Below are 56545 nucleotides of genomic sequence, written 5' to 3' on the forward strand. Positions count from 1 at the left end.
CTTCAGGTGTTAGTGTCCTTAGGATGTGGGGGTTCGAGTCCCCCCCCTCGCACCAATTATCTTACATCCCTTCTGAAGTTCCCCTTGTTTTTCCCTGTTATTTCAAACTCATCAGTATCACCAGAATTCCACTGACCAGTGCTACGCATGATGGCAGTAAAACAAAGTGGCGAAGCTGCTTATGCCAGATCATGCCTGACGTGACTAACAGTCCTGACACAATGATCGCTTTCCAGGTATCAAGGGAGAGATCGGCAAACATCAACCCGCCGAGAATGGCTCCCGGTAGCAATACCCCCCAACCACTGCCAAGCGCCCTGTTCAACATGATCTGCCCTCTCACAACGATAATGATAACCAATATCATATGACACAGATTATCATTTGTCAGCTGAATGAATCAAAATCCATCGACCTTTACCTTTCCCGTAATGACAGGAATTGCCTAAGGTGATAAATTGCACACCTGTTAACAACATCTAAAGATTTTCTGATAATTACTCTTTGAGTTTTTTGCATGTTTTATTGCGAAACAGCACCTACTTATTTGTTTTAATTAAATTTTAATAAAAACGCACGACTATGACATCACAATCCTGGCGGTCTTTGGTTCACAGAAAATATAAATTGTCGTTACGTTTATTTTTATTTCTGAACGCAACCTCGGCAGTGTTCTCGGTAACAAATCCGCTCAATTCTGTACGCCTGTTATCTGCCCCACTTATTGCTATTTTCTCCATCAGCACCGGCCTGTTCGTCTGGCACTGGAGAAAGCGCGCGCGGAAGATAAATATTCCCGTTGTTTCAGGTATCTTCGGTATTTTGTGGGCCTGGCAAATTGAGTCTAAATTCGCCTTAATTACCCACGACCACGCGACGTATTTGTTAATCGCTCTATTAACGGTACTTTTTATCGGAACGCTGGCATTCGCGAGTAATATCAAAGCATTTACGCTGCACTCATTGCCTACCTTTATTGTCTGCCTGTGGCTAAGCGATCACGATATATGGCTGAGAATGACCTATTCTTTCGCACTTCCTGTGGTGGCAATTGCTATTCATAACATTTTGCAAACGCGTAACGACCGTTTCGCTCAGGAATTGCTCTCGCGCCTGTTGGAAGAGCGAGAAACCCTTACCGATCTCAGCATGATGGACCCGCTTACCGGGCTCTATAATCGTCGCGGTCTGCAAAGCCGTCTGGAGAACCTGCCGACGGTAGAAAATGGCGAGCACTTTGTCCTGCTGATGGATATCGATCACTTCAAAGCCTATAACGATCACTATGGCCATATGATGGGCGATCAGGCGCTGAAGCGCGTCTCTGCGGCAATCCGCGACGCCGTGCGTTCTCGCGATATTGTGGCGCGTTTTGGCGGAGAAGAGTTCATGGTGCTGCTGACCAATATTTCACTCGAACATGCTCGCCAGACGGCCGAGCGGATCCGTCAGAAAGTCTACGATTTGAAAATCCCGCATCTGTTTAACGAGAGTGTCGCGACAAACGTCACCATCAGCATTGGTATTGCCATTTTCGAGGATGAAGACGTGGAAGGCGCGCTGGAAAAAGCGGACAAAGCCCTCTACGAAGCAAAGCATATGGGGCGCAATAACATTCTGTTAAGTGAAGAGCTGCAGACGGCATAAACATCACGGCGGTGTCTTAAAGACAAAAGTCTTGCCATTGATATGAGCAATAGTTAGGATTGGCAATCATTATCATTTAGATTTCTATCTATACTATGGCTACGCATACCGCACACATCGTCGAACCCCTCCTCTGGCGAGCGCCCCTCACCAGCGGGAATGCTTCGCTTGCGGATGCCATACGGGATAAGATTGCGGAGACGCGCGCCCACCTGCTGGATTTTATCCGCCTTGATGAAGCGCACCCGAACCACGCCATGACGCTCTCAGAGTGGCGTCAACCGACAAAACTGCAGTCGCTGCTGGCCACCTATTCCGACCATATCTATCGCAATCAGCCCACTCTTACGCGGGAAAATAAACCACTGCTCTCTCTCTGGGCGCAGTGGTATATCGGGCTGATGGTGCCTCCCCTCATGCTGGCGCTGTTAACCCAGAAGAGCATGCTGGAACTCTCGCCGGATAATTTCCACGTCGAGTTTCACGAAACCGGGCGCGCAGCCTGTTTCTGGATTGATCTGCACGAAGACCAGAACGCGGAACGCCTGACGGCTCAGGAACGCATGGAGCAGCTTATCACCCAGGCCCTGATCCCGGTCGTGGACGCGCTTGAAGCGACGGGAGAGATTAACGCGAAGCTTATCTGGAGCAATACGGGCTATTTAATCCACTGGTATTTAACGGAAATGAAGCCTCTGCTTGGTGATGAGAACGTTGATGCCCTGCGTCAGTCCTGTTTCTTTGCAAAACAGCTTTCCGATGGCCGTGACAACCCGTTATTCCGTACCGTCGTGCTCCGTGATGGACTTCTGGTTCGCCGCACCTGCTGCCAGCGCTATCGCCTGCCGGACGTTAAGCAGTGCGGGGACTGCACGCTGAAATAATCGGCCATGGCCTGATGCCCTCATCCTGCCCCTCTCCCTCAGGGAGAGGGAACAAACACTAAAAACGGCAACCTGAGTTGCCGTTTTGCTTTAACCTAAGCCACCTGCTGATTGTCCTCTTCCGCGTTACGCTGTGCTTCTTCCGCTTCCTGCTCCAGCAGCTGTTTCTCGTACACTTTGAAGAACGGGAAGTAGATGATTGCCGATACGCAGGCCAGAACCACAACCAGAATAGCCGCGCGGAAATCCCAGCCCAGAGCCCACGCTGCGCCTATTGGCGCCGGTGCCGTCCAGGGAACCACTGAGATGACGCGGCCAATCAGGTCAAACGTCATCGCCGCCCAGGCTAGCACGGCATTTACCATCGGTGCCAGCAGGAACGGAATAAAGAACACCGGGTTCATCACGATTGGCGTACCGAAGATAACGGGTTCATTGATGTTGAAGAAGCTGGGTACCACGCTCAAACGCCCGATAGAGCGTAAATGCGCTGAACGGCTACGCAGATAGCAAATGACCAGCCCCATCGTGGCGCCCGACCCGCCAATCACGATAAAGAACGTCCAGAACGCCTCCATAAAAATATGCGGCAGAGGCTGACTGGCGGCCAGCGCGGTCTGGTTCGCACCCAGGTTAGTCAGCCAGAACATCTGCAGCATCCCGGAGACGATGGCGGCTCCGTGGATCCCGGCGAACCACAGCAGATGACCAATCAACACGGCCAGCAGGATCGCAGGCAGGGAATCCGCTGCGGAAACCAGAGGTTTAAAGACCGACATAATGGCCTGCGGGATCAGCATGCCGAACTGAGACTGAATGAGCAGGCTCAAAGGATAAAGCGTCAACACCACTACCAGTACCGGAATCAGCAGATCAAACGAGTTTTTGATCATCGGAGGAACCTGGTCTGGCAGGCGAATACCGATGTTATGCGCCTTGAGAAAACGCATCATCTCAACGCAGTAGATCGCCACCAGAATCGCGGTAAAAATGCCCGTCCCACCCAGGCTATCGACAGGCAGCGTGCCTTTGGTTTTCGGTGCCGCGACCAGCAGAAACGCCATCAGCGACAGCATGGCGCACATAAACGGGTCTAACTGGTGTGATTTGACATAATGTTTGCCAAGGTTATAGGCGATGGCCGCACAGATATAAATGGACATAATGCCCATCGTCATATCAAACGGCGTCAGGATTTGGCCTTCAAACTGCTTCGCCATATCCAGCCAGGCTCGGGCGAAACCCCAGGTGGTATCCGGCGAAAACGGCGGGTATGCGAACACTAACAGAAACGAACCCACAATCATAAATGGCATCGCAGAGATAAACCCATCACGGATAGCCATGACATGACGCTGGGAAGAGATCCGCCCGGCAATCGGGCTCACGTAATTTTCAACAAAACGGAATATCAGGTTAAACGCAGCATGGTTGGCAGACATGGCAGATCTCCTGTCAGACGTTTGTTACGGGCACATTTGCGCCGCACGTTGTTCCATAAATCACCTTCACAACCTTGCTGGCTTGTGGACCAGTGGTACTGCTCAGACGAAATGGTTTCATAATTTGCTCTTATTATTGGATACAGGGGACGTTACGTACTCAGTATTAATCGACGCATCACGCTCTGCAACCGGTTACTGTAACCGGTTTCCGTGATTGTGAAGAGGATCCAGAAATCAGCCGTTCGGGATATTTGTTACTGAAGAGATATTTACAGAGCATAAATTCTTATGACAGATTACGCAGGATATTTGTCAGGAGGAAACAATGAGTTTGCAGTCTGTACAGCAGTTTTTTGCCGACAACGCGCCGGATATAGACGTCATTGAACTTAGTCAGAGTACCGCTACCGTTGCGTTGGCTGCTGCCGCCCATCGTGTTGAACCGGGGCAAATCGCCAAGACCTTGTCATTAAAGGTGAAAAATGAGGTGATACTGGTGGTGGCGAAAGGCGATGCGCGCCTGGATAACAAAAAGCTGAAAGATACGTTTGGTGCAAAAGCGCGCATGCTCAGCAGTGATGAAGTGGTGACCATCACAGGTCACCCCGTTGGCGGCGTGTGCCCGTTCGGCCTTGAAAACCCGCTCGCGGTTTACTGCGATATCTCATTAAAGCAGTACGCCGAAGTTCTGCCCGCAGCAGGCGCAATTCACAGTGCCGTGCGTATTTCACCTGACAGAATGGCAGAGCTGACTTCCGCAAAATGGGTTGATGTTTGCATCTGATTGATGCGCCAGAGCCTGTCTGGCGCGCAACAGACAGGTTATAAAAAAGTCGGCTTGCTGAGTATCGAACTTCGCGGTTCTCTTGCCGAAAGGTGGGTAATAATATCCGCCGCATCGAGCAGCCCTACGTCAGAGTTCACCCCCAGCTTGACCATCGCATTAAACTTATGCGCCCGGATGGTCTTAATATTGCGTTCAAGCTGTGCCGCGATTTGAGGAATGGAATAGCCGCAAGACATATAACGCAATATTGCCCGTTCCGTTGGGCTTAACATTCTGCTTTGACTCTGGTACCAGTGATTCATCATATTGTCATTGATGCGCAGGGTTTCGCTCAGCAACACCATGAGTTCCTTCTGCAGGAGCTCAAGCTTCAGCGATTTACTGACCACACCGTGAAGGCGTGACGGGGAAAGATGGCTAATCAATCTTGCTTCCATCTCATCAGCGACCAGGATAATGCGCTGGATGTGGCCATGCGTAAAGGCAAAATCCCGCAGGTGCGCCAGGCAGCTACGACGGTCGTCTCGTGCATCGGAATATGAATAGATCAGCGAGAAAAAATTGACGTGCTGAAGTGCTTTCTGAAAGCTGTCAAATTCACTAAACAGATGCAGTTGATAATGATTCAGGCCGGGCATCGCAAAAAGATGCTGCAGCCCAACAGCACTCATCGTGCAATTTTCGACGATGGCGATATGTCTTGTTGAATCGGTTTTTTCCATTCCTCGAACTCTCCATAGGCTGACATCAAACTCAGCTCTCGCATTCCCTGTGTACTGTTTATCCAGGCGTACATATCGGCATTACTGCGTAAAGACAGCCGTCGCATCGCACTGTTTTTCTGCGCACTGACGGTTTTATTGCTTTTCTTAAGCAATGAGGCGATTTGGTTAATCCCCCATCCTTTACCTAACAGTCGCAAAACTTTGCGTTCGGAGTGCGTAAGGGCAATAACGTTTTCGTCTTCGTCCCCCGTACTTTGAGGTTCAGGGGCTAACAACGTCTGGCTTACCCGCTCTGCGCGTTCACTACCTGCCCGAATAGCGTTAACCAGGCCTTCAATGGGTTCCATATCAGAAAGCAACGTACTTTCCGGGCGCACAAGTAGCTCAACGGCAATAGGGTTAAGCGGCCGCGAAACTAAAAAGATCCAGTGAATGTTCCGGTATTGATTCAATAAATTGAAATACTCTTCGAGCGCGCCCCGAGGATTCCAGTATTCGCCTGTAATATCAGCAATGATGACGTCAGCGCGGCGTAGCTGGAGCAGTGTTAACTCCTGCAATGAGCTGCAATAGGTCAATTCAAAATCGGGGAAATGGCGAGTCATTACGCCCCCCAACCCGTTTTGCATGACCGGTATCCGGCTAATGATAACGCTATGCTTACCGTGCAAAGACAACATAGACCCTCCATGTCCATTCTTCATGTGATGAGTAACGTTAAAATGCATCAACGTATGAGTATTTTCGTCCCTGAGTGTAAAGCAGGTTAATACAAGCAGAAGATGAGATGTATTCTTAGTTTAAGAAATACCTAAACAGCAGTAATATCTCACAAAGCGAAATTAAATTTAATTGCAGTGTCATTAAAATAACTACAATATAAAATTAGAATAACTAAATATATATAACTTATCTTTCAATAATTATAATTCACCAGAATGATGAATTAATCCCAACCCCTCCCGCACTTAGGGGCTGCAACTGTTTGCATAAACCTTGATCTGGCCCACAGCAAGAGGCACTGCACTTTGTGCTAAAAGTAATCGCTATGGGCCAACCGGCAACTTTCCACCTTCTTCAGGACAATACATGCAGGCAGATCGGTCAACGCAGCGTGCTATCACGCGGCTATGTATTCAGTGCGGTCTTTTTCTGCTCCAGCACGGCGCGGAAAGCGCGCTGGTTGAGGAGCTTTCCACCCGGCTGGGACTGGCGCTGGGTATGGATAGCGTTGAAAGCGCTATTTCATCTAATGCCATCGTGCTGACCACGATCAAAGACGGCCAGTGCCTGACCTCCACCCGCAAAAACCATGATCGCGGCATTAACATGCATGTCGTGACCGAAGTGCAGCACATCGTCATCCTTGCTGAACATAAGCTTCTCGATCTTCGGGAGATTGAAAAACGGTTCAGCCAAATTAAGCCATTGCGTTATCCGCGCTGGCTTGTCGTGGTGATGGTAGGGCTGTCTTGCGCCTGCTTTTGTAAGCTCAATAAAGGCGGCTGGGACGGCGCGATCGTCACCTTTTTCGCCAGCAGTATCGCCATGTATGTTCGCCAGCTGCTGACGCACCGGCAGCTGCATCCGCAAATTAACTTCTGCATTACCGCGTTTGTCGCCACCACGGTTTCCGGCCTGCTGCTGCGCCTGCCGCAGTTTGCCACTACCCCGACGATTGCCATGGCCGCCAGCGTGCTTCTGCTTGTTCCGGGCTTTCCGTTGATCAACGCCGTTGCCGACATGTTTAAAGGACACATCAATACCGGTCTGGCACGCTGGGCTATTGCCAGCCTGCTGACGCTGGCGACCTGCATCGGCGTTGTGATGGCCATGACACTCTGGGGGTTACGCGGATGGGCGTGATAGATTTTCTGCTGGCGCTGGCACAGGACATGCTTCTGGCCGCCATTCCTGCCGTCGGCTTTGCGATGGTGTTTAACGTTCCGCAACGCGCTCTGCGATGGTGTGCGCTGCTGGGCGCGATTGGCCATGGCTCGCGAATGGTGATGATGACCGCAGGATTTAACATCGAATGGTCGACATTTATGGCCTCCATGCTGGTTGGCAGTATCGGCATTCAGTGGTCGCGCTGGTATCTGGCGCATCCCAAGGTGTTCACCGTCGCCGCCGTGATCCCAATGTTCCCCGGCATATCTGCCTATACGGCGATGATTTCCGCGGTGAAAATCAGCCACTTTGGCTACACCGAGCCTCAGATGATCCTTCTCCTGAGCAACTTTCTTAAGGCGTCGTCCATCGTCGGCGCGCTCTCTATCGGGCTGTCGATCCCCGGGCTGTGGCTGTACCGCAAACGCCCACGCGTTTGATATTTGTGTTATTTCGCTGCCATGGAGATAATCTTTCTGGTCCGTTTGGTGAAAATAAGGAAAGGATGTGGCTAACCCTGGCAGCGAACACCCCGAGCACAGCGAAGAATCCAGCCTGAAAGAGAAAATTTTTCAGAGCGCCATCGCGCTTTTTGCCGAGTATGGATTGAACGGTGCCCGCATGGAGCAGATCGCGGAGAAAGCGGGTACCACCAAACGCATGGTGGTTTATCATTTTAAGAATAAAGAGAATCTCTATCTCCTGGTTCTGGAACATGTTTACACCCAGATTCGCGCCAGTGAAAAAGCGCTAAGCCTGGCGGGAATGCCCCCCGTCGAAGCGCTGGTCAACCTGGTTGAAGCCACCTTTGACTATCATGCCGACCACCCGGACTACATCCGGATTATCTGCATGGAAAACATGCAGCGGGGCCGCTTTATGCAGCAGTCGAGCTATCTTCGCCAGGTTAACCGTAGCGCGCTAGACCTGCTGGAGGGCATCCTGCTCCGGGGCAAAGAAAAGCAGCTCTTCAGCCAGACGGTTGACGCCCGCGATCTTCACCGCCTGATAAGCAGCTTCAGCTTTCACTACGTTGCCAACAGCTACACCTTCACGCTCCTGTTTGAAGACGGGGCGGACGAACAGGCTCAGCGCCAGCACTACCGCAAAATGGCCGTTCAGGTGGCGCTCCGCTACACCTGCCCATAAAATTGCTTGCAATTAAATCGCACACTATCTATATTCATCTTATGAACGCGAAAACGAACGACGCAACCGCTGCGCTCAAGCTGGATAACCAGCTCTGCTTTGCTCTCTATTCGGCAAATCTGGCGCTTAATAAGCTATACCGGCAACTGCTGGCACCGCTGAACCTGACTTACCCGCAATATCTGGTGATGCTGGTGCTGTGGGAGCAGGATGACGTCACGGTGTCGGACATCGGCGAACGCCTGTTTCTGGACTCTGCAACCCTGACGCCGCTGTTAAAACGGCTGGAAAGCGGTGGGTTAATCAACCGCCACCGTTCGCGCAAAGACGAACGTCAGGTCGCCGTCACCCTGAGTGAAGCGGGACGTGAACTGCAGCAGCAGGCATTGGGTATTCCCCATGCGGTGGGTTGCGCAGCGCAGTGTGATACCGACACTTTGCTGGCGCTCAAACAGCAGCTCGAACTTTTGCGACAACAGCTACACCGCGCGTAAAGCTATACTTTACGCGTGATTATTACCCATATATATCGCACGCTATTTAATAGCACACATTAAAGCAAGATGAGGAACCTGCCATGTCTTTAGAAAAAGTAGTGTATACCGCCAAAGCAAAAGCAACCGGTGGCCGTGACGGCCGCGCGACCTCTTCCGATGGCGTACTGGACGTAAAACTGGGCGTGCCAAAAGAGATGGGCGGCATGGGCGGAGAAGTGACGAACCCTGAGCAGCTATTTGCTGCGGGCTACTCTGCCTGCTTCCTGGGCGCGATGAAGTTCGTGGCCGCACGCGACAAATTCACCCTGCCAAAAGATGCCTTTATTGAAGGCGAAGTGGGTATTGGACCGCTGCCTACCGGTTTTGGTATCGAGGCAAAACTGAACATCCACGTTGAGGGTATGGATCCCGCGGAAGCCAAAAAGCTGGTCGATGCGGCGCACATTGTTTGCCCGTACTCTAACGCGACCCGCGGCAACATCGACGTGACCCTGAATATCATCGCGTGATAAATACCTGATGGCGCTGTGCTTTTCAGGTCTACGACCGTAGCCCCGGTAAGCGCAGCGCCACCGGGGAAATCCCCTCCTTCCCTTTCCTCTCTCTGTGCTACCATAAGCCCATATCACGCCCGTAGTAATCAGTAGAGTAAGCGTTATGTCCTCCAGAATTCTGACCACCAGCATTGCTGGCATTGATGCCTTTATGCGCGACCCACGCGGTGTGTTGACCCATGCCGAAGGCGGCACGGTTGCGGTTTTTGCCGACAACGCGCCGGCGTTCTACGCAATCACGCCGGAACGCCTGGCACAGCTTCTGGAGATTGAAGCGCAACTGTCACGCCCGGCGAGCGATATCACGCTGGACAACCAGTTCTTTGATGAGCCGGTCAACGCCCCCGTGACCGTTCCGATGGGAAAATTTGCCCTGTACGCGGGCTGGCAGCCGGATGCGGATTTTCAGCGGCAGGCCGCGCTGTGGGGCATTGCGCTAACCCAGCCGGCCACCGCGGAAGAGCTCGCCGCGTTTACCGCCTGGTGGCAGGCGGAAGGTAAAGTCTTCACCCATATTCAATGGCAGCAAAAGCTCGCGCGTCATCTTCAAATTACCCGCGCCGGCAACAACGGCCAGCCCAAACGCGATATCAACGCGTTTTCCGAACCGGATAAACAGATCCCCAGCGGATTCCGAGGTGCGAAATGAAGAACGTCGGCGACCTGATGAAACGTCTGCAAAAAATGATGCCTGCCAACGTGAAGCCCGCGTTCACCACGGGCGAAGAGCTGCTGGCGTGGCAAAAAGAGCAAGGTGAGATCCGCGCCGCCGCGCTCGCCAGGGAAAACCGGGCGATGAAAATGCAGCGCACCTTTAACCGCTCCGGTATCCGTCCCCTGCACCAGAACTGCTCGTTCGATAACTATAAAGTCGAAACCAACGGACAAATGAACGCCCTTGCCGCCGCCCGTCAGTACGTGGATGAATTCGACGGCAATATCGCCAGCTTCATCTTTAGCGGCAAGCCGGGTACCGGAAAAAACCACCTTGCAGCCGCCATCTGCAACGAGCTGCTTCTGCGGGGTAAATCGGTTCTTATCATCACCGTGGCCGATATCATGTCCGCGATGAAAGACACCTTCAGCAACCGCGAAACCAGCGAAGAGCAATTGCTCAACGATCTGAGCAATGTCGATTTACTGGTCATCGACGAGATTGGCGTTCAGACAGAATCCCGCTATGAAAAAGTGATCATCAACCAGATTGTCGACCGCCGCTCCTCGTCCAAACGCCCCACCGGCATGCTGACGAACCACAATATCGACGAGATGACCCGCCTGCTGGGTGAACGCGTCATGGACCGCATGAAGCTGGGTAACAGTCTCTATGTCATCTTCGACTGGGAAAGTTACCGCAGCCGCGTTACCGGCAAAGAGTATTAAGACAGTTCCAGGAATCGCCACCTGGGCACAGGTATATACTGGAACCCCTTCGGCCCAAAACGGACCTTTTTGAGAGAGCCATGATGAAAAAACAGATTCTAATCAGCACCTTTTTAGGCGCGCTGCTGGTGACCGGCGCAGCGCAAGCGGCGTCCTGGCAGGAGTCCCTGTCAAGCGCGGCAAATGAGCTGACCAAAGAGAGCAGCAGCTCTCAGGGTGGACTCTCCGCCTCTTCCCTCACCAGCCTGCTGGGCAACAGCTCTCAGAGCCTTAGCGCGGGCACGATGAACAACGCGGCGGGGATTCTGGAATATTGCGCGAAGCAAAAGCTGGCCTCAGTGACCGACGCGAAAAACGTGAAAAACCAGGTGCTGGGTAAACTGGGTCTGGATACCCAGGAGCAAAAAGCGGACACCAACTATATGGACGGCATTCAGGGCCTGCTTAACGCGCAAAACGGGCAGCAGCTTAACCTGAGCACCCTCGGCAACTCTTCTCTGGCAAAACAGGTGAAAACCAAAGCCTGCGATCTGGTGCTGAAACAAGGCGTTAATTTCATCTCCTGATCCACCCCTTTTTCTGCCACAACACGCCGCGTTTAATGCGATAGTCTTGCAACGCGGCGCTAAACGAACGTTTTTCCCACCTGCCACCGTCTCAGCGTCCGTTTGTCAGGATGCGACCTTCTTCATAAAAACGATTTTCTAAACCAAATCCTAACAACAGCACACTTTCGTGACACTAAAATTGCAGCTTAACGACATCGCAATTACATTGTATGACCCAAAAAATAAACAGTTAGCCAGCGAAGCACCTGGCGTCATGAGGATATGCTGTTGTCAGAATTCATGTCTCTTATCCTTTTTCTGGCTTCTGTCGGCGTTTACGCCTGGAAAGCCGGCCGTCACACCTGGTGGTTTATCGCCACGCTGGTGGTACTCGGCATTTTTATTATTTTAAACATTACCTTATACGCCAGCGACTACTTTACCGGTGACGGTATTAACGATGCGGTGCTCTACACGCTAACGAACAGCCTGACGGGCGCGGGTGTGGGCAAGTACATTCTTCCGGGGCTCGGCCTTATCGTCGCGCTGGTGACGATTTTTGGCGCGCTGGCCTGGGTGCTGCGTCGACGTCGCCATCTTCCGCACCATCATGGCTACAGCCTGCTGGCGTTATTCCTGGCGCTGGCCTCCGTCGACGCCAGCCCGGCGTTCCATCAGATCACCGAGCTGGTGAAATCCCAGTCGCGCGACGGCGATCCGGATTTCGCGGCTTACTACAAAGAACCGTCCAAAACGATCGCCAGCCCGAAGCTCAACCTGGTCTACATCTACGGTGAAAGCCTGGAACGCACGTACTTTGATAACGATGCCTTCCCGAACCTGACGCCAGACCTGGGCGCGCTGAAAAACGAAGGGCTCGACTTCAGCCACACCATGCAGCTGCCGGGTACGGACTATACGATTGCCGGAATGGTTGCCTCCCAGTGCGGTATCCCGCTGTTCGCGCCTTTTGAAGGTAACGCCTCAGCCTCGATGTCGACGTTCTTCCCCCAGAATATTTGCCTCGGCGATATCCTGAAAAACTCCGGCTACGAAAACTATTTTGTGCAGGGGGCAAACCTGCGCTTTGCCGGAAAAGACGTGTTCCTGAAATCCCACGGTTTTGACCACCTGTATGGCTCAGAAGAGTTAAAAACGACGGTTGCCGATCCGAGCTACCGTAACGACTGGGGCTTCTATGACGATACGGTACTCAACGAAACCTGGAAGAAATTCGAGGAGCTTTCCCGCGCGGGCAAGCGTTTCTCCCTCTTTGCGCTGACGGTGGACACCCACCATCCGGACGGGTTCGTCTCGCGCAGCTGCAAACGCAAAAGCTATGACGTGGATGGCAAAAACAACACGTCTTTCAGCGCCGTGACCTGCAGCCAGGAGCACATTGCCGCGCTGGTCGAGAAAATCAAAGCCTCGCCCTGGTTTAAAAACACGGTCATCGTCGTTTCGTCTGACCATCTGGCGATGAAAAACAGCGCATGGGATCGGCTCAACAAGCAGGATCGCAGCAACCTGTTCTTCGTCCTGCGCGGCGACCAGCCGCAGCAGGAGGTCATCGCCACCAAACGCAACTCCATGGATAACGGCGCAACCGTGCTGGACATTCTGGGCGGCGACAACTTTATTGGCCTGGGCCGCAGCACGCTGTCGGGGCAATCCCTGTCGGAAGTGTTCCTCAACATGAAGGATAAAATCCTCGCCTGGAAGCCAGACATTATCCGCCTGTGGAACTTCCCGAAAGAGATGAAGGACTTCACCGTCGATCGGGATAAAAACACGATTGCCTTCTCGGGCAGCAGCTTCCGTCTACCGCTGCTGGTGCGCGTGTCGGCGGGGCGCGTCGAGCCGCTGCCGGAAAGCGAATATTCCGCGCCGCTGCGCTATCAGCTGGCAGATTTTGCCCCACGCGATAATTTCGTCTGGGTCGACAGATGTTACAAGATGGGCCAGCTCTGGTCGCAGCCGCTGGCGCTTTCTACCGACTGGTGCGTCTCTCAGGGTCAGCTCGGCGGGGAGCAAACCGTACAGCACGTGGATAAAGCCCAGTGGAAAGGCAAAACCGCGTTTAACGATACGGTGATTGATACCGCGCGCTATCAGCGTAACGTCGACATGCTGAAAATCAGCGATAACGACATTCGCTACAAAGCGGACAGCTTTATCTTTAACGTGGCCGGCGCGCCCGAGGAAGTGAAGCAGTTTAGCGGCATCTCGCGTCCGGAGTCCTGGGGGCGCTGGTCCAACGCGCAGCTGGGCAATGAGGTGAAAATTGAGTACGCCCATCCCCTGCCGGAACAATTCGACCTGGTGATCACCGCCAGAGCGTATGGCCCCAACGCTAACAAGCCCGTACCGGTTCGCGTGGGCAGCCAGGAGCAGATGCTGACGCTCGGGAACGACGTGAGCACGCACACGCTGCATTTTGAGAACCCATCGCGCAGCAATACCCTGGTGATCGTGCCGCCGGATCCGCAGTCCACCAATGAAGGGAATATTCTCGGCCATTCACCGCGCGAGCTCGGCATTGGCATGGTCGAAATTAAAATTGTGAGTCGCGCAGGCTAATGGTCGACCTTAACCTCACCGTCCGCCCCACGCGTCCCGGCGACGTTGCCTCCCTTCCCGCCATTGAACGCGCGGCGGGCGAGCGCTTTCGTGAAAGCCCGGATCTCGCCTGGCTTGCCGACGGTGAGGTTATTTCCGCTGAGCAGCACCTTGAATATGCCGAACGTGGGCTAAGCTGGCTGGCGCTGGCGAACGGCCAGCCCGTCGGGTTTATCCTCGCCGAGGCCCACCCTTCATCACTGTTTATTGTCGAACTCTCGGTTGATCTGGACTGGCAGGGAAAAGGGATCGGCAGGCAGCTTATCGCCTGCGTGGCAGACCATGCCCGCACGCTGGGGCTGGCGTCGCTGACGTTGACGACGTTCAGGGACGTACCGTGGAACGCGCCGTTCTATGCAAAGCTGGGGTTTGAATACGTAGCTGAACTCACGCCTGAACTGCGTGAAAAACGTGAAGAAGAAGCAGCGCACGGCTTAGCGTATAACTCCCGCTGTGCCATGCGTCTGCCGCTTTGATATCGCCCGGTGGCGCTGCGCTTACCGGGCCTGCAACAACCTTCCGTAGGCCGGCTAAGGCGTAGCCGCCACCCGGCACAACGCACAGGGTTAGAACGTTTCCCAGTTATCGCCTGAATCGGCCGTCGCGGTTTTACGCGCCATCACCGGCGTGGAAACCGCTTTAGCCGCAGCGAATTCGCGCGCTTTCATCTGCTCCTGCTGAATGCGGAATACCGCCACGGCCTGAGTCAGACGGCTCGCCTGCTCTTCCAGTGCGGCCGCCGCTGCGGCAGATTCCTCTACCAGCGAGGCGTTCTGCTGGGTCACGCGATCCATCTCAGCGACCGCCAGACCCACCTGGTCGATACCGCGGCTCTGCTCGTCAGACGCAGAGGCGATTTCACCCATGATGTCCGTTACGCGGGTCACCGCGTTCACGATCTCACCCATGGTTTCACCGGCGCTTTCTACCAGCGTTGAGCCCACTTCCACGCGGCCCACGGAGTCTTCAATCAGGCTCTTGATTTCGCGAGCCGCCTGGGCGCTGCGCTGGGCCAGGTTACGCACTTCACCTGCCACCACCGCAAAACCACGGCCCTGCTCGCCCGCACGCGCCGCTTCTACCGCCGCGTTCAGTGCCAGAATGTTGGTCTGGAAGGCAATGCCGTCGATCACGCTGATAATGTCGGCAATTTTCTGCGAACTACCCGCGATATCGCGCATGGTCTGCACCACGTTATCCACCACTTTGCCGCCTTTCTGCGCGGTTTCAGAAGCGCTCAGCGCAAGGTGGCTCGCCTGACGGGCGTTTTCGGCGTTCTGCTTAACGGTTGCCGTCAGCTGCTCCATGCTGGCAGCGGTCTCTTCCAGGGAAGCGGCCTGCTGTTCAGTACGGGAAGAGAGGTCGTTATTGCCCATCGCAATTTCGCTCGCGCCGCTGTAGATCGCGTTCGCGCCGTTACGCACGTCGCCGACGGTACGCACCAGCTCACTCTGCATATGGCGCAGCGAGTCGGCCAGTTCACCCATCTCGTTGGTGCCCTGAACCTCAATGCGCTTCACCAGGTCGCCGCTGGCGATATGGCGAATGTTGTCGATCAGACGATTCAGCGGAGAGATCAGCGTCTGCTTGATGTTGAGCCAGACGGCCACGATCACCACCAGCACGGCAATCAGGACGCTGATCAGCACCCAGATAGCCTGGCTGTAGGAGCTGTTGCTGTCTTCGACCGCCGTCTGATATAGCTTGTCGTTCTGCTGCAGGTAGCTCACATACTGCTTCTCAAAACCGTCCTGATAGCTCTGGGTCGGCTGGTCGAAGAAGGCGTTGATTTTGCCGGCACCCAGCAGCTGAATCAGCTCCGCCAGCGCACCGTGGTAAATATCATAGTTACGCTTGATCTCCATGGCATCCGCATCGCTTTGACGCGGATCGCGCGGCAGGGCTTCGTAGGCAGCCCAGTTTTTTTCCGCCTGTTTCAGAGACGTAGACGCGATTTGCATCAAATCGTTAACGGTCGCGCCGCTGCCGATATTGCTCTGATCCATCATGTAGCGGATACCCGCACGGTTCAGGGTATTACGGGTTTGCAGCAACGCTACCCAGCTGGCGTTCAGCGTGGATTGTTGCTGGCGAATGGTTTGCAGGACGGTGAAATTCTCTTTGTCATTCTTAAGGGCATTAAAGAAAAGACCACCGGACGTGAGTTGTAAAAGGCCAAATATCGCTAAAACCAGCATTAAGCTGGTGACAATCTTGATACGGTTTAACATGTTTTCTCTTTCCTCAGACAGATACAGAATTTTCGGCCTGGAAAGGGAAAACTTTACGAAAATCATCCTGGAATTTGTGGTTTTTACTCTTCTTCCCGCGCTGCGTTATGCCGGTTTCCGAGTTCAATAAACTCTTCCAGCAGCGCCGTCAGCTGTTTCATCTTCTCCGGCGTGTATTCCGCCTCGATCTGCTGATACGCCTCTTCGACCTGCGCCTGGGCGTGTTCATATAGCGCATTCCCCTCTTTGGTCAGCGACACGTACAGCTTGCGCTGGTCGTTCACCGGCTTTAGGCGCAGCACCAGGCCGTCGCGCTCCATACGCGTCAGGATGCCGGTCAGGCTCGGGCGAAGGATGCAGGTGCGAAACGCCAGATCGTGAAAATCCATCGACGGATGTTCAGCCAGCACGCGCACGATGCGCCACTGCTGCTCGGTCAGGTTATGGCGCTTCACGATCGGGCGGAAGTACGACATCGCCGCTTCCCGCGCCTGCAGCAGCGCGATGGTTAATGAATCATGCATAGCCTTTCCCCTTCCCATCATTAACAAGTAAACAATCCCTAAAAGATGATTTTATAAACAACACGTTTTCCGTCAAAAAGTCTAACAGAAACCCATCAATTTTATTAAGCATATGATTTTATTATCAATAAAACCCTATATGTAAATTTATTGTTATTCACATCACAAATCTTTCACTTCTGATTGCGAAATAAACAGCAAAAGCATAAAACCAGATCATTAACATATTAATGAAATCACAACCCGGACCACCGGGGTGAGGAGTATATGAATGAAAGGTACCGTTTTTGCCGTCGCCCTCAACCATCAAAGCCAGCGTGAAGCCTGGCGTGAGGCCTTTGAAAAAGCTCCCTACAACACGCCGCCGAAAACAGCGGTGTGGTTTATCAAACCGCATAACACGGTGATCCGCGCGGGCGAGCCGATCCCCTTCCCGCACGGGGAAACGGTATTAAGCGGCGCGACGGTGGCGCTGGTCGTGGGCAAAACCGCCAGCAAGGTGCGCGTGGAGGACGCCGCGGCGTACATCGCGGGATATGCGCTCGCCAACGAGGTGAGCCTGCCGGAAGAGAGCTTCTACCGCCCGGCCATCAAGGCCAAATGCCGGGACGGATTTTGCCCGCTCGGCGAACTTGTCGCCGTGGATAACGTGGATAACCTGACCATCATCACCGAGATCAACGGCCGCGAAGCGGACCACTGGAGCACGGCCGATCTTCAGCGCAGCGCCGCCGAACTGCTGAGCGCCCTGAGCGAGTTCGCCACCCTCAATCCCGGCGATGCGATCCTGCTCGGCACCCCGCAAAGCCGCGTGGAGATCCGCCCGGGCGATCGCGTGCGCGTTCTGGCGGAAGGTTTTCCGCTGCTGGAAAACCCGGTGGTGGATGAACGCGACGTCGCTTTCACGCACAGCACGCCGCCGCACGCCACGCTGTTTGCCCTCGGTCTGAACTATGCCGACCACGCCAGCGAGCTGGACTTCAAGCCGCCCACCGAGCCGCTGGTATTTATCAAAGCCCCGAACACCTTCAACGGCGACGGCCAGACGTCGGTGCGCCCGAACAATATTGAATACATGCATTACGAAGCGGAGCTGGTGGTGGTCATCGGCAAAACCGCGCGTAAGGTCAGCGAAGCCGAGGCGATGGACTGTGTTGCGGGCTATACGGTCTGCAACGACTACGCCATCCGCGACTACCTGGAAAACTACTACCGCCCGAACCTGCGGGTAAAAAGCCGGGACGGGCTGACCCCCATTTCCCCAAACATCGTGCCAAAAGAAGCCATCCCCGATCCGCACAACCTCACCCTGCGCACCTTCGTCAACGGCGAGCTGCGGCAGGAAGGCACCACCGCCGATCTCATTTTTAGCATCCCGTACCTGATTGCGTACCTGAGCGATTTTATGACCCTGCAGCCGGGCGACATGATTGCCACCGGCACGCCGAAGGGGCTGTCCGACGTGGTGCCGGGCGATGAGGTAGTGGTGGAAGTGGAAGGCGTGGGACGCCTGGTGAACCGGATTGTCAGCGAGGAGACTGCAAAATGAAAAAGATTAACCACTGGATCAACGGTAAAAACGTCGCCGGAAGCGAGTACTTCCACACTACCAACCCGGCCTCCGGCGAGGTATTAGCGGAAGTCGCCGCCGGCGGTGAAGCTGAAGTTCACCAGGCCGTCGCCGCCGCCAAAGAGGCGTTCCCGAAATGGGCCAACCTGCCGATGAAGGAGCGCGCGCGCCTGATGCGTCGTCTGGGTGACCTGATCGACCAGAACGTGCCCGAGATCGCCGCCATGGAAACCGCCGACACCGGCCTGCCGATCCACCAGACCAAAAACGTGCTGATCCCGCGCGCCTCACACAACTTCGAGTTCTTCGCCGAGGTGTGCCAGCAGATGAACGGCAAAACCTACCCGGTCGACGACAAGATGCTCAACTACACCCTGGTGCAGCCGGTGGGCGTCTGCGCGCTGGTGTCGCCGTGGAACGTGCCGTTTATGACCGCCACCTGGAAGGTCGCGCCGTGCCTGGCACTCGGAAACACCGCGGTGCTGAAGATGTCTGAACTCTCCCCGCTGACCGCCGACCGTCTGGGCGAGCTGGCGCTGGAGGCGGGCATTCCTGCGGGCGTGCTCAACGTGGTGCAGGGTTACGGCGCGACGGCAGGCGACGCGCTGGTGCGCCACCACGACGTGCGCGCGGTCTCCTTCACCGGCGGCACCGCCACCGGGCGCAACATCATGAAAAACGCCGGGCTGAAGAAGTACTCCATGGAGCTGGGCGGCAAATCCCCGGTGCTGATTTTTGAAGATGCCGATATCGAGCGCGCGCTGGACGCCGCCCTGTTCACCATCTTCTCGATCAACGGCGAGCGCTGCACCGCGGGCTCGCGCATCTTTATCCAGCAGAGCATCTACCCGGAATTCGTGAAGCGCTTTGCCGAGCGCGCCAACCGCCTGCGCGTGGGCGACCCGACCGATCCGAACACCCAGATTGGCGCGCTGATCAGCCAGCAGCACTGGGAGAAGGTTTCCGGCTACATCCGTCTCGGCATCGAGGAAGGCGCAACCCTGCTGGCGGGCGGCCCGGACAAACCAGCCGATCTGCCTGCGCACCTGAAGGGCGGCAACTTCCTGCGACCAACCGTGCTGGCGGACGTCGACAACCGCATGCGCGTGGCCCAGGAAGAAATCTTCGGCCCGGTGGCCTGCCTGCTGCCGTTTAAGGACGAAGCGGAAGGCCTGCGCCTGGCCAACGACGTGGAGTACGGCCTGGCGTCGTACATCTGGACTCAGGACGTCAGCAAGGTGCTGCGCCTGGCGCGCAGCATCGAAGCGGGCATGGTGTTCGTGAACACCCAGAACGTGCGCGACCTGCGCCAGCCGTTTGGCGGCGTGAAGGCCTCCGGCACCGGCCGCGAGGGCGGCGAGTACAGCTTCGAGGTATTCGCGGAGATGAAGAACGTCTGCATCTCCATGGGCGACCATCCGATTCCAAAATGGGGGATCTGACCATGGGTAAATTAGCGTTAGCGGCGAAAATCACCCACGTACCGTCGATGTACCTCTCCGAGCTGCCGGGTAAAAACCACGGCTGTCGGCAGTCGGCCATCGATGGGCATAAAGAGATCGGCAAGCGCTGCCGCGAGCTGGGCGTGGACACCATCATCGTGTTCGACACCCACTGGCTGGTGAACAGCGCGTACCACATCAACTGTGCGGACCATTTTGCGGGCGTCTACACCAGCAACGAGCTGCCGCACTTTATCCGCGACATGACCTACGACTACGACGGCAACCCGGAACTCGGCCAGCTGATCGCCGACGAGGCGGTGAAGCTCGGCGTGCGCGCCAAAGCGCACAACATCCCGAGCCTCAAGCTGGAGTACGGCACGCTGGTGCCGATGCGCTACATGAATGCGGATAAGCACTTCAAAGTGGTCTCCATCTCGGCGTTCTGCACGGTTCACGACTTTGCCGACAGCCGCAGGCTGGGCGAGGCCATCGTCAGCGCCATCGAAAAATACGACGGCACCGTGGCGGTACTCGCCAGCGGCTCGCTGTCGCACCGCTTTATCGACGACCAGCGCGCGGAGGAAGGGATGAACAGCTACACCCGCGAGTTTGACCGTCAGATGGACGAACGCGTGGTGAAGCTGTGGCGCGAAGGCCAGTTTAAGGAGTTTTGCAGCATGCTGCCGGAGTACGCCGACTACTGCTACGGCGAGGGCAACATGCACGACACGGTGATGCTGCTGGGGATGCTCGGCTGGGACAAATACGACGGCAAGGTGGAGTTCCTCACCGAGCTGTTCGCCAGCTCCGGCACCGGCCAGGTCAACGCCGTTTTCCCGCTGCCCGCGTAAGGAGCCACCATGCCGCACTTTATTGCTGAATGTACCGACAACATCCGCGAGCAGGCCGACCTGCCGGGGCTGTTTGCCAAAGTAAACGAGGCGCTGGCCGCCACGGGCATCTTCCCCATCGGCGGCATCCGCAGCCGCGCCCACTGGCTGGACACCTGGCAGATGGCCGACGGCAGGCACGATTACGCCTTTGTGCATATGACGCTGAAGATTGGCTCCGGGCGCAGCCTGGAGAGCCGGGAAGCCGTGGGGGAGATGCTGTTTGCGCTGATCAAAACGCACTTCTCGGCGCTAATGGCGAGCCGCTATCTGGCGCTGTCGTTCGAGCTCGAGGAGCTGCATCCGACGCTCAATTACAAACAAAACAACGTGCACGCGTTGTTTAAGTAATACCGTCCCCTCTCCCTTTGGGAGAGGGTTAGGGTGAGGGGATACCTCTGCGGCCCGATGCCCTCACCCCGTCCCTCTCCCACGGGGAGAGGGAGAAAACAAACGTAAAACAGGATATCGCCATGCTCGACAAACACACCCATACCCTGATCGCCCATCGCCTGCATCAGGCGGAACAATCCCGGGAGCAGATCCGCGCGATCTCGCTGGACTACCCGGAGATCACGATTGAAGACGCCTACGCCGTCCAGCGCGAATGGGTCAGCCTGAAAATCGCCGAAGGCCGCGTGCTGAAGGGCCACAAGATCGGCCTGACCTCCAAAGCGATGCAGGCCAGCTCGCAGATCAGCGAGCCGGACTACGGCGCGCTGCTGGACGACATGTTCTTCCACGACGGCAGCGACATTCCCGTCGATCGCTTTATCGTTCCGCGCATCGAAGTGGAGCTGGCGTTCGTGCTGGCAAAGCCGCTGCGCGGACCGAACTGCACCATCTTCGACGTCTACAACGCTACGGACTACGTCATCCCCGCGCTGGAGCTGATCGACGCCCGCTGCCACAACGTTGATCCGGAAACCCAGCGCCCGCGCAAGGTGTTCGACACCATCTCTGATAACGCCGCCAACGCGGGGGTGATCCTCGGCGGCCGCCCGATTAAGCCCGACGAACTGGATCTGCGCTGGATCTCCGCCCTGCTCTACCGCAACGGCGTGATCGAAGAGACCGGCGTCGCCGCAGGCGTGCTTAACCACCCGGCGAACGGCGTGGCGTGGCTGGCGAACAAGCTGGCACCGTACGACGTGCAGCTTGAGCCCGGCCAGATTATTCTCGGCGGCTCGTTTACCCGCCCGGTGCCCGCCAGCAGAGGCGACACCTTCCACGTCGACTACGGCAACATGGGCTCCATCAGCTGCCGCTTTGTGTAAGGAGACAACCATGCAAAACGCATTCAAAGCGGCGCTGAAGGCGGGCCGCCCGCAAATCGGTTTATGGCTGGGGCTCACCAGCAGCTACAGCGCCGAGCTGCTGGCCGGGGCAGGCTTCGACTGGCTGCTGATCGACGGCGAGCACGCGCCGAACAGCGTGCAAACCGTGTTAACCCAATTACAGGCCATCGCGCCCTATCCCAGCCAGCCGGTGGTGCGCCCGTCGTGGAACGACCCGGTGCAGATAAAACAGTTGCTGGACGTGGGCGCGCAAACCCTGCTGGTGCCGATGGTGCAAAACGCCGACGAAGCGCGGCTGGCGGTACGTGCCACCCGCTACCCGCCCGCGGGCATTCGCGGGGTCGGAAGCGCCCTGGCGCGCGCCTCGCGCTGGAACCGCATCCCGGATTACCTGCAGCAGGCCAACGACGCCATGTGCGTGCTGGTGCAGATTGAAACCCGCGAGGCGCTAAAAAATCTGCCGCAGATCCTGGACGTGGAAGGCGTCGACGGCGTGTTTATCGGCCCGGCGGATCTGAGCGCCGACATGGGCTTTGCCGGCAATCCGCAGCACCCGGAGGTGCAGGCCGCCATCGCGCAGGCTATCGCGCAGATCCTCAGCGCGGGCAAAGCGCCCGGCATCCTGATGGCGAACGAGCCGCTGGCGAAACGCTACCTCGAGCTTGGCGCGCTGTTTGTCGCCGTCGGCGTCGACACCACCCTGCTCGCCCGCGGCGCCGAAGCGCTGGCGGCACGCTTTATCGAACAACCGGTTACGTCAGTTAATAACAATAAATCCGTCTACTAAACGTAAGATCTGGAGCGCACCATGACGACCTCTACCCTGCAAACCCATGATAATAAAGCTGTTGAACATCGCGCCATTAACAAGCTGTTCCGACGCCTGATCGTCTTTCTCTTCATCCTGTTTGTCTTTTCGTTTCTCGATCGCATCAACATCGGCTTTGCCGGGCTGACGATGGGCAAAGATCTGGGCCTTACGTCGACCATGTTTGGCCTGGCCGCGACGCTGTTTTACGTCACCTACGTGCTGTGCGGGATCCCGAGCAACATCATGCTGGCGAAGATCGGCGCGCGGCGCTGGATCGCCGGGATCATGGTGGTGTGGGGCATCGCCTCCACCTGCACCATGTTTGCCACCAGCCCTGAAACGCTCTACGTTCTGCGCATGCTGGTGGGCATTGCCGAAGCGGGCTTCCTGCCGGGGATCCTGGTCTACCTCACATGGTGGTTCCCGGCCTATCACCGCGCCCGCGCCAACGCGCTGTTTATGATCGCCATGCCGGTGACCATGATGCTCGGCTCGATCCTCTCCGGCTACATTCTGGCGATGGATGGGCTGTGGAACCTGAAGGGCTGGCAGTGGCTGTTCCTGCTGGAGGGGCTGCCGTCGGTGGTGCTCGGCGTGGTGACCTGGTTTTATCTCAACGACACGCCGGATCAAGCTACCTGGCTCGACGACGACGAAAAGCAGGCGCTGAAAACGATGATCGCCCGCGAGCAGGAGGTCGCCATTGTCCAGTCCGTCACGCCGCGATCGACGCTGCGCGAAGTGCTGACCCCGGCGGTGCTGCTCTACACGCTGGCCTACTTCTGCCTGACCAACACGCTCAGCGCCATCAACATCTGGACGCCGCAGATCCTGCAAAGCTTCAACACGGGAAGCAGCAATATCGTCATCGGCCTGCTGGCGGCGATCCCGCAGTTTTGCACCATTCTCGGGATGATCTGGTGGAGCCGACGCTCCGACAGGCTGAAAGAGCGAAAAAAGCACACCATCCTGCCGTACCTGTTCGCCGCGGCGGGATGGATGCTGGCCTCGGCCACCGATCACAGCCTGATCCAGCTGCTTGGCATCATTATGGCCTCAACCGGATCCTTTACCGCCATGGCGATATTCTGGACCACGCCGGATCGGGTGATTAGCCTGCAGTCCCGCGCGGTGGCGCTGGCGGTGATCAACGCCATCGGCAACGTCGGATCCGCCGTCAGCCCGCTGCTGATCGGCATTCTGCGTGATGCGACCGGCAGCTTCAGCTCCGGACTGTGGTTTGTGGCCGGGCTGCTGGTGGTCGGCGCGCTGGTGCTGACGCGCATCCCGATGACGCAGCGCGAAAGCCTTGAGCGCGAGCCGGGCGTCGCGGCGCATAAGATCCACTAGGGAGCCGCCATGTGCCAGAGCCCCATTACCAACATCGACATCAGCAAGGAGTACGACGAAAGTCTGGGCACCGACGATGTGCACTACCAGTCGTTCGCGCGCATGGCGGCCTTTTTTGGCCGCGACATGCAGGCGCACCGTCACGACCAGTATTTTCAGATGCACTTTCTCGATACCGGGCAGATTGAGCTCCAGCTCGACGATCACCGCTACTCGGTGCAGGCTCCGCTGTTCGTCCTCACGCCGCCGTCGGTGCCGCACGCGTTTATCACCGAATCCGACAGCGACGGACACGTGCTGACGGTGCGCGAGGATCTGATCTGGCCGCTGCTGGAGGTGCTCTACCCCGGCACGCGGGAAGCGTTTGGCCTGCCGGGGATCTGCCTGTCGCTGGCCGACAGGCCGGACGAGCTGGCGGCGCTGAAGCACTACTGGCAGCTTATCGCCCGGGAATCCACGGAACAGCTGCCGGGGCGCGAACATACTCTGGTCCTGCTGGCGCAGGCGGTGTTTACCCTGCTGCTGCGCAACGCGAAGCTCGACGACCACGCTTCGGGCGGCATGCGCGGCGAGCTGAAGCTGTTCCAGCGCTTTACCCAGCTGATAGATGCCCACTACCACCAGCACTGGACTGTGCCGGAATACGCCAGCGAGCTGCACCTGACCGAATCCCGCCTGACCGATATCTGCCGCCGCTTCGCCAACCGACCGCCGAAGCGGCTGATCTTCGACCGCCAGCTGCGGGAAGCCAGGCGGCTGCTGCTCTTCTCCGACAGCGCGGTCAGCGACATTGCCTGGCAGCTGGGGTTTAAGGATCCGGCCTATTTTGCCCGTTTTTTTAATCGCTTAGTGGGGTGTTCGCCGAGCGCGTATCGGGCGCAGAAAGTACCGGTGTCGCCTGTTCCCCTCTCCCAAAGGGAGAGGGAGTAACCGTCCCCTCTCCCTTTGGGAGAGGGTTAGGGTGAGGGAAATCACACTCTGCGATCTCTCGCGAAAAGTACTCGTCGTTGTCCCAATCGTCCCTTCACGCTCCGCCCCTCTCAGGCTTCAATTAAACAACAAAAACAAAACATAAATTTAACAACTCTATTCCGATACGAGGTCCCTATGAAGCCTGAAGATTTCCGCGCTGATGCCAAACGTCCGTTAACCGGCGAAGAGTATTTAAAAAGCCTGCAGGACGGCCGTGAGATTTACATCTACGGCGAGCGCGTCAAAGACGTCACCACCCACCCGGCGTTTCGCAACGCGGCGGCCTCCATCGCGCAGATGTACGACGCGCTGCACAAGCCGGAGATGCAGGACACGCTCTGCTGGGGCACCGACACCGGCAGCGGCGGCTATACCCACAAGTTCTTCCGCGTGGCGAAAAGCGCCGACGACCTGCGCCAGCAGCGCGACGCCATCGCCGAGTGGTCGCGCCTGAGCTACGGCTGGATGGGCCGCACGCCGGATTACAAAGCCGCGTTCGGCTGCGCGCTCGGCGCCAACCCGGCCTTCTACGGCCAGTTCGAACAGAACGCCCGCAACTGGTACACCCGCATTCAGGAAACCGGCCTGTACTTCAACCACGCCATCGTTAACCCGCCGATCGACCGCCACAAGCCGGCGGACGAGGTGAAAGACGTCTACATCAAGCTGGAGAAAGAGACCGACGCCGGGATTATCGTCAGCGGCGCGAAAGTGGTGGCAACCAACTCGGCGCTGACCCACTACAACATGATCGGCTTCGGCTCCGCGCAGGTGATGGGCGAAAACCCGGACTTCGCGCTGATGTTCGTCGCGCCGATGGATGCCGAAGGCGTGAAGCTGATCTCCCGCGCCTCTTACGAGATGGTGGCAGGCGCAACCGGATCCCCGTACGACTACCCGCTCTCCAGCCGCTTCGACGAGAACGACGCGATCCTGGTGATGGATCATGTGCTGATCCCGTGGGAAAACGTGCTGATCTACCGCGATTTCGACCGCTGCCGTCGCTGGACGATGGAAGGCGGCTTTGCGCGGATGTACCCGCTGCAGGCCTGCGTTCGCCTGGCGGTGAAGCTCGACTTCATCACCGCCCTGCTGAAGAAATCCCTGGAGTGCACCGGCACCCTGGAGTTCCGCGGCGTGCAGGCCGATCTCGGCGAAGTGGTGGCCTGGCGCAACATGTTCTGGGCGCTGAGCGACTCCATGTGCTCCGAAGCCACCCCGTGGGTCAACGGCGCGTATCTGCCGGATCACGCCGCGCTGCAAACCTACCGCGTGATGGCGCCGATGGCCTACGCGAAGATCAAGAACATCATCGAGCGTAACGTGACGTCCGGGCTGATCTACCTGCCGTCCAGCGCCCGGGATCTGAACAACCCGCAGATCGACCAGTATCTGGCGAAGTACGTGCGCGGCTCCAACGGCATGGATCACGTCGAACGCATCAAGATTTTGAAGCTGATGTGGGACGCCATCGGCAGCGAGTTTGGCGGCCGTCACGAGCTGTACGAAATCAACTACTCCGGCAGCCAGGATGAGATCCGCCTGCAGTGTCTGCGCCAGGCGCAAAGCTCCGGCAACATGGACAAGATGATGGCGATGGTTGACCGCTGCATGTCCGAATACGACCAGCACGGCTGGACGGTGCCGCACCTGCACAACAACAGCGATATCAACATGCTCGACAAGCTGCTGAAATAGCGCAGCGGGAGGTTGCAATGCATTCAGATGAACAACGCCTGCGTTTTCGCGACGCAATGAGCAGCCTGTCGGCGGCGGTTAATGTGATCACCACCGAGGGCGAGGCGGGCCGCTGCGGCATTACTGCCACCGCCGTCTGTTCGGTCACGGACACCCCGCCGTCGGTTATGGTGTGCATCAACGCCAACAGCGCCATGAACCCGGTATTTCAGGGCAACGGCAGGCTGTGCGTTAACGTGCTGAACCACGAACAGGAGATCATGGCTCGCCATTTTGCGGGGATGACCGGTATGACGATGGAGGAGCGCTTTACCCTCTCCTGCTGGCAGAAAGGACCGCTGGCGCAGCCGGTGCTCAAGGGCGCGCTCGCCAGCCTTGAGGGCGAGATTAGCCAGGTGCAAACCATCGGCACGCATCTTGTCTACCTTGTTGAAGTTAAGAACATCATTCTGAGTGACGCGGGACACGGTCTGATCTACTTCAAGCGCCGTTTCCACCCGGTCATGCTGGAGGCGGAAGCCGCCGTGTGATCCCCCCCTCGCGCTGGCCTTTTTTTCCGGCCAGCGCCGCTTTCTACAAAAACTCCTAAGGTTTCCGCTAAATCACGCCGTTATATACCCATAAGAGAAATTTTCTGTGACTGAATACTGACACCCTTTGTCAGTGCATCCGCATCATTCAGCGCATACCTAAATATACAGGATGACCTTATGGCTAAAACGACGCGGAGCCGCTCGGCTGAACGTCTGGTCGATATTCTGGTTGAGCTACATTTAAACGGTGTGGTAAACCGCAGTGCGCTAATGGAAAAATTTAAAATTACCGAGCGTACCGTCTACCGGGATTTAAATGCCCTCTCTCCCATTGTTGAGCATACCGGTAACGGGCTATATCGGCTGATCCATTCTGCACAATCGCCCGGCGGACAAGGCTTACATCACACCCTTGCTAACTTCCTGAATGCTGACAGCTTTTTCCCTGAAAGAAATATGGAATTCTGGCAAAAGCTTGAAACGCGCGTTGACGAAAACCATATTCTCATTCTTGGAAATGAGGCAGAACACACGGTAGAACGTGATATTCGCCGTCATTTAACGAAAATCGAGAGATCGATTAAAAACCATAATGTTTGTCAGATCGTTTATAAGGGAAAAACCCGTCTGATTAATCCCTATAAACTCATTAACAAAAAAAATATATGGTATTTACAAGCCACCGAAAATAGCCGCCTGAAATCCTTCTCATTGAGCCAGATTAGCTGGTTTGATATTCAGAAAACGACCTTCACGCCCGAAGAAAATGTCCTTGAGCTGCTGGAGAAAAGCCTCGATCCCTGGGTGTCTGAAAATACTTTCGCGGTGAAAATATTTATCAAAGATAATATTTCACATTACTTCCTGCGCCGCGATCTTCTGCCGGAACAGGAGCTGCTGGAGGAGCAGCAGGGCGGCGTCACGCTGCGCTGCCAGGCGGCGCACGAGAACCAGATCCTACCGCTGCTGTTCTACTGGCTGCCCCACATTCAGATTCTGGAACCGAACTGGCTGAAGGAAAAACTGATTAGAACGCTGGAGAACTATCTGGCGGTGGAGCGTAACCCGAATAATCAAGTGATCTCAATCACATAATTTCGCCCCCTGGCGGCGAGCCGGAACCGCTCGTCGCCCCCTTTGACCGCTCACCCGGCACTTTCAACCACTCATTCATTTACCGTCCTTTACACGCGCGAGGATCTGGCACGATCGCTCCAGCATTAATCAATACCTCCTCACAACGAACCCTGACCCTTTTTTCTTTACATAAAAAACCAGGTCTTACTATGGATACTAAAAAACTACTGAAGCACGTGCCCTGGGCCTTACTCGGGATCCTCGGCGCTTTCTGTCTGGCGGTTGTCGCATTACGCCGGGGCGAACACGTAAGCGCCCTGTGGATCGTGGTCGCGTCGGTTTCCGTCTATCTTGTTGCTTATCGCTACTACAGCTTGTACATCGCGCAGAAGGTCATGAAGCTCGACCCGACGCGCGCCACCCCGGCGGTCATTAACAATGACGGCCTGAACTACGTGCCAACCAACCGCTACGTGCTGTTTGGTCACCACTTTGCCGCTATCGCTGGCGCAGGCCCGCTGGTCGGCCCGGTGCTGGCCGCGCAGATGGGCTACCTGCCGGGAACCCTGTGGCTGCTCGCCGGCGTAGTGCTGGCGGGTGCGGTGCAGGACTTTATGGTGCTGTTTATCTCTTCTCGCCGTAACGGGGCCTCTCTGGGTGAGATGGTCAAAGAAGAGATGGGCCGCGTGCCGGGGACTATCGCGCTGTTCGGCTGCTTCCTGATTATGATCATCATCCTCGCGGTGCTGGCCCTGATCGTGGTGAAAGCGCTGGCCGAAAGCCCGTGGGGTGTCTTCACCGTCTGCTCAACCGTGCCGATTGCGCTGTTCATGGGTATCTACATGCGCTTCCTGCGTCCGGGCCGCGTGGGTGAAGTGTCGGTGATTGGTATCGTGCTGCTGGTAGCGTCTATCTACTTCGGCGGCGTGATTGCGCACGACCCGTACTGGGGCCCGGCGCTGACCTTCAAGGACACTACCATTACCTTCGCGCTGATTGGCTATGCGTTTATCTCCGCGCTGCTGCCGGTCTGGCTGATTCTGGCCCCGCGTGACTACCTCGCGACCTTCCTCAAAATCGGCGTTATCGTTGGTCTGGCGATCGGTATCCTGGTGATTAACCCGGACCTGAAAATGCCGGCAGTAACCCAGTACATCGACGGTACCGGCCCGCTGTGGAAAGGCGCCCTGTTCCCGTTCCTGTTCATCACCATCGCCTGCGGTGCGGTCTCCGGCTTCCACGCCCTGATTGCCTCCGGTACCACGCCTAAGCTGTTGGCGAACGAGAAAGACGCGCGTCTGATCGGCTACGGCGCAATGCTGATGGAGTCCTTCGTGGCGATCATGGCGCTGGTTGCAGCCTCCATTATCGAACCGGGTCTCTACTTCGCGATGAACACCCCGCCTGCGGGCCTCGGCATCACCATGCCAAACCTGCACGAAATGGGCGGTGACAACGCGGCGCTGATTATGGCGCAGCTGAAGGACGCGAGCGCACACGCGGCGGCGACCGTCAGCTCCTGGGGCTTCGTGATTTCGCCTGAGCAGATCATGCAAACCGCGAAGGACATCGGCGAACCGTCCGTACTGAACCGCGCCGGTGGCGCGCCGACGCTGGCCGTCGGTATCGCACACGTGTTCCACAAGGTGCTGCCGTGGGCGGACATGGGCTTCTGGTACCACTTCGGTATTCTGTTCGAAGCGCTGTTCATCCTGACCGCGCTGGACGCCGGTACCCGTGCGGGCCGCTTCATGCTGCAGGACCTGCTCGGTAACTTCGTGCCGTTCCTGAAGAAAACCGACTCTCTGGTGGCGGGTATTCTGGGTACTGCGGGCTGCGTAGGCCTGTGGGGCTACCTGCTGTATCAGGGCGTTGTCGACCCGCTCGGCGGCGTGAAGAGCCTGTGGCCGCTGTTCGGTATCTCTAACCAGATGCTCGCAGCCGTTGCTCTGGTGCTGGGTACCGTGGTCCTCGTGAAGATGAAGCGCACCAAATACATCTGGGTAACCGTTGTTCCTGCGCTGTGGCTGCTGCTCTGCACCACCTGGGCGCTTGGCCTGAAGCTGTTCAGCGCCAACCCGCAGCTGGAAGGCTTCTTCTTCATGGCTAACCAGTACAAAGAGAAGATTGCCGCAGGCGGCGCGGACCTGACCGCTCAGCAGATTGCCAACATGAACCATATCGTGGTGAACAACTACACCAACGCGGGTCTGAGCATTCTGTTCCTGGTGGTGGTGTACAGCATTATTTTCTACGGCATCAAAACCTGGCTGAACGTGCGCAACGCCGACGGCCGTACGGATAAAGAAACCCCGTACGTGCCGGTGCCGGAAGGCGGCGTGAAGACCTCTTCACACCATTAATCCGCAATCCTCCCCCTCTCCCTTTGGGAGAGGGCTGGGGTGAGGGAAACATAAGCCTAGCGGACTCACATCGCCGGGCTTTTTCTGTCTGGAACCCACAATGTTTGGTAACTTAGGCGAAGCAAAAAAATACCTCGGTCAGGCGGCGAAAATGCTGATTGGCATTCCGGACTATGACAACTACGTTGAGCATATGAAGACCAACCATCCGGATAAGCCGTACATGACCTACACCGAATTCTTCCGCGAGCGTCAGGAAGCGCGCTACGGCGGAAGTGGAGAAGGCGGCGTTCGCTGCTGCTAAAGGAGAGACCATGACCCCGATTGCCGTTACCCTGCTGACCGGTTTCCTCGGCGCCGGTAAAACCACCCTGCTGCGCCACATCCTGAACGAACAGCACGGCTTCAAAATCGCCGTCATCGAAAACGAATTCGGCGAGGTCTCCGTTGACGATCAATTGATCGGCGATCGCGCCACCCAGATCAAAACCCTGACCAACGGCTGCATCTGCTGCACCCGCTCTAACGAATTAGAAGACGCCCTGCTGGACCTGCTCGACAGCCGCGATCGCGGCGAGATCGACTTTGACCGCCTGGTGATCGAGTGCACCGGCATGGCCGACCCCGGCCCGATTATTCAGACCTTTTTCTCTCACGAGATCCTCTGCCAGCGCTACCTGCTGGACGGCGTCATTGCCCTCGTCGACGCGGTTCACGCCGACGAGCAGATGAACCAGTTCACCATCGCCCAGTCTCAGGTGGGCTACGCCGACCGCATCCTGCTGACCAAAACCGACGTGGCGGGCGAAAGCGTTAAGCTGCGCGAGCGCCTGACGCGCATTAACTCCCGCGCGCCGGTTTACACGGTGACGCACGGAGACATCGCTCTGTCTCAGCTGTTCAATACCAACGGCTTTATGCTGGAAGAGAACGTCACCGCAAAGCCGCGCTTCCACTTTATGGGAGACAGGCAAAACGACGTGGCGTCGATAGTGGTGGAGCTGGACTACCCGGTGGACATCAGCGAGGTTTCGCGCGTGATGGAAAACCTGCTGCTGTCGTTTGCCGACAAGCTGCTGCGCTACAAAGGGATGCTGTGGATTGACGGCGAGCCGAACCGCCTGCTGTTCCAGGGCGTGCAGCGCCTGTACAGCGCCGACTGGGATCGCCCCTGGGGCGAGGAAGCGCCGCACAGCGTGATGGTGTTTATCGGTATCCAACTCCCGGAAGAAGAAATTCGGGCGGCGTTTGCGGGTCTGAAGAAATAACAGCCATGCATCCCCTCTGCCCAGTAATTTATTAACCTGAAGCGATGAACGTTGCTTCAGGTTAATTAATGACTTACAGCGACGCCCTGGTCCGGCTGTAAATCGCCGAAGCGTTTCCGTAAGGCCGGGGCGAGGCGCAGGGATGCGCCGAGAGGGCGTGGCCTGCAGGGATGCAGGCTCATGCCCGACCCGATAGCCTGAAGGAATAAGCTGAGGGCACCGCGAAGCGGCGATTTACCGCCGGGAGCCCGGGTCGCCAGGGTGGTGGCGATTGAGCCACCCTGGCACGTTCACCGGTCATGCCGTTACAGAGTAGCAAGGAACATGAAGTGAACGGAATGACCACTAGAGCCGTATGTTCCCCCTCACCCCAGCCCTCTCCCTCAAGGGAGAGGGGGCGTCTGTGCAGGCATTATTTTGTGGGGATACTTATTTCACCGCCTCCGGCAGCGTCACAATCCACAGCTCGCTGTCCGACTCCGGCTTCTTCAGCGGCTTCACGCTGAGCGTGGTTTCCACCGGCTTATCATCCAGCGTCAGCTTGCCTTCCGCGTTCACCCGATAATCCTTGAGCTTCTTGCCCTCGACCGGGTTTTGCATCGCCACCTTTACGCCAAAGTCGTTATCGTTCGCTACCGCAAGCGTTTTGCTGTCGATCAACGCCAGCCCTTCGGCCTTCTCCTGCAGCCAGCCCAGCGCGCGCAGATCGACGACCTGTGTTTTAGCCGCAAGGGTAATGCCGCGCTGCACCAGGGTTTTCTCATCATCAAACTCCGGGTACTCGCCCGGCTTGTCGAAGGCGGAAAGGTCGCTCGCCTTGCTGAGATCCACCTTGTAAATCAGGTTACGCATCCCGTCGTTTTTATCGCTTCCCTGCTCAATCAGCAGGATGTGCTGGTCATCGAGCGCCACGATGTCGCCGATTTTGGCGTCGCTGTTTTTGCTGTAGGCCGCGCTGTCGATAGGGTAACCGTACATCGCCGTTTTCCCGGTCGCCGGGTCGAAGCTCACCAGACGCGTAAACAGCGCCTGCTTTTTGCTCTTGCCGTCAATATCCAGCGTGCTTTGCACGGCGGCGATAATCCGCCCGTCCGGCATCCGGGTCAGGCCTTCAAAGCCCCGGTTCGCCTGGCGCCATTTGATAATGTTTGGCAGGCCGCCCGCGATGGATTTCTCCCCTTCCGCGGCCTGCGGCCCGTGGATCGCCAGGATCTTCCCTTTGCTGTCGACGTTAATCAGGAACGGGCCATATTCGTCGCACAGCCAGTAGCCGCCTTTGCCGTCCGGGGTGATGCCTTCCGTGTCCAGCCCACGGTTGTCACCCTTCAGGATCTTGAGGGTGTCGCTGAACGCCACTTCATTGGTGGAGCCAATCACGCCGCTTTGCAGCGGCAGACCGTTGATCTCGCCTTTATCATCATGCAGCGGGCGGGCGTCGACAGCCTCCGCTTTGCCGTTCTGAACGCGGATGGTCATCAGCAGCGGCGCGAAATCTGGCGTGACAAATATTTTGGCTTCGTTTTTACCCATTTTTGGCGCATCGGCGTTTGGACCGCGATCGGTCACGGTCGCAAAGGTCAGGGCGTCGCCCTGCTTGCCCGTAAACAGCAGGCCAGAACCGATTCCCACGGGGAGTCCGTCCGGAAACGCGCTGGCAAACGCGCCGCTGTAGCTCACCTGGGAGCCTTCAGGGAAGCTGACGACATAGCGCTCAGCAGTGGGCTGCGCCGCCAGGCCAGAGAAAGAGAGCGCACAGCCGATTAGCACAGGAATAATTTTTCTTTTCATATTGTTAGCATCCAGTTAGTGAAGCCAACAACGTAAAGAATAAACGTGTCAGAAAAATGACATGGAAGGTAAAACGGCCTGCGCGATTGAACGTATATTCATCGCTCGAAATGTAAGGCTTTGTTGTTTTGTGTGACAGGCGAAACATTTTTGGAAATTATTAGAAACCCAATTAATTCATCTCAAATCACTATCCCCGCCTCGTTCAGTTTATGTTTAGTCAAAAAACTAAACGGTTCCTAAACGCTAAAAACATCCCCTGTTGACACCCCGACAATCAAACATCATTGCAACAACTTCAATAAAAAAGTTAACAATATCAGTATAAAACAGCGATTTATATCACATTTGCAGTCATTAACATCGCTTGTTAAGGTGCGCCCAGATGAATTTAATGACGAGGCAAAAAACATGAAAAAACTGAATATCCTTCTTCTTTCTGCTCTGGCTGCCGTATCGGGTTCCGCACTGGCGATGGGCGGCACCGTTGAGCAGGGTAAAAACTTTACCAACCTCAATCTGGAAATGGGGAAATCCTCATCCGGTGTTTATCTCGAAAGTAACTGGCTGAAAAACACCGACGACGGTACCCAGACCGGCGGCGTGGGCGCAGGCTACAACCTGGGTCTTGGCCCGGTGATGCTGAACGCGGGCGCAAAAGCCATCTACCTCGGCCCGAAAAAAGGCGATAACGGCGTGGCGTTCCCGATTGGCGGCGGCGTAAACGTTGCCCTGACCGACAGCATCCACGTGTACGGTGAAGGCTATGTCGCACCAGAAGGCCTGAACAACAGCGTGAAAAACTACGTCGAAGCCAACGGCGGCGTAAGCTGGACGCCAATTACGCCAGTGACCCTGAAAGTGGGCTACCGCCACGTGAGCGTGGACGGCAAAGACGGTCGTCCTGGCCACACGCTGATTGACGGCGCATACGTAGGCGGTGGAGTCACCTTCTGATGAAACACCGCATTACCGCGCTTTGCGTTCTGAGCCTCACGCTGATGCTCGCCGGCTGCGTCCAGTACAAATGGGTGAAACCGGGCGTCAGCGATGCGGAAATGAATAAAAAGCTCACGGAATGCGAAGCGCAGGCGCTGATCGATCTGCCCCCGGATAACGTCGTGACCGGCTCGAGCTCGGAAAAAACGGACAAAAAGAACAAGAAAAAGGATATTTCCACGAGCTACACGGTTGAAGACGCGAACGAATATCGCCGGGATACGCTAGTCGACAGCTGCATGTTCAAAAGCGGCTGGGACAAGATCGAAGTGCAATAATCCCTTTAAAAAAAACCTGCCGGCTGGCAGGTTTTTTTATGACCTCTTACTTATGCACCACCACCAGCTTCTGGTTCACAAACTCTTTGATCCCCAGATCCGACAGCTCGCGCCCGTAGCCGGAGCGCTTCACGCCACCGAACGGCAGCTCTGGCGCGGTATCGGTGAGCCAGTTGATGTACACCATCCCGGTCTCAATCCGCGACGCCATTTTCTTCGCGCGCTCGATATTCTGGCTGAATACCGCCCCGCCCAGGCCGTAGTGGGAGTCGTTCGCCAGCGCGACCGCCTCGTCGTCGTTTTTCACCACGTACATCTGCGCCACCGGGCCGAAGAACTCTTCGAAATACGCCGGGTTATCGCGGGAGATATTCGTCAGGATCGTCGGTTCGAAGAAACTCCCGTCGCGCTGCGCCGGTTTGCCGCCATAGTGCAGCGTGGCGCCGTTTTTCACCGCCTCGTTAACCTGTCTGGTCAGCGTTTCGAGCGCATCTTTAGACGACAGCGGCCCCAGCGTGGTGCTTTCGTCCAGCGGATCGCCAATCTTCACCTGCTTAAACGCCTCGGTGAATTTGCTCAGGAAGGCATCCGCAATCTTTTCATGCAGGATAAAGCGCTTCGCCGCGGTACAGACCTGCCCGGCGTTGTTGAGCCGCGCGTTAACGCCAATTTTCACGGCCTTCTCAAGGTCTGCATCGTCCAGCACCACGAACACGTCGTTACCGCCCAGCTCCAGCGTGGATTTCTTAATGTGCTTCGCCGCCTGCGCGGCCACCGCGCTGCCGGCCTTTTCGGAGCCGGTTAATGCGGCGCCCTGCACGCGATCGTCAGCAATGATATTCGCCACCTGCTCGGACGAGATAAACAGGTTGGTCCACGCCCCTTCCGGCGCCCCCGCCTCGCGCACCAGATGGGCAAAGGTCTCGGCGCAGTGCGGCACGATGCTGGCATGTTTGGCGATGACGGGGTTACCCGCCGCCAGGTTTGGCGCCAGGACGCGCATCAGCTGGTAGTACGGGAAGTTCCACGGCTCAACGGCCATCAGCACGCCGATGGGGTGATGCTCCACCCAGGCTTCACCGAGCTCAGAGTCGTACTTCTCCGGGGCCAGGAACCGCTTCGCGTTGTCGGCGTAGTAGCGGGCGATCTGCGCGCACAGCTTCACCTCGCCGCGGCTCTGTTCGATGAGCTTACCCATCTCCTGGCTGGCGATTTTCGCCAGATCCTCCACACGCTCGTCGATCAGATCGGCAAGCTTATGCAGCACCGGCAGGCGCTGGCTGATGTCGCCTTTCGCCCAGTCCGAATGATAAAGCGCATCGGCCGCCTTCAGCGCCGCTTCGATATCCGCGTCGGTATGTGAGGGGTATTCTTTGATGAGCTGGTTAGTGGCAGGATTTACTGTCTGATAAGCCATGTCGAATCTCCTTGTTTTACCGCTTAGGGTATTAAGGGTAGTCAACATGACTGGCTATGGACGTAAAGTTGGGTATATCCGGAAGGTTCTTAATGAAGCGCTGCCGGACGGTTCGCTGACGTGGTATAAAAAATCTTCAGAAGGAGCGCCCATGACCGATACCCGACATATCCGCCAGACTTTTCACCGCGCCTCAGGCCTTGAGCTACGCAGCACCTGGCAGAGTACGCAGGCGTACAAACGCCACAGTCACCCTCAGCTCTCCATCGGCGCGATTGTGGAGGGCCAGACCTGCTGCCTGTGTCATGACAGAGAGTACATCCTTAACCCCGGGGACCTCATCGCGATCCCGGCCGGTGTGCCGCACAGCTGCAACCCCGTCGCCGGGCAACCGCGCAGCTACCATATGCTCTACATCGACACCGGGCTTCCGCTGGCGCTACAGGTGATTCGTAGCCCAACCCTGTTTGCCCATTACCTGGACGTTGTTGAGACCCTGTCTCCGGCGTCCCTTGAGACCCTGCTTTCTGCCCTTCCCCGCGCCGCGGATAACGCTGACGCGCTTCGCGCAACCAGCCAGCAGATTCAGCAGGCGTTTCTTTCCGATCTCACCTGCCCGCCTTCCCTCGACGAGCTTGCCCAACGCTTCTCGCTGCGCAAGGAGACGCTGATCCGCACCTTCAGGCAGGACACCGGCCTGACGCCGGGCAGTTTTCTCAACATCTCCCGCGTGGAGTACGCCAAGGTGCGGCTACGTGCCGGGGACGATATTGCCGACGTTGGCTACCAGAGCGGCTTTGCCGACCAGAGCCATTTTCATAAGACCTTCGTCAGCTATACCGCCGCCACGCCGCGCCAGTACGCCACCGGCCGATCAATATCAGACAATAAATAGGCTCTGCAGCGCCGTACTCTGACCTCGGATTGTTAAAGGAGGTCGCTATGGAACTGTTCTTCCCTTCCGCTTTTCTCGCCCTGGCGCTGGCGCACTTTGTCGCCCTGCTAAGCCCGGGCCCGGATTTCTTCCTGCTCGTGGGCTATGCCGCGCGCTATCGGCTACGCGGCAGCGCCGGACTGTGCCTCGGCATCGCCGCGGGCAACGCGCTCTATATTCTTCTGGTGATTATCGGCTGGAGCGCGCTGCGCCAGTTTACGTGGCTGTTTACCCTTATCGAACTTTGCGGGGCGCTGTACCTGCTGTGGATCGGCTCGCATCTGATTCGCAGCCGCCAGCAGGCGCTGGCGCTGAATGAAACCCACCAGCGCTTTCCCTCACGGCAAAAGCAGATCCTGCTGGGGCTCGGTTCGGCGCTGCTAAACCCGAAGAACGCGCTGTTCTATCTGGCGCTGATGACGGCCTTGCTGGGGCCGGACGTCACGCTGCTTCAGCAGGCGACCTGCGGCGTCTGGATGGTGATGGTGGTGCTGGCGTGGGATGTCGCGCTGGTGTCGCTGATGGGGCTATCGGCGGTACAACAGAAGCTCAGCCGTTCGCTGTGGTGGATTGAGCGCACGGCGGGGGTGGTGCTGATGGGATTTGGCGGGTGGGTGCTGTGGCGGCTACTGGAAAATATACGCTGAGATAGCGGGCAGCCTGACGCCGCCCGTTGCTTATTTTTTGTTTTGATCGCGCAGCATAGCTTCACGCAAAATGGCATTGAGCCTCGTCTGGTAACCTTTTCCAGGCCGTTTAAGCCACTCCATCACGTCAGCGTCGATACGTACAGACGCCTGAGTTTTGAGTGGCCGATAGAACTTCCCTCGCACCGCCCCTGACCACTGTTCATCTCCCGTGGCAGGGATATCGCTGTAATCAATCTCTGCTTCCGATTTTTCGGCTAGTGCTTTGAGCTCAGCCTCACGGCGAGCACTCATCTCAGGCGCACTACCGCGTTTATGTTTAACCATGCTCATAACGGCTCCTCTCTTTACGGTCCGCCTTTCGTGCGCTAATGATTCGAATGACTTCGTCACCACTTTCAAAACGTACCGTGTGTGCGACCATAATGACAATTAGACCATGTACAAGGCCAATGGTCTGCCAACGGAACTCTCCATTTTCATGACGATCCTGCAAAGATAAATGGTAAGGATCGTCAAACACCAGAACAGCTTCTTCAAAGCGGATCCCATGCTTAATGAGATTGCTTTTCGCTTTGTTGGTATCCCATTCAAACTCCGTTGGCATAGTGTACCCTTCCCTTATTGTATATACAAAAAAGCATATACAAAACGTTCGTAAATTGAACCGGTCGACATCGTTCAATTTCAATATCTGAAGGCGCATTCCAGAAGCTGAAACGCGGAGGTCCTTCTCCTTCTTTGCACTTTCCCCCCGCTTCCCTCTATCCTTAACCCATGGAAAAAATAGCTGAACTCAAACGCGCCAAGCTGCTGGCGCTGTCGCTGCTGCTGGTTGCCGCCGCGGCGTTTATCACCACCCTGTTCCTGCCGCAGACCTTCTGGGTGCGCGGCGTGAAGGCCATTGCCGAGGCGGCGATGGTCGGCGCGCTGGCAGACTGGTTTGCCGTAGTTGCGCTGTTCCGCCGGGTGCCCATTCCGTTTATCTCGCGCCATACGGCGATTATCCCGCGCAATAAAGACCGGATCGGCGACAATCTCGGCCAGTTTGTGCAGGAGAAGTTTCTTGATACCCAGTCGCTGGTGGCACTCATCCGCCGCTATGAACCTGCCCAGATGATCGGCGCCTGGTTCAGCAAGCCCGACAACGCTCAGCGCGTCGGGCTGCACTTGATGCAGGTGATGAGCGGTTTTCTCGAACTCACCGACGATGGACGCATTCAGCGCCTGCTCAAACGGGCGGTGCATAAGGCCATCGACAAGGTCGATTTCACCGAAACCAGCGCCGTGATGCTGGAGAGCATGACCAAAAACAACCGCCACCAGGTGCTGCTGGATGCGATCATCAACCGTCTGATTACCCTGATTCAGCGGGAGAGCACGCGGGACTTTATTGCCGATCAGATTGTCCACTGGCTGAAGACCGAACACCCGCGCAAAGCGATGGTGCTGCCCACCGAGTGGCTGGGCGATCAAAGCGCGGAGATGGTGTCGAACGCGGTGAACGCGCTGCTGGACGATATCAGCCACGACCGCACGCACCAGATCCGCCAGGCGTTCGACCGCGCCACGCTGAAGCTTATCGACAACCTGAAAAACGATCCGGAAATGGCGGCGAAAGCCGACAACATCAAGCACTACCTGAAAAACGATGAGGCGTTTAACCGCTATCTGGGAGAGATGTGGGCCGACCTGCGCCAGTGGCTGAAAGCGGATATGCAAAGCGAGGATTCGCGCGTGAAGCAGCGCATCGCCAACGCCGGGCTGTGGTTTGGCGAAACGCTGTCTAACGACGCCAGCCTGCGGGCGTCGCTGAACGAACATCTGGAGCAGGCCGCGCACCGCCTCGCGCCGGATTCCGCCGCGTTCCTGACGCGCCACATCAGCGACACGGTCAAAAGCTGGGACGCCAAAGACATGTCCCGACAGATTGAGCTCAATATCGGAAAAGACCTGCAGTTCATCCGCGTCAACGGCACGCTGGTCGGCGGGACGATAGGCCTGATCCTGTTTTTACTCTCGCAGCTGCCTGCCGTGCTGGGGCATTAATCTACTTTGGGCGGCGCGATGACGTAGCGCGTCGCCTCAAAGCGGTTGAGGATCAGGTGCACCAGGAAGACCATCGTCAGCGTTGCGACCAGCGAAAAGGTAACGGAGGTGATGCGGTAGAGATCGCTGAACACCAGGTCAGTGTCCGGGTGCATGTTCTGCCCGAACATAATGCCGATGGTCGTGATGCTGGAAAATCCCACGCCCGCGCCCACCTTTTCCATCACGTGCAGGCGCGCGCCAAACGCCAGCCCGAGGCCGATCAGCGGCATCATCAATAGCATATGGCTGCTGTGATCGTAGAGAATCAGCTGCACCACCAGAATGTAGAGACAGCCCAGCACCACGCCGACCACGCGCCAGATCGAGCTCATCACCGAACCGCGGTAGTGCATGGGGAACAGAATCAAAATCCCCGCCATCAGCGCCGAAAGCGAATCGCTTAAGTCGCTAATCTGAAACACCACGAATATTAGCGTCGCGACGGTGCCGGAGAGCAGCGACTCGTGGCGCACGCGGGCATCGTCTTTCTCAATCAGCGGCGGCGGCCTGCGGGGCTCCACGTCCGGCAGGAGATAGTTCATCAGCGCGCTCAGGCACACCGCCATCACGCTCGCTTCGATGTTGGAAAACAGCAGCGTGTGCCAGCTGGTGGTGGGGTAGCTCATAAAGTTGAGCATCACGCTCTGGCACACCACGCCCATTGAGCCAAACAGGAACAGCGGCCCCTTGCTCATAAAGCGAAAACGCATTACGTACAGGGCGAACACCACCAGCGTCATGATGACCGGCCATTGCGACAGATAGCCGATGATGAAGATCATTTCGACGCAGTTTAGCGCGGCGCTGAAGATAAACTGCTTCGCCACGTGGCGGTTAAACACCGGCACCAGCGACAGGAGCATGATCGGGTAGACCACGAAAAATACGCCGTAGCTGGTGTTGTAGAAGCTGGAGATGCTCAGCGCAATCATCCCGGCGAAGACGATGCGCAGGGTCTGGCGAAAGTCGTTTGCCGTATAGACGATGTTGCCGTGCGGGGTAAACACCCGCGCCAGGGTGCTAATAGACATAGTGAAGCAGGCTCACCAGGTGGATCTGCATCCCGGAGAAAAAGCGCGCAAACGGCCCTTCGCTGTTGTAGAGCTGCACGGTCGCGCGGGCGCCGGTCGGCAGATGCTTCGGCAGCGCTTCATCCAGCGTCACGTGAATGCGCATGCGTTGGGCATCGCGCACCCAGCGGTTGGAGGTTTCAGGTTCGGACAGCTGACCGTTAACGGCCTCCTGACCCGCCAGTATTCCCGCGTCGCTGCTGGTCACGTGGGCGCGGAAAACGTGCCCCGGAAAGGCGTCAAACACCACGGCGGCATCGGTGCCCTGATGGGTATGGCGCAGGCTCTTCTCGCGAAAATCAGCGACGATATCGGTCTGGTTGTTCACCAGCGCCAGCGCGGCGGAGCCGGATGAGGCATAGAAACCGGGACTTAACTGCAGATTACTGACCGTGCCGTCCGCCTGGGCGTAGACCTTCGTCCAGCCGAGGTTAAGCTCCGCGTCATCCAGCGCGTTACGGTATTTTTGCAGCGTCACGTTGCGATGCTCGTCCCGCTCGCCGCGCTGAATGCGCAGGTTATGGATATTGGCCTGGATAGAGCTGACGGACTGCTCGCTGCTCTGCCAGGTGGTGCGAACCTTATCCAGATCCGCCTGCGAGACGTTCTGCAGGGTGCTCAGCTTCTGGTAGCGGTCGAAGGTCACTTTGTCGTTACGCGCGGTCAGCACGGCGGTTTTCAGGCTAGCCTGCGCGGCAGCGATCTGCGCATCCAGCTGTTCGTTGGAAAGGCGTGCCTGCTCAAGCGCGATTTGCGCCGCTTCCACTTTATTGCGAAACGGCGTGTCGTCGAGCTCAAACAGCAGATCGCCTTTCTTCACCTGGCTGTTGTTGTGGACATGTACCGCCGCCACGTAGCCGGAGACGCGCGGAGAAACCGGCGTCACCACACGCATCACGGTGGAGTCCGGCGTCAGCGGGATCCAGATATCCGCGACGATAAAGTAGACAAACATCAGCAGGAAAGAGGCAATACTCACCCTTACCCAGCGGGCAAACTTTTGTTCAGGGGTCATTATTTTTCGGTCTTATTATCTTCTTCGCGGATTGTCCGCAAATTGCAGGCGAATTGATTCAGGGTGGCGCTGAAAATATCGATATGTTCCGGCGCGATGTTTTGCGATACGCGCGCCTGATAGGTCTCAATCACCTGAGTGAGCCTTTTTAATATGGCTTTTCCCTCAGGCGTCAGCGTCAGAAGCCGGATGCGCTTGTCATAAGGCGATACGGAGCGCAGCAGGTAACCCTGCTTTTCCAGCTGTGTCAGGGTGCGCATCAGCGGCGGCAGTTCAATGCCCTGCACCTCCGCCAGCTCACTCACGGAGACGTTATCCCCGAGCTGATGAAGCTGCATCATCACCGTCCAGCTCGACTGGGTTAACCCGGTATCGAGAATGGCGTCGTCGATTACCGCACGCCACTGGCGCACGATCATCGCCATCCGCATGCCCATCGGCCTGCGGCTAAACAGTTCTTCTTCGCTCATGGGGAAACCTCTCGTCACACGCGGTAACGATAATAGTTATCAGGGTAAGTATCAAGAAACGAGAGGTAAAAGAGCAGGAATTGCGAAACGATTTTCTCCCTCTCCCCGTGGGAGAGGGTCGGGGTGAGGGCACCAGCCCGCAGCAGAGTTTAGCGGCTAAAAAGTCTCTGAACGGCACTTTTCCCCGAAGCCGTCACCACCACCTCCCTGTACCCCGCCACCCGCTGGATCCACCCTTTGCTTTCCAGATGAATGAGCAGCGCCGCGCCCGCCTCACCGCCCAGATGAAACCGCCGCTCGCTCCAGTCCAGACAGGCGCAGCAGGCTTTTCGGCGCGGGTGAGCGCTTAACGAAACGCCGAGCGTCAGGAACTGCTCGCGGCCATACGGCGTGAGCGCTGAACCGTCTGCCTCCAGCCAGCCTTCCGCCTGCATAAAATCGTAGATTTGCACCGCAACCCTTCCGGCAAGATGGTCGTAGCAGGTTCGGGCCTCGCGCATGGCTTTCGGCGCGGTTGTTTCCGGCGGGGTGATGCGGCTCCAGGAGAGCCCCATCATATGCTCGACCAGCGCCGCCACGTCGTGCCCCGCCAGACGATAATAGCGGTGCCGCCCCTGCGACAGGCAGGTAACCAATTGCCCTTCCACCAGCCGGGCGAGATGGCCGCTGGCGGTCGACGGCGCAACGTCTGCCGCCGCGCTCAGCTCGGTAGCGGTCCACGCCCGCCCGTCCATCAGCGCGCACAGCATCTTTACACGCGACGGATCGGCCATTGCGGCAGCCACCGCGGCAATGGCCTGTTCCAGCGCCGCGCCGTTATCAGGAGGTAGGCTCGTTTTTAACATGTGTCGCCCAGGGTTCGGTGATCTCTGCGGCCAGCTTATCATCATCCGTCAGCAGAATAAGGTGAACGTCATACATCCGCGTGCCCTCCGGTTTCGGAACTGTACTCCCGCACCAGCTGCGCCACCCGGATACGGTAGTACGCGAAAATCGACTCCCGCCCTTCGGCCTGCGCCGCCTGATGGAATACGTTCTGCTTCCAGCGGCGGACGGCCTCTTCGTCGCGCCACCAGGAAAGCGACAGGATTTTGCCGTCGGTCGTCAGGCTCTGAAAACGTTCGATATCAATGAAGCCGTCGATGTCCGCCAGCAGAGGTTTGAGTTCGGCAGCGAGCTGTAGGTAGCGCGCCTGATGGGCGGGCGCGGCTTTGGCTTCGAAAATGACTGCAATCATGATGGTCTCTCCGTAGTGATTTGGAGAGAGAATGCAGGGTAGAGAGGAACGATGCTTCGGCAAAGAGCGAAGTGTTGTGCCGGTTGGCGCTGCGCTTATGCGGCCTGTGGGCTCCTGTAGGCCCGGTAAGCGCAGCGCCACCGGGCAGGTTTTAGCTCAGAATCGACCTGGGCTCCATAAACGCCCGAATTCCCCACTCGCCCATCTCGCGCCCCACGCCGGAGTGCTTAAACCCGCCGAACGGCGCTTTCGGCTCATGGGTAAGGGTATTCACCAGCACGCGACCGGAAACAATCTGCTGCGCCACGCGTCGCGCGCGGTTCGCATCGCCGCCCAGCACCATCGCGCTCAGGCCGTAGTCGGTATCATTGGCAATGGCGATCGCCTCCCCCTCGTCACGATAAGGGATCACGCACAGCACCGGGCCGAAAATCTCATCACGGGCGACCGTCATCTGGTTGTTCACGTCGGCAAACAGCGTAGGGCGCACAAACCAGCCGTCTCGCGTGCCGTCTGCTCTCCCTTCACCACCCGCCAGCAGGCGCGCGCCCTCTTCGATTCCTTTACGGATATAGCCCTGTACCCGCTGCCACTGCTTTTCGCTGACCATCGGGCCGACGTCCGTCGCGCTATCGCGCGGATCGCCCGATTTCACCGCCGCCACGGCCTGCGCCAATGCGGCTTCGATCTCCGCCTTGCGCGCCTGCGGCACCAGAATGCGCGTTCCGGCCACGCACGCCTGCCCGCTGTTCATAAATCCGGCCTGAATCACCAGCGGGATCGCCTGCGCCAGATCCACATCATCCAGCAGGATCGTCGGCGATTTACCGCCTAACTCCAGGGTAACGCGCTTAAAGCTCTCCGCCGCGTTGCGCAGGATCGCCTTGCCGGTATTCGTCGAGCCGGTAAACGAGATTTTTGCCACGTCGGGATGACGGCTGATGGTTTCACCGACGGTTTCGCCGCGTCCGGTGACGATGTTAAACACGCCCGCCGGCAGCGCGGCATCGCGCAGCGCTTCGGTGACAATCCGGGTTTGCAGGGCGCTCATTTCGCTCGGCTTGATGACGGCCGTACAGCCCGCAGCCAGCGCGGCCGCCAGCTTGCCGCAGATAAACCCCGCGTCGCTGTTCCACGGCGTGATGAGCCCGGCCACGCCAAGCGGCGTCATCTGCACCGTCGCTGCGCCTGCGGGGGTGATAAATTCAAACGCCTCCAGCGCCTCAATGGCCTGAGCAATCACCTCCGCCGGATAGCTAGCCATCCACGCAGAGCGCGAGGCGGGCGCGCCGTACTCTTCAATGACCGCTTCCAGCAGATCGTCGTGACGGGCGGCCACGGCGGCGTGCATACGTTTTAGCGCCGCGAGGCGTTCCTGCTTTGTGGTCTGCGACCACGCCGGAAACGCCGCTTTCGCCGCCGCAACGGCGCGCTCCGCGTCAATCTCATCCGCCAGACGAACCTGGCCGATGACCTGCGCCGTCGCCGGGTTGTACAAATCAAACCACTCGTTGCCGTGCGGGGTAACAAATTCGCCGTTAATAAAGATCTGTTCGATGGTGTGCATATAAACCTCCTCAGGCTGTGTGAGCACAGTCTGTCACGGCTTCTCCGTTGCGATAATCCACGCTATGCTGCAAGGGTTGTTTCGATTTTCAGGATAATCTATGCATCGTTCAGGTCTGACAGAGCTGGAAGTGGTGATGGCGGTCGTGCGACGCGGCAGCTTTCGCGCCGCCGCGCAGGAGCTGGGCATGTCAGCCACGGCGGTAAGCAACGCCATCGCCGGGCTGGAGAGCCGCCTTGATACCCGCCTCTTTAACCGCACCACCCGCAGCGTGGCGCTCACCGACGCCGGACAGCGCTACGTGGCGCGTATCGGCCCGGCCCTGCAGGAGATCCGTCTCGCCAGCGAGGAGATCCACAGCGACACCGGGGAACCCGCCGGCACGCTGCGTCTGAACGTGCCGAACCATATCGGCACCCTGTTTCTGGACCAGCTGCTGATCGACTTTATGATCCGCTACCCGAAGATGCGCGTAGAGACCGTCAGCGAAGCGCGAATGATCGACATCGTCGCGGAAGGCTATGACGCGGGGATCCGCCTTGAAGAGTCCGTGCCGCAGGACATGATCGCCGTGCCGCTGACCGGGGAGATCCGCCAGCTGGTTACCGCCACGCCGGACTATTTTGCCCGTCACGGCATTCCGCAGACGCCGGACGATCTGCTTTCGCATCAGGGGATCGGCATGCGCATGGCCCACGGCGGGATCTACCGCTGGGAGCTGGCGCGTCGGGGGGAAACGTACGCCCTTGCCGTGCCGCCGCGCTTTGCGACGTCCGATCTTTTTGCCTCGATCCGCGCCGTAAAAGCGGGATTAGGGGTGGGATTTTTGCCGGAACTGTATATCCGTGAAGAGCTGGAGCGTGGAGAACTGGTGAGCGTCTTAAACGACTGGGCGCAGCCCTTTGCCGGACTGCGCCTTTACTACCCCGGCCATCGCCACGTCCCGCCAGGCCTGCGGGCGCTGGTGGCGACGATCCGCGAGCGCGGGATTATTCCAGGTTAGCCTTGTTCAGCCCGTAAGCCGCGTCCAGCGAGCCCGGTGCCATGCGGGAGGTGATCCCCAGACGGTTCCAGGCGTTGATCGCCACGATGGCGAAGTTCAGCTCTGAAATCTCCACGTCCGAGAAGTGCTCCGCCACGCTGCGGTACAGCGCGTCGCTCACCCCGTGAACGCCAATCTGGGTCAGCGCTTCGGTGAAGGCCAGCGCGGCTTTCTCGCGGGCGCTGAACAGCGGGGACTCGCGCCAGGCCGCCAGATGGTACAGGCGCAGCTCGCGCTCGCCGGCAATTTTGGCCTCTTTCGAGTGCATATCCAGGCAGAAGGTACAGCCGTTCAGCTGCGACACGCGAATGTCGATCAAGTGCTTCAGCGCCGGGTCGATGGAGGTTTTTGCCACCTCCATGCTCAGGGCAGACAGCGCGTTGGCGAGGGCGGGTGTAACTTTGTGGTGGTTAACGCGAGTGCTCATTGTCTTTCCTCTTTTTTGTGCGGCATATGTCATGCGATGCGGCAAATCTACGCCGTTCATGACATAGTAAAAAGATACAAAAAGCGTGAAACGAGGTAGGACATGAAGCCGGGCTATCACGAGATTTATTCCCGCTATCGCGACAACATCATGCGCGGCGTGCTGAAGCCGGGCGATAAGGTGCCTGCCATCCGCGTGCTGGCGGAAGAGCTGAAGGTGGCGCGTAAAACCGTCGAAACGGCGTATGCCATTCTGACGGGGGAAGGGTATCTGGTGAGCCAGGGGGCGCGCGGCACGCGGGTCAACCCGGATCTGCTGTTGCCGGATAAGAGTGCCCCTGCGGAACAGCCCACCGGCGCGCTTCCGGCCTCGCTCATCAGCCAGCGCGAGCGGGCCGGGTTTCTGCGCCCTGGCATCCCCGCCCTCGACAGCTTCCCGTATAAAAAATGGCTGTTGCTGGCGGGTCAGGCGACGCGCGCCATGCGTCAGGAGGAGATGCTCAATCCGCCCGTTCTGGGCTGGTATCCGCTGCGCCAGGCCATCGCCAGCTATCTCAATATTTCACGCGGGCTGTCCTGCAGCGCCGAACAGGTGCTGATCACCAGCGGCTACAGCGGCAGCCTGCGGCTGATCCTCGACACCCTCGCCAGCCGCAGCGACAAGGTAGTGTTTGAGGATCCGGGCTACTTTATGGGCCAGCAGCTGCTCAAGCGGATCGTGCCGCGCCTGCACACGGTGCAGGTCGATCGCTGCGGCATCGATACGGAATACCTGCTCCGTCACCATCGCGACGCCCGTTTTGCCATCGTCACCCCGTCGCACCAGAGCCCGCTGGCGGTCACCCTCTCCCTGCCGCGCAAGCAGCAGCTGCTCGACTGGGCCAGCCAGAACGAGGCGTGGATCATCGAAGACGATTACGACGGGGAGTTTCACTACACCCGCAAGGTGCTGCCGTCGCTGAAAAGCCTCGACCAGCACGATCGGGTGATTTTTATGGGCACCTTCAGTAAAACCATCATGCCGTCGCTGCGCATGGGCTACGTGGTGATGCCCGCCAGCACCGTCGGGGCCTTTACCGACTGCGCGGACATTACCACCAGCGGCCAGCCGGTGCTGACGCAAAAGATCCTCACCGCGTTTCTCAACGAAGGGCATTTTTTCCGTCACCTGAAAAAGATGCGCGCGCTGTATCAGACCCGCCGCGACTGGATGATTGCGGCTCTCCGCGAGGTGTATGGCGATCTGTTTTTCACCGAGCAAAACGACGGCGGGATGCATATCGTGGCGTTCCTGACCAGAGGCAGCGGTGACCGGGAAGTGGCGCGCTGCTGGCAGGAACAGCAGCTGCAGGTGAATGCGCTTTCGGAGTGGTATTGCGGGTCGGGCAAACGCTACGGGCTGGTGATGGGCTATAACAACGTGCGGTCGTATGAAGAGGCGCTGGCGTTGCTGGAGAGGCCGAAACGGGAGACGCTTGAAATATTACTCTGAAATCAGATATCTGCCCAATTAGCACCGATTTAAAATATCGATATAATCTGATGGCTTTTTTACATTTCTAAGGAAAAGAAAATGAAATCAATTTTGGGATTTGATTATTTATTAACACCACGCGTGCTGGTCTTATTTTACTGGATCGCCATGCTGCTTATTTTTGCGGGCGGTGTGTATACCATGTTCAGCGACCACCTCATCACGGGCTTTATCGGTACGATATGCAGCCTGGTCGGATGCCGCGTGATGTTCGAACTGATTATGGTTGCGTTCAAGAACAACGAATATTTGCGCCGTATCGCTGAAAACACGTCGGTAAAATCTGCCGAATAATCCGCTTTTTATATGCCGGGTGGCGGCTAAGCCTTACCCGGCCTACGGGATCGAGCAGGCCCGGTAAGCGTAGCGCCACCGGGCAATCCTATGCTCACACATCATACCGCGACAACCCAACGTCCTTGAGCTGCTCGTCGCTCATCTGGCTCAGGATGCGGCGAGTGCGGTTGATGCGATACCAGTTGCAGATCGTTTTGCCGATCCAGACAAACACGACGAACGGACGTTTTGAACGATTCTCATAGAATTCCATGATGCTCTCCTCACTGTACCAGTGGGGTTATCATCCTGGAAATCGGCCTGTGCAATACAGACTCAAAAACACCTTTTGTTTAACATACAGATCCGCTAAAACAGTATCTGCATGCCAATTTTTACGGCAATCTGTACTGGTTTTACAATCTGTATGGTGAAAACAAAGGATACAGCATGACGCGCTATCAACATCTGGCCAACCTCCTGGCAGAACGCATTGAACAAGGGCTGTATCGCAGCGGCGAACGTCTGCCGTCGGTACGTACGCTGAGCCAGGAGCACGGCGTGAGCATCAGCACCATACAGCAGGCCTATCAGATCCTCGAAAACCTCCAGCTGATCACCCCTCAGCCGCGCTCCGGCTATTTTGTCTCGCAGCGCAAGGCCCAGCCGCCGGTTCCGGCCATGACGCGACCGGTGCAGCGCCCCGTGGACGTCACCCAGTGGGATGAGGTGATGATGCTGCTGGACGCCCGTGCCGATAAAGAGATGATCTCCTTCGGCGGCGGCTCGCCGGATATTAACCAGCCGAGCCTGAAGCCCCTGTGGCGCGAGATGAGCCGCATCGCGCAGCACAACCCTGCCGAGATGCTGAGCTATGACGTGCTCGACGGCCGCCTGGAGCTGCGCGAGCAGATCGCCCGCCTGATGCTGGACGGCGGCTCCACCGTGGCAGCGAACGAGATTGTCATCACCAACGGCTGCCACGGCGCGCTGTCGATTGCCCTGCTCTCGGTGTGCAAGCCGGGGGATATCGTGGCGGTGGAGTCGCCGTCGTTTCATGGCACCATGCAGATGCTGCGCGGATTTGACATCAAGGCGATTGAAATTCCTACCGATCCCGAGACCGGGATCAGCATCGAGGCATTAGAGCTGGCGCTGGAGCAGTGGCCGATCAAGGCCGTGATTCTGGTGCCCAACTGCAATAACCCGCTCGGGTTTATCATGCCGGAAGCGCGGAAAAAGCAGGTCTTAGCCCTGGCCCAGCGGCACGATATCGTGATCGTGGAGGATGACATTTACGGCGAGCTGGCGGCGGAGTACCCGCGCCCGCGCACCATTCATTCGATGGATATCGACGGCCGCGTGATCCTCTGCAGCTCGTTTACCAAAACCGTGGCGCCGGGCCTGCGCGTCGGCTGGATTGTGCCGGGGCGCTATTACGACCGGGTGATGCACATGAAATACGCCGCAGGCGGGTTTAACGTGCCGGGTACGCAGATGGCGGTGGCGGCGTTTATTCGCGACGGCCATTACCATCGCCACGTGCGCCGTATGCGCCAGATTTATCAGCAGAATATGGAAACCTACACCTGCTGGGTGCGGCAGTATTTTCCGGCAGAGATTTGCGTCACGCGCCCGCAGGGCAGCTTCCTGCTGTGGATTGAGCTGCCGGAGAAGGTCGATATGGTGTGCGTCAGCAAGCAGCTGTGTCGGCTGAAGATCCAGGCCGCGGCCGGATCGCTGTTTTCCGCCTCCGGGAAGTACCGCAACTGTCTGCGGATCAACGTGGCGCTGCCGCCGACGGAGAAGAATCGCGAGGCGTTGAAGAAGATGGGTGAAGCGATTGTGATTGCGATGGAGGAGTAGTGCGGCCTGATGCCCTCACCCCGACCCTCTCCCACAGGGAGAGGGAGAAAACCGATCCTGTAGGCCCGGTAAGCGCAGCGCCACCGGGCAACAGGCAGGTTACTCGTCGAAGTACCAGTATCCCTGGTTAATCAGCCCGGTGAGCTCTTCAACAAACGCCGGGTTATTCAGCGCATCGCCCAGCTCGGCCTGGCCGAGTTCGGTGTAGCGGCACAGCGCATCCGCCGCTTTCGCGTCTACCGTCTCCAGCTGTTCGCTGTTGATAAAGAAGCTGCCGTTGACGTTCAGCACGCGCAGGCCGCTCAGGCGAGACAGCGTTTCGCCGCCCTGCAGCGCGTCCAGCACCTCTTCCGGCGCGTACGGCGGCTCGGCGGTGGCGATATCCAGCTCGTGGCGCGGCGTGGAGACAAAGCTGCCGAACCATTTTGTGAAATCATCCGGCTTGCTAATCATGTCGAACATCATCTGGCGAATGCGATCGAGTTCGTACTGCTCCACGCGGCCCGGGTGTTCGCGACAGGTCAGATCCGGATCGCTGTAGTGCTCGCCCCCCAGATCGTTTTCCAGCGCGTAATCGGCGAAGCTGCTGATCAGATCGCGACCGTTCGGCCCGCGGAAACCGACGGAGTAGTTGAGCGCCGTCTCATGGGTAAAGCCGTCGTGCGGGAATCCAGGCGGGATGTAGAGGATATCGCCCGGGGCCAGATCTTCGTCGATGATCGGCTCAAACGGATCGACGTGCAGCAGCGCCGGATGCGGGCAGAACTGACGCATCGGCAGCTTGTCCCCCACGCGCCAGCGGCGACTGCCCATCCCCTGAATAATAAACACGTCATACTGATCGATATGCGGACCCACGCCGCCACCCGGCACGGAGAAGGAGATCATCAGGTCATCCAGACGCCAGTCCGGCAGGACGCGGAACGGACGCACCAGCTCCGCGGCGGGCATATGCCAGTGGTTCACCGCCTGCGCCAGCAGCGACCAGCCGGTTTCACCCAGATCGTCAAAGTGCTCAAACGGACCATTGCTGGCCTGCCATTTGCCGTTGAAATGGCTCACCAGACGGCTATCGACTTCCGGCTCCATCGCTAGCCCGGCCAGCTCGTCCGGAGTAATCGGGTCGACAAAATTCGGGAAGGCATTTTTCAGCACTACGGGTTGTTTTTGCCAGTATTTCTCAAGAAATTCCGGCCAGTTCAGGTTCAGTTGATACGCCATGGGTAGCACCAGTGAGAGGGGAAACAGGCGCGATTATGGTGGAGAGCGTGGAGGGCTGCTTTGTCGTGGGTCAAGCGCAGATGATTTGCCTGCCACGCGCGTGTTGGCAATGATTAAACCTGGTCATTAGGTGAAGTGGTATTAAAGTAAAACTTAAATGATAATTTTTCCTGAACCTTTTCCCCCGTCCGACGTTTACTTTTACTCAAGGCATCTTACCTCTTAAAACTGGTAGTTTTTTAATTTTAAGAACAAGATTAGCATTAGAGATTGTCATTCTTTATATTTAGCTCTAAGCTATTTTCTTTTGCATACCTGGCTCATTAAAGGCAATGATTAGAATCACAAGGACTGTTGAAAGCGAACATTGCTTACAAGAATATATTTCAACGTTTTCTGCCTTAAATAATCTTATTGACCGACACCTTTCTAAAACTTATCTCAATCTTTTTGCCCGCCCTCAGCAGGCTGAAGATGGTGCGGTTGAATGGTATAGCGAAATAAATGGTAAACCCCAACGCTTTAACGCTTTAAACGTCGTTGAGCGAGACAAAATCGCCATACTCCTCTCACAAAAGCTGGCGGCACTCACTCAACTTCATCAAACACTCTCGACTAGCGCGCAGACTTCTCCCGAAACACTGCAGTTACTGGCAAAAATAGCCAGACAGCCCTCACCAGAAAGAATATGGATCGTTGACGGTCAGCCTGTGATTACAGGCTGGGACATCATGCCTGAAACTAAGTTGCCGGCAGAACCGCTGGCTAAAAAGCGTGGGTGGTTATGGCTGGGGCTTTTAGCACTGGCTCTGCTTCTGGCTCTTGTTCTCCTGCGCGGCTGCTGGCCGACTGTCAAAGTAGCCACTCCTGCCGTTTCTCCCGTCCAGCCAGCCCCTGAGCATCAGGTCAAAATGCTCTGCCCGGCACAGCGGACAAAACAGCAGGCACCTGAAATGGTTATTATTTTTGATGCTTCTGGCTCTATGGCCATGAGCATGGATGCCACACCAGAAGAGATAATGCGGTGGATGCAGGATAAACCTGTACCCGGTATCGATCGTGAACCTCGTCGCATTACGCTCGCGCATCAATCCGCTAAACACATTATCGATGACGTGCCAAATGACATGGACATTAGCCTTATTGCCGCAGCTAATTGCCACCAGGTGAACGCAACTCCGGCTTTCCTGCCGGAACAACGCGCTGAGCTAAAAAAGTTAATTGATAAAATCCAGCCGGTGGGTAAAACCGCTCTGGCAGAGGCGTTAGAAGAGGCGGGGAAACGAGTTAATGGCGTTGACCGTGATGCCATAATTCTACTGGTGACGGACGGGGAAGAGACATGCGGAGGCTCGCCTTGCGATGTCGCGCTTGAGCTAAAAAAACGTAAGCCCCGATTACAGGTCAATGTTGTCGATATCATGAATACCGGCGCCGGAAACTGTATTGCCAGCAATACAGGTGGAAAGGTATTTGCTGTCAATAATACGCAGGAGTTTAATAAGATGATGAACAACGCCGTGAAGGAATATATACCGCAGGGTTGTGATTAACACATTAGAGAAAATGAATACATTGCCAGAAATATAGTTTCACAGCGAAACCTTTTTTGCGGCAATCGGATATGCGCACGTCCCAATAATAAGTTTAGTTTAGGTCTAAACGTTTTCGGCCATTTGCCGATAATACTCAATATTTTGTTGCCATAAACAATTGACGCAGATTACCCGGCGTATTTGCGGCGTCCTTTTCCACAGTGGAACTTGCTTTCACTTGTTCGTTTAACAGCAAAGGCATGCAGCGTGAAAGAAATTTTTCTATGCAGTGACAAGCTCGATAAATATCAGTCGATGGGTGAGAATGGACAGGCAGTATATATTTCCGCATTACAGCTGCGTGAAACCCTACGACTTAGAAAACAAACGGCGGTTGCTGACACTTTAGCCATCCCGCAAATCAGCGAGCATGGCGATCGAATCGACTGGTATGCCCCGCTGGCCGGTGACGTTATTCCATGGACGGCCGCAACGGAAGCTGAGCGCCAGGCCGCGCTCGCGCAACTCGAAACCACCCATGCAGCGTTTCGCCAGATAAGTAATGAATTTGCCCAAAGCCAGCAGCCGGAACGCCGGCTCTTTGGGAAATTACTTGAAAAAGCGATGCAATTCCCCGATCAGCAGCACGTGTGGCTGGTAGGTGGAAAGCCAGTCATCAGTTTTTGGGGATTTGTGAACGCCACTAACCAGGCCCGCATCGAGCCGTTAGACTGTTTGCGTCCAATATCTACAGCCTTGCCTCCGCAATCAGCCAGTATTGAACCGGTGATACCAGAACGCACTTTCACGCATCAAAAGCACGCCCAAAGACGCTGGTGGTTGCTCTTACCCGCATGGTTGCGTTGGCTACTGCCGCTACTTCTGTTACTCCTTTTAGCGTTACTGTTCTTACGGGGTTGCATGCCAGGCATAACGATCCCTGGTATTTCATCTTCCGTACCCGCTTTGCCCGCGCCCCACCTTCCAACAGCCGAATCTCTTGCGCCGTCGTCAAGGGCCATCATCAGCACAACAACGTCTAAGGCGAACCTGCATTCGACAACGGGCAGTGAGATTTTAAGCACCACGGGCACTTCACTCACAACGTCACAAGAGCAATCAGCATTACAAACGCCGTCACAAAGCGCAGCAGCAACGGCATCTGCTGTGGATCCTGCGTCAGCCACGAATAGCCCTCATCCCGGCGGAACAGCACCTGCTCTCGAAGCGCCATCGGCCAATACCTCAACTGGCGCTAAAGTCCCGTTGACCCTGCCCGCATCTTCACTGGCCCAAGGAAACACCCGTTTTCTGGACGGGAACTGGCACGCAGGGGCTGGTATTCAGGATCAACGCACAGGAAAGCCCCTTAGTCTGAGTTACCAAATCAATGACGGTAAGGGCGAAGTACAGATGATCCGTGGCGACGGTGTGACCTGTCGTGGCGCGGTCAACGCGGCCATTCAGTCAGGTCATCTCGCCATTAACAATCAGGGAGAAGCACAGTGCTCCGATGGCTCACGCTACCAAATGCCAGAAATTCTGTGTGCTCCCGGCGCGCAAAACATTGCGGATTGCAAAGGCCGTTACGACGCCAAAACACTTTTCCCTATTTCGATGAAGCAGGAGGCAAGTCAGTAAATGCTCGCTGAACTCACTGATTTTAAAAAACAGGTCAAACTTATTCGCGACAGCGGGATCCAGTTCCTTGATTTCGCCTTTACCCTGCCAACGCGTAAAGAATATGGGGAATTTCTTCGTCAACAGGGCGACGAGGCTATTATGCGGCTTATCTATAATGAGAGGGAAGATAAGCTGCAGATCCCTCAGCCTGACAGCGAACCTCCTCGCTACGCAGACTCCGACTACACATTGACGACCGAAGAGTCGCTACGCCTCTATCGCGGCCTCTGGTTACCGCTGCCATTTTTCCGCTTCAACCCGCCACGAGCCTTTGCTCACGGGCCGTATAACTGGTCACGCGTCCAGTTCCATGAGCTGCCTGAGCCGGATGAAAAGGGCAATACCTGGCGCGCTACTCTGATTTTTGATACCAAAATTTTCCCGGATCGCGAGAATACGCAGTATCTCGCACCGGGCGAGGATGATATCCGTTCAGGGGCGGGATTTGCTCTGGCACGCCATCCTCACGAGATGGGGGAGTTTCTCTCACTGCCATGGGTGAATGAATGGCTACGGGAAATTTTCAGTACTCAGGCTCGCGAAGTATTACGCCAACATATTGATGACATTGATGAACAACTACTGCAGAAGGAACATCAGGCGCATTATCTTAACCTGCTGCATGTCCTGGCGACGACGATTGTCGTTCCTGAAGTACAGGTCAACGACGTAAAAATCCGGGACTCAGCGATACCTGTAGATCTCGTGCTGGACATTGGTAACTCACGTAGCTGCGGCATCCTGATCGAAGAACATCGTGACGACAATAAAGGGCTTTCTCAACTTTATCAGCTTCAGCTGCGAGATTTGAGCCAACCGCAATTTGTTTATAACGAGCCTTTTGACAGCCGTCTCGAGTTTGCCCAGGCCGAATTCGGCAAGCAGGATTTCTCGCTAAAAAGCGGGCGCAGCGATGCCTTCACATGGCCAACCATTGGACGCGTCGGCGGAGAAGCCTTCAGAATGGCGGCTCAACGCCTGGGTACCGAGGGCTCAACAGGGATCTCCAGCCCTAAACGCTACCTCTGGGACGATCAACCCTATTCACCGGGATGGCGCTTTAGCCAGGCCTTCGTGAAAAGTGACAGAGAGCCGTTAGCCACTGCAGCACCGCTGCTGTATATGATCAACGATCAGGGGAAATTGCTCATTCGCCTGAAAAATGAAGAAGACCGTATGCCCGTCTTCACGCCGGTATACAGTCGTAGCTCGCTGATGACGATGATGTTGTCAGAGGTATTAAGCCAGGCTCTCATGCAAATCAACAGCCCTTCACAGCGGCTGAAGATGA

58 protein-coding genes and 1 pseudogene (1 of these 59 only partly in view) are annotated in these 56545 nt (G+C 57.0%); 39 read left to right on the forward strand and 20 right to left on the reverse strand.

Going from position 1 to position 56545, the window contains the following annotated elements:
• Nucleotides 1–97: 97 nt before the first annotated feature.
• Nucleotides 98–367, reverse strand: a complete 270-nt coding sequence (locus IM317_RS12430; protein WP_032660829.1) for a DUF1435 domain-containing protein — start codon at nucleotides 365–367, stop codon at nucleotides 98–100.
• A gap of 215 nt (nucleotides 368–582) precedes the next feature.
• On the opposite strand from IM317_RS12430, the gene IM317_RS12435 reads away from it, so the two are divergent.
• Nucleotides 583–1647 (forward strand): GGDEF domain-containing protein, encoded by a 1065-nt coding sequence (locus IM317_RS12435; protein WP_033144571.1) that lies wholly within the window; start codon nucleotides 583–585, stop codon nucleotides 1645–1647.
• Nucleotides 1648–1742: 95 nt separating this feature from the next.
• Entirely contained in the window at nucleotides 1743–2531 is a 789-nt protein-coding gene (gene fhuF / locus IM317_RS12440; RefSeq protein ID WP_033144570.1) for a siderophore-iron reductase FhuF, read from the forward strand.
• 95 nt (nucleotides 2532–2626) lie between these two features.
• Here the strand turns inward: fhuF and IM317_RS12445 are convergent, their stop codons facing one another.
• Nucleotides 2627–3973, reverse strand: a complete 1347-nt coding sequence (locus tag IM317_RS12445) for a PTS sugar transporter subunit IIC (RefSeq protein ID WP_023310306.1) — start codon at nucleotides 3971–3973, stop codon at nucleotides 2627–2629.
• 328 nt (nucleotides 3974–4301) lie between these two features.
• On the opposite strand from IM317_RS12445, the gene IM317_RS12450 reads away from it, so the two are divergent.
• Nucleotides 4302–4760, forward strand: a complete 459-nt coding sequence (locus tag IM317_RS12450) for a YbaK/EbsC family protein (RefSeq protein ID WP_008502085.1) — start codon at nucleotides 4302–4304, stop codon at nucleotides 4758–4760.
• Nucleotides 4761–4798: 38 nt separating this feature from the next.
• Here the strand turns inward: IM317_RS12450 and bglJ are convergent, their stop codons facing one another.
• Nucleotides 4799–5434: a DNA-binding transcriptional activator BglJ gene (gene bglJ / locus IM317_RS12455; RefSeq protein WP_033144569.1), complete on the reverse strand. Its 636-nt coding sequence runs from the start codon at nucleotides 5432–5434 to the stop codon at nucleotides 4799–4801.
• Nucleotides 5431–6168, reverse strand: a complete 738-nt coding sequence (locus IM317_RS12460; RefSeq protein ID WP_033144568.1) for a response regulator transcription factor — start codon at nucleotides 6166–6168, stop codon at nucleotides 5431–5433. The genes bglJ and IM317_RS12460 overlap by 4 nt, the downstream gene beginning before the upstream one ends.
• A 409-nt stretch (nucleotides 6169–6577) precedes the next feature.
• Between IM317_RS12460 and IM317_RS12465 the strand changes: the two genes are divergently transcribed.
• From IM317_RS12465 to IM317_RS12510, 10 genes are all read left to right on the forward strand, one after another.
• Nucleotides 6578–7354 carry a threonine/serine exporter ThrE family protein gene (locus tag IM317_RS12465; RefSeq protein ID WP_023310303.1) on the forward strand — a complete coding sequence of 259 codons (777 nt, stop codon included), beginning with the start codon at nucleotides 6578–6580 and terminating at the stop codon, nucleotides 7352–7354.
• Complete coding sequence (locus tag IM317_RS12470; protein WP_023310302.1) at nucleotides 7345–7818, forward strand: threonine/serine exporter; 474 nt, start codon at nucleotides 7345–7347, stop codon at nucleotides 7816–7818. Before IM317_RS12465 ends, IM317_RS12470 begins: the two co-directional genes overlap by 10 nt.
• A 67-nt stretch (nucleotides 7819–7885) precedes the next feature.
• Nucleotides 7886–8527, forward strand: coding sequence for a TetR family transcriptional regulator (locus IM317_RS12475; protein WP_033144567.1), 642 nt, complete (start codon nucleotides 7886–7888; stop codon nucleotides 8525–8527).
• Nucleotides 8528–8568: 41 nt separating this feature from the next.
• Nucleotides 8569–9021, forward strand: coding sequence for a MarR family winged helix-turn-helix transcriptional regulator (locus IM317_RS12480; protein WP_033146484.1), 453 nt, complete (start codon nucleotides 8569–8571; stop codon nucleotides 9019–9021).
• A gap of 83 nt (nucleotides 9022–9104) precedes the next feature.
• On the forward strand, nucleotides 9105–9533 hold the full coding sequence (locus IM317_RS12485) for an organic hydroperoxide resistance protein (protein ID WP_023310299.1): 429 nt from the start codon (nucleotides 9105–9107) through the stop codon (nucleotides 9531–9533).
• Nucleotides 9534–9681: 148 nt separating this feature from the next.
• Nucleotides 9682–10227, forward strand: a complete 546-nt coding sequence (dnaT, locus tag IM317_RS12490) for a primosomal protein DnaT (protein ID WP_033144566.1) — start codon at nucleotides 9682–9684, stop codon at nucleotides 10225–10227.
• Nucleotides 10224–10961, forward strand: coding sequence for a DNA replication protein DnaC (gene dnaC / locus IM317_RS12495; protein WP_023334409.1), 738 nt, complete (start codon nucleotides 10224–10226; stop codon nucleotides 10959–10961). The genes dnaT and dnaC overlap by 4 nt, the downstream gene beginning before the upstream one ends.
• Before the next feature lie 83 nt (nucleotides 10962–11044).
• Nucleotides 11045–11527: a DUF2501 domain-containing protein gene (locus IM317_RS12500; RefSeq protein WP_072196596.1), complete on the forward strand. Its 483-nt coding sequence runs from the start codon at nucleotides 11045–11047 to the stop codon at nucleotides 11525–11527.
• Between the two features lie 270 nt (nucleotides 11528–11797).
• Nucleotides 11798–14089, forward strand: a complete 2292-nt coding sequence (gene opgB / locus IM317_RS12505) for a phosphatidylglycerol--membrane-oligosaccharide glycerophosphotransferase (RefSeq protein WP_033146483.1) — start codon at nucleotides 11798–11800, stop codon at nucleotides 14087–14089.
• Entirely contained in the window at nucleotides 14089–14604 is a 516-nt protein-coding gene (locus IM317_RS12510) for a GNAT family N-acetyltransferase (protein WP_033144564.1), read from the forward strand. Before opgB ends, IM317_RS12510 begins: the two co-directional genes overlap by 1 nt.
• Nucleotides 14605–14694: 90 nt before the next feature.
• On the opposite strand, the gene tsr is transcribed toward IM317_RS12510, so the two are convergent.
• Both tsr and hpaR read right to left on the reverse strand, forming a co-directional pair.
• Nucleotides 14695–16359 carry a methyl-accepting chemotaxis protein gene (gene tsr / locus IM317_RS12515; protein ID WP_033146482.1) on the reverse strand — a complete coding sequence of 555 codons (1665 nt, stop codon included), beginning with the start codon at nucleotides 16357–16359 and terminating at the stop codon, nucleotides 14695–14697.
• A gap of 83 nt (nucleotides 16360–16442) precedes the next feature.
• On the reverse strand, nucleotides 16443–16883 hold the full coding sequence (hpaR, locus tag IM317_RS12520; protein ID WP_023334396.1) for a homoprotocatechuate degradation operon regulator HpaR: 441 nt from the start codon (nucleotides 16881–16883) through the stop codon (nucleotides 16443–16445).
• 271 nt (nucleotides 16884–17154) lie between these two features.
• On the opposite strand from hpaR, the gene hpaG reads away from it, so the two are divergent.
• The 14 genes from hpaG (at nucleotide 17155) to yjiA (ending at nucleotide 32158) form a co-directional block, all read left to right on the forward strand.
• A complete protein-coding gene (gene hpaG, locus IM317_RS12525) occupies nucleotides 17155–18432 on the forward strand; it encodes a 4-hydroxyphenylacetate degradation bifunctional isomerase/decarboxylase (protein WP_033144563.1) in 1278 nt (425 codons plus the stop codon).
• Complete coding sequence (gene hpaE, locus IM317_RS12530) at nucleotides 18429–19895, forward strand: 5-carboxymethyl-2-hydroxymuconate semialdehyde dehydrogenase (RefSeq protein WP_033144562.1); 1467 nt, start codon at nucleotides 18429–18431, stop codon at nucleotides 19893–19895. Before hpaG ends, hpaE begins: the two co-directional genes overlap by 4 nt.
• A gap of 2 nt (nucleotides 19896–19897) precedes the next feature.
• Nucleotides 19898–20749 carry a 3,4-dihydroxyphenylacetate 2,3-dioxygenase gene (hpaD, locus tag IM317_RS12535; RefSeq protein WP_033144561.1) on the forward strand — a complete coding sequence of 284 codons (852 nt, stop codon included), beginning with the start codon at nucleotides 19898–19900 and terminating at the stop codon, nucleotides 20747–20749.
• A gap of 9 nt (nucleotides 20750–20758) precedes the next feature.
• Nucleotides 20759–21139, forward strand: a complete 381-nt coding sequence (locus IM317_RS12540; protein WP_033144560.1) for a 5-carboxymethyl-2-hydroxymuconate Delta-isomerase — start codon at nucleotides 20759–20761, stop codon at nucleotides 21137–21139.
• 122 nt (nucleotides 21140–21261) lie between these two features.
• Entirely contained in the window at nucleotides 21262–22065 is an 804-nt protein-coding gene (hpaH, locus tag IM317_RS12545) for a 2-oxo-hept-4-ene-1,7-dioate hydratase (RefSeq protein WP_024908290.1), read from the forward strand.
• Nucleotides 22066–22075: 10 nt separating this feature from the next.
• A complete protein-coding gene (gene hpaI / locus IM317_RS12550; RefSeq protein WP_033144559.1) occupies nucleotides 22076–22873 on the forward strand; it encodes a 4-hydroxy-2-oxoheptanedioate aldolase in 798 nt (265 codons plus the stop codon).
• 21 nt (nucleotides 22874–22894) lie between these two features.
• On the forward strand, nucleotides 22895–24247 hold the full coding sequence (gene hpaX, locus IM317_RS12555) for a 4-hydroxyphenylacetate permease (protein WP_033144558.1): 1353 nt from the start codon (nucleotides 22895–22897) through the stop codon (nucleotides 24245–24247).
• A gap of 9 nt (nucleotides 24248–24256) precedes the next feature.
• Nucleotides 24257–25177 carry a 4-hydroxyphenylacetate catabolism regulatory protein HpaA gene (gene hpaA, locus IM317_RS12560; protein ID WP_033144557.1) on the forward strand — a complete coding sequence of 307 codons (921 nt, stop codon included), beginning with the start codon at nucleotides 24257–24259 and terminating at the stop codon, nucleotides 25175–25177.
• 177 nt (nucleotides 25178–25354) lie between these two features.
• A complete protein-coding gene (hpaB, locus tag IM317_RS12565; protein ID WP_033144556.1) occupies nucleotides 25355–26917 on the forward strand; it encodes a 4-hydroxyphenylacetate 3-monooxygenase, oxygenase component in 1563 nt (520 codons plus the stop codon).
• Nucleotides 26918–26934: 17 nt separating this feature from the next.
• Nucleotides 26935–27447, forward strand: a complete 513-nt coding sequence (locus tag IM317_RS12570; protein WP_033144555.1) for a 4-hydroxyphenylacetate 3-monooxygenase reductase subunit — start codon at nucleotides 26935–26937, stop codon at nucleotides 27445–27447.
• Nucleotides 27448–27627: 180 nt separating this feature from the next.
• The gene (locus tag IM317_RS12575; protein WP_033144554.1) at nucleotides 27628–28545 is read left to right on the forward strand and encodes a YafY family protein; all 918 of its coding nucleotides are present in this window, start codon (nucleotides 27628–27630) and stop codon (nucleotides 28543–28545) included.
• Nucleotides 28546–28736: 191 nt separating this feature from the next.
• Complete coding sequence (locus IM317_RS12580; protein WP_023334384.1) at nucleotides 28737–30890, forward strand: carbon starvation CstA family protein; 2154 nt, start codon at nucleotides 28737–28739, stop codon at nucleotides 30888–30890.
• Nucleotides 30891–30990: 100 nt separating this feature from the next.
• Entirely contained in the window at nucleotides 30991–31194 is a 204-nt protein-coding gene (locus IM317_RS12585) for a YbdD/YjiX family protein (RefSeq protein WP_003856610.1), read from the forward strand.
• A gap of 10 nt (nucleotides 31195–31204) precedes the next feature.
• Nucleotides 31205–32158, forward strand: coding sequence for a GTPase (yjiA, locus tag IM317_RS12590; RefSeq protein ID WP_033144553.1), 954 nt, complete (start codon nucleotides 31205–31207; stop codon nucleotides 32156–32158).
• Between the two features lie 429 nt (nucleotides 32159–32587).
• Here yjiA and IM317_RS12595 read toward each other — a convergent pair whose 3' ends face one another.
• Nucleotides 32588–33946 (reverse strand): esterase-like activity of phytase family protein, encoded by a 1359-nt coding sequence (locus IM317_RS12595; RefSeq protein ID WP_033144552.1) that lies wholly within the window; start codon nucleotides 33944–33946, stop codon nucleotides 32588–32590.
• A 411-nt stretch (nucleotides 33947–34357) separates the two neighbouring features.
• Here IM317_RS12595 and IM317_RS12600 point away from each other — a divergent pair, with 411 nt between their 5' ends.
• Both IM317_RS12600 and IM317_RS12605 read left to right on the forward strand, forming a co-directional pair.
• On the forward strand, nucleotides 34358–34903 hold the full coding sequence (locus tag IM317_RS12600; RefSeq protein ID WP_023310269.1) for a YfaZ family outer membrane protein: 546 nt from the start codon (nucleotides 34358–34360) through the stop codon (nucleotides 34901–34903).
• Complete coding sequence (locus IM317_RS12605) at nucleotides 34903–35223, forward strand: hypothetical protein (RefSeq protein ID WP_033144551.1); 321 nt, start codon at nucleotides 34903–34905, stop codon at nucleotides 35221–35223. Before IM317_RS12600 ends, IM317_RS12605 begins: the two co-directional genes overlap by 1 nt.
• A gap of 46 nt (nucleotides 35224–35269) precedes the next feature.
• Here IM317_RS12605 and IM317_RS12610 read toward each other — a convergent pair whose 3' ends face one another.
• A complete protein-coding gene (locus IM317_RS12610) occupies nucleotides 35270–36640 on the reverse strand; it encodes an NAD-dependent succinate-semialdehyde dehydrogenase (protein WP_033144550.1) in 1371 nt (456 codons plus the stop codon).
• Nucleotides 36641–36791: 151 nt separating this feature from the next.
• Here IM317_RS12610 and IM317_RS12615 point away from each other — a divergent pair, with 151 nt between their 5' ends.
• Nucleotides 36792–37535, forward strand: a complete 744-nt coding sequence (locus IM317_RS12615; RefSeq protein ID WP_033146481.1) for an AraC family transcriptional regulator — start codon at nucleotides 36792–36794, stop codon at nucleotides 37533–37535.
• Nucleotides 37536–37582: 47 nt separating this feature from the next.
• Nucleotides 37583–38221 (forward strand): LysE family translocator, encoded by a 639-nt coding sequence (locus tag IM317_RS12620; RefSeq protein ID WP_033144549.1) that lies wholly within the window; start codon nucleotides 37583–37585, stop codon nucleotides 38219–38221.
• Nucleotides 38222–38251: 30 nt separating this feature from the next.
• Here IM317_RS12620 and IM317_RS12625 read toward each other — a convergent pair whose 3' ends face one another.
• Together IM317_RS12625 and IM317_RS12630 are read right to left on the reverse strand one after the other, a co-directional pair.
• Complete coding sequence (locus IM317_RS12625; protein ID WP_033144548.1) at nucleotides 38252–38554, reverse strand: BrnA antitoxin family protein; 303 nt, start codon at nucleotides 38552–38554, stop codon at nucleotides 38252–38254.
• A complete protein-coding gene (locus IM317_RS12630) occupies nucleotides 38541–38828 on the reverse strand; it encodes a BrnT family toxin (RefSeq protein ID WP_010427219.1) in 288 nt (95 codons plus the stop codon). Before IM317_RS12630 ends, IM317_RS12625 begins: the two co-directional genes overlap by 14 nt.
• A 170-nt stretch (nucleotides 38829–38998) precedes the next feature.
• Between IM317_RS12630 and IM317_RS12635 the strand changes: the two genes are divergently transcribed.
• Nucleotides 38999–40270, forward strand: a complete 1272-nt coding sequence (locus tag IM317_RS12635; protein ID WP_033144547.1) for a DUF445 domain-containing protein — start codon at nucleotides 38999–39001, stop codon at nucleotides 40268–40270.
• On the opposite strand, the gene IM317_RS12640 is transcribed toward IM317_RS12635, so the two are convergent.
• The 7 genes and pseudogenes from IM317_RS12640 to IM317_RS12665 all read right to left on the reverse strand — a co-directional run bounded on the left by IM317_RS12640 (nucleotide 40267) and on the right by IM317_RS12665 (nucleotide 45671).
• Nucleotides 40267–41343, reverse strand: a complete 1077-nt coding sequence (locus IM317_RS12640) for a DUF2955 domain-containing protein (protein ID WP_023310256.1) — start codon at nucleotides 41341–41343, stop codon at nucleotides 40267–40269. The two genes, IM317_RS12635 and IM317_RS12640, sit on opposite strands and share 4 nt — an antisense overlap.
• A complete protein-coding gene (locus IM317_RS12645) occupies nucleotides 41333–42400 on the reverse strand; it encodes an HlyD family secretion protein (protein ID WP_101744430.1) in 1068 nt (355 codons plus the stop codon). The genes IM317_RS12640 and IM317_RS12645 overlap by 11 nt, the downstream gene beginning before the upstream one ends.
• Complete coding sequence (locus IM317_RS12650; protein ID WP_033144545.1) at nucleotides 42397–42867, reverse strand: MarR family winged helix-turn-helix transcriptional regulator; 471 nt, start codon at nucleotides 42865–42867, stop codon at nucleotides 42397–42399. Before IM317_RS12650 ends, IM317_RS12645 begins: the two co-directional genes overlap by 4 nt.
• Nucleotides 42868–43016: 149 nt before the next feature.
• A complete protein-coding gene (locus IM317_RS12655) occupies nucleotides 43017–43712 on the reverse strand; it encodes a helix-turn-helix transcriptional regulator (protein WP_033144544.1) in 696 nt (231 codons plus the stop codon).
• Nucleotides 43687–43776: pseudogene (locus IM317_RS24195) on the reverse strand (amino acid-binding protein); the annotation flags it as partial. The gene IM317_RS12655 and the pseudogene IM317_RS24195, both read right to left, overlap by 26 nt.
• 4 nt (nucleotides 43777–43780) lie before the next feature.
• Nucleotides 43781–44104: an antibiotic biosynthesis monooxygenase gene (locus IM317_RS12660; RefSeq protein ID WP_033144543.1), complete on the reverse strand. Its 324-nt coding sequence runs from the start codon at nucleotides 44102–44104 to the stop codon at nucleotides 43781–43783.
• Between the two features lie 151 nt (nucleotides 44105–44255).
• Complete coding sequence (locus IM317_RS12665) at nucleotides 44256–45671, reverse strand: aldehyde dehydrogenase family protein (RefSeq protein WP_033144542.1); 1416 nt, start codon at nucleotides 45669–45671, stop codon at nucleotides 44256–44258.
• A 100-nt stretch (nucleotides 45672–45771) separates the two neighbouring features.
• On the opposite strand from IM317_RS12665, the gene IM317_RS12670 reads away from it, so the two are divergent.
• Nucleotides 45772–46674 carry a LysR family transcriptional regulator gene (locus IM317_RS12670; protein ID WP_033144541.1) on the forward strand — a complete coding sequence of 301 codons (903 nt, stop codon included), beginning with the start codon at nucleotides 45772–45774 and terminating at the stop codon, nucleotides 46672–46674.
• Here the strand turns inward: IM317_RS12670 and IM317_RS12675 are convergent.
• A complete protein-coding gene (locus tag IM317_RS12675) occupies nucleotides 46661–47140 on the reverse strand; it encodes a carboxymuconolactone decarboxylase family protein (protein ID WP_014882392.1) in 480 nt (159 codons plus the stop codon). The two genes, IM317_RS12670 and IM317_RS12675, sit on opposite strands and share 14 nt — an antisense overlap.
• Nucleotides 47141–47242: 102 nt before the next feature.
• Here IM317_RS12675 and IM317_RS12680 point away from each other — a divergent pair, with 102 nt between their 5' ends.
• Together IM317_RS12680 and IM317_RS12685 are read left to right on the forward strand one after the other, a co-directional pair.
• Nucleotides 47243–48631 carry a PLP-dependent aminotransferase family protein gene (locus IM317_RS12680; protein WP_033144540.1) on the forward strand — a complete coding sequence of 463 codons (1389 nt, stop codon included), beginning with the start codon at nucleotides 47243–47245 and terminating at the stop codon, nucleotides 48629–48631.
• An 81-nt stretch (nucleotides 48632–48712) separates the two neighbouring features.
• A complete protein-coding gene (locus IM317_RS12685) occupies nucleotides 48713–48967 on the forward strand; it encodes a DUF4282 domain-containing protein (RefSeq protein WP_032660945.1) in 255 nt (84 codons plus the stop codon).
• Nucleotides 48968–49061: 94 nt separating this feature from the next.
• On the opposite strand, the gene IM317_RS12690 is transcribed toward IM317_RS12685, so the two are convergent.
• Nucleotides 49062–49223 (reverse strand): DUF1127 domain-containing protein, encoded by a 162-nt coding sequence (locus IM317_RS12690; protein ID WP_023334364.1) that lies wholly within the window; start codon nucleotides 49221–49223, stop codon nucleotides 49062–49064.
• 176 nt (nucleotides 49224–49399) lie between these two features.
• Between IM317_RS12690 and IM317_RS12695 the strand changes: the two genes are divergently transcribed.
• Entirely contained in the window at nucleotides 49400–50815 is a 1416-nt protein-coding gene (locus tag IM317_RS12695) for a PLP-dependent aminotransferase family protein (protein WP_033144539.1), read from the forward strand.
• A 99-nt stretch (nucleotides 50816–50914) separates the two neighbouring features.
• Here the strand turns inward: IM317_RS12695 and IM317_RS12700 are convergent, their stop codons facing one another.
• Nucleotides 50915–52036 (reverse strand): cupin domain-containing protein, encoded by a 1122-nt coding sequence (locus tag IM317_RS12700; protein ID WP_033144538.1) that lies wholly within the window; start codon nucleotides 52034–52036, stop codon nucleotides 50915–50917.
• Between the two features lie 332 nt (nucleotides 52037–52368).
• Here IM317_RS12700 and IM317_RS12705 point away from each other — a divergent pair, with 332 nt between their 5' ends.
• The 3 genes from IM317_RS12705 to IM317_RS12715 form a co-directional block, all read left to right on the forward strand.
• The gene (locus IM317_RS12705) at nucleotides 52369–53589 is read left to right on the forward strand and encodes a VWA domain-containing protein (protein ID WP_033144537.1); all 1221 of its coding nucleotides are present in this window, start codon (nucleotides 52369–52371) and stop codon (nucleotides 53587–53589) included.
• Between the two features lie 249 nt (nucleotides 53590–53838).
• Nucleotides 53839–55212 carry an SrfA family protein gene (locus tag IM317_RS12710; RefSeq protein ID WP_033144536.1) on the forward strand — a complete coding sequence of 458 codons (1374 nt, stop codon included), beginning with the start codon at nucleotides 53839–53841 and terminating at the stop codon, nucleotides 55210–55212.
• Nucleotides 55213–56545: the 5' portion of a virulence factor SrfB gene (locus IM317_RS12715; RefSeq protein ID WP_033144535.1), read on the forward strand. The gene runs 1673 nt beyond the window's last position; only the first 1333 of its 3006 coding nucleotides appear in the window; its start codon is at nucleotides 55213–55215; its stop codon lies off the right edge, out of view.

The organism is Enterobacter cloacae complex sp. S3, assembly GCF_014930495.1.
GTDB lineage: Bacteria > Pseudomonadota > Gammaproteobacteria > Enterobacterales > Enterobacteriaceae > Enterobacter > Enterobacter asburiae_B.

Coding starts and splice junctions, on each gene's coding strand:
- hpaX (WP_033144558.1), top strand. CDS start 22,895: ATGACGACCTCTACCCTGCAAACCCATGATAATAAAGCTGTTGAACAT.
- IM317_RS12680 (WP_033144540.1), top strand. CDS start 47,243: ATGAAGCCGGGCTATCACGAGATTTATTCCCGCTATCGCGACAACATC.
- hpaA (WP_033144557.1), top strand. CDS start 24,257: ATGTGCCAGAGCCCCATTACCAACATCGACATCAGCAAGGAGTACGAC.
- IM317_RS12485 (WP_023310299.1), top strand. CDS start 9,105: ATGTCTTTAGAAAAAGTAGTGTATACCGCCAAAGCAAAAGCAACCGGT.
- IM317_RS12610 (WP_033144550.1), bottom strand. CDS start 36,640: ATGGCTTATCAGACAGTAAATCCTGCCACTAACCAGCTCATCAAAGAA.
- IM317_RS12655 (WP_033144544.1), bottom strand. CDS start 43,712: ATGTTAAAAACGAGCCTACCTCCTGATAACGGCGCGGCGCTGGAACAG.
- IM317_RS12670 (WP_033144541.1), top strand. CDS start 45,772: ATGCATCGTTCAGGTCTGACAGAGCTGGAAGTGGTGATGGCGGTCGTG.
- IM317_RS12630 (WP_010427219.1), bottom strand. CDS start 38,828: ATGCCAACGGAGTTTGAATGGGATACCAACAAAGCGAAAAGCAATCTC.
- IM317_RS12465 (WP_023310303.1), top strand. CDS start 6,578: ATGCAGGCAGATCGGTCAACGCAGCGTGCTATCACGCGGCTATGTATT.
- IM317_RS12585 (WP_003856610.1), top strand. CDS start 30,991: ATGTTTGGTAACTTAGGCGAAGCAAAAAAATACCTCGGTCAGGCGGCG.
- tsr (WP_033146482.1), bottom strand. CDS start 16,359: ATGTTAAACCGTATCAAGATTGTCACCAGCTTAATGCTGGTTTTAGCG.
- IM317_RS12695 (WP_033144539.1), top strand. CDS start 49,400: ATGACGCGCTATCAACATCTGGCCAACCTCCTGGCAGAACGCATTGAA.
- dnaC (WP_023334409.1), top strand. CDS start 10,224: ATGAAGAACGTCGGCGACCTGATGAAACGTCTGCAAAAAATGATGCCT.
- IM317_RS12430 (WP_032660829.1), bottom strand. CDS start 367: ATGATATTGGTTATCATTATCGTTGTGAGAGGGCAGATCATGTTGAAC.
- IM317_RS12480 (WP_033146484.1), top strand. CDS start 8,569: ATGAACGCGAAAACGAACGACGCAACCGCTGCGCTCAAGCTGGATAAC.
- IM317_RS12500 (WP_072196596.1), top strand. CDS start 11,045: ATGAAAAAACAGATTCTAATCAGCACCTTTTTAGGCGCGCTGCTGGTG.
- IM317_RS12445 (WP_023310306.1), bottom strand. CDS start 3,973: ATGTCTGCCAACCATGCTGCGTTTAACCTGATATTCCGTTTTGTTGAA.
- hpaG (WP_033144563.1), top strand. CDS start 17,155: ATGAAAGGTACCGTTTTTGCCGTCGCCCTCAACCATCAAAGCCAGCGT.
- IM317_RS12685 (WP_032660945.1), top strand. CDS start 48,713: ATGAAATCAATTTTGGGATTTGATTATTTATTAACACCACGCGTGCTG.
- IM317_RS12435 (WP_033144571.1), top strand. CDS start 583: ATGACATCACAATCCTGGCGGTCTTTGGTTCACAGAAAATATAAATTG.
- IM317_RS12450 (WP_008502085.1), top strand. CDS start 4,302: ATGAGTTTGCAGTCTGTACAGCAGTTTTTTGCCGACAACGCGCCGGAT.
- IM317_RS12580 (WP_023334384.1), top strand. CDS start 28,737: ATGGATACTAAAAAACTACTGAAGCACGTGCCCTGGGCCTTACTCGGG.
- IM317_RS12690 (WP_023334364.1), bottom strand. CDS start 49,223: ATGGAATTCTATGAGAATCGTTCAAAACGTCCGTTCGTCGTGTTTGTC.
- hpaR (WP_023334396.1), bottom strand. CDS start 16,883: ATGCATGATTCATTAACCATCGCGCTGCTGCAGGCGCGGGAAGCGGCG.
- hpaE (WP_033144562.1), top strand. CDS start 18,429: ATGAAAAAGATTAACCACTGGATCAACGGTAAAAACGTCGCCGGAAGC.
- IM317_RS12640 (WP_023310256.1), bottom strand. CDS start 41,343: ATGTCTATTAGCACCCTGGCGCGGGTGTTTACCCCGCACGGCAACATC.
- hpaB (WP_033144556.1), top strand. CDS start 25,355: ATGAAGCCTGAAGATTTCCGCGCTGATGCCAAACGTCCGTTAACCGGC.
- IM317_RS12620 (WP_033144549.1), top strand. CDS start 37,583: ATGGAACTGTTCTTCCCTTCCGCTTTTCTCGCCCTGGCGCTGGCGCAC.
- IM317_RS12675 (WP_014882392.1), bottom strand. CDS start 47,140: ATGAGCACTCGCGTTAACCACCACAAAGTTACACCCGCCCTCGCCAAC.
- IM317_RS12570 (WP_033144555.1), top strand. CDS start 26,935: ATGCATTCAGATGAACAACGCCTGCGTTTTCGCGACGCAATGAGCAGC.
- IM317_RS12595 (WP_033144552.1), bottom strand. CDS start 33,946: ATGAAAAGAAAAATTATTCCTGTGCTAATCGGCTGTGCGCTCTCTTTC.
- IM317_RS12460 (WP_033144568.1), bottom strand. CDS start 6,168: ATGTTGTCTTTGCACGGTAAGCATAGCGTTATCATTAGCCGGATACCG.
- fhuF (WP_033144570.1), top strand. CDS start 1,743: ATGGCTACGCATACCGCACACATCGTCGAACCCCTCCTCTGGCGAGCG.
- hpaI (WP_033144559.1), top strand. CDS start 22,076: ATGCAAAACGCATTCAAAGCGGCGCTGAAGGCGGGCCGCCCGCAAATC.
- IM317_RS12625 (WP_033144548.1), bottom strand. CDS start 38,554: ATGAGCATGGTTAAACATAAACGCGGTAGTGCGCCTGAGATGAGTGCT.
- IM317_RS12700 (WP_033144538.1), bottom strand. CDS start 52,036: ATGGCGTATCAACTGAACCTGAACTGGCCGGAATTTCTTGAGAAATAC.
- hpaD (WP_033144561.1), top strand. CDS start 19,898: ATGGGTAAATTAGCGTTAGCGGCGAAAATCACCCACGTACCGTCGATG.
- IM317_RS12600 (WP_023310269.1), top strand. CDS start 34,358: ATGAAAAAACTGAATATCCTTCTTCTTTCTGCTCTGGCTGCCGTATCG.
- bglJ (WP_033144569.1), bottom strand. CDS start 5,434: ATGAGTGCTGTTGGGCTGCAGCATCTTTTTGCGATGCCCGGCCTGAAT.
- IM317_RS12615 (WP_033146481.1), top strand. CDS start 36,792: ATGACCGATACCCGACATATCCGCCAGACTTTTCACCGCGCCTCAGGC.
- IM317_RS12605 (WP_033144551.1), top strand. CDS start 34,903: ATGAAACACCGCATTACCGCGCTTTGCGTTCTGAGCCTCACGCTGATG.
- IM317_RS12650 (WP_033144545.1), bottom strand. CDS start 42,867: ATGAGCGAAGAAGAACTGTTTAGCCGCAGGCCGATGGGCATGCGGATG.
- IM317_RS12705 (WP_033144537.1), top strand. CDS start 52,369: ATGATTAGAATCACAAGGACTGTTGAAAGCGAACATTGCTTACAAGAA.
- IM317_RS12635 (WP_033144547.1), top strand. CDS start 38,999: ATGGAAAAAATAGCTGAACTCAAACGCGCCAAGCTGCTGGCGCTGTCG.
- IM317_RS12575 (WP_033144554.1), top strand. CDS start 27,628: ATGGCTAAAACGACGCGGAGCCGCTCGGCTGAACGTCTGGTCGATATT.
- IM317_RS12470 (WP_023310302.1), top strand. CDS start 7,345: ATGGGCGTGATAGATTTTCTGCTGGCGCTGGCACAGGACATGCTTCTG.
- yjiA (WP_033144553.1), top strand. CDS start 31,205: ATGACCCCGATTGCCGTTACCCTGCTGACCGGTTTCCTCGGCGCCGGT.
- IM317_RS12510 (WP_033144564.1), top strand. CDS start 14,089: ATGGTCGACCTTAACCTCACCGTCCGCCCCACGCGTCCCGGCGACGTT.
- IM317_RS12665 (WP_033144542.1), bottom strand. CDS start 45,671: ATGCACACCATCGAACAGATCTTTATTAACGGCGAATTTGTTACCCCG.
- IM317_RS12540 (WP_033144560.1), top strand. CDS start 20,759: ATGCCGCACTTTATTGCTGAATGTACCGACAACATCCGCGAGCAGGCC.
- dnaT (WP_033144566.1), top strand. CDS start 9,682: ATGTCCTCCAGAATTCTGACCACCAGCATTGCTGGCATTGATGCCTTT.
- hpaH (WP_024908290.1), top strand. CDS start 21,262: ATGCTCGACAAACACACCCATACCCTGATCGCCCATCGCCTGCATCAG.
- IM317_RS12660 (WP_033144543.1), bottom strand. CDS start 44,104: ATGATTGCAGTCATTTTCGAAGCCAAAGCCGCGCCCGCCCATCAGGCG.